Source organism: Phaeacidiphilus oryzae TH49, from assembly GCF_000744815.1.
GTDB lineage: Bacteria > Actinomycetota > Actinomycetes > Streptomycetales > Streptomycetaceae > Phaeacidiphilus > Phaeacidiphilus oryzae.
Genome location: NZ_JQMQ01000005.1, coordinates 6,160,928 through 6,218,598 on the forward strand (window position 1 = coordinate 6,160,928; position 57,671 = coordinate 6,218,598).

Genomic DNA, 57,671 nt, shown 5'->3' on the forward strand with positions numbered 1-57,671 from the left:
CGACCTGCTGAGCCGGGCGATCCGCAGTGCCGGGCCGGGCCGGCGGATGCCGCACTTCACCCTGCTCACCGACCCGGACGGCTTCGCGGCGATGGGCACCGTGGAGAGCCTGGCGCACGGCTGGGACCTGACCGGCGGCCTCGGCGTCCGCGACGCCTTCAACCCGCCGCCGGAGGTGTGCGAGCGCGCGCTGTCCCGCCTCTTCCCCGAGATCCCGCCCGCCTTGTCCGCCGACCACGGCCCCTGGCCCGCCCTCCTCTGGGCCGTCGGCCGGACCGCGCTCCCCGGCCACCCCCGCCGGGAGACCTGGCGCTGGAACGCCCGCGTCCGCGAGTAGCCGTGACTCCTGGGCTCGCCGTCGCCCGTGGATGTTCGAGGCAGGGGCGAAGCGGCTCCCGGCAGGGCGACCGGGGTTGCCGGAGGTGACCGCGGAGCTCACCCGCGGCGGCGTAGCGCGGCCCAAGCCGCGTCGGCGTTCAGACGCCTGAGGAGAGTTGGGCGAAGCGGGTGAGGCTCTGCTGGTAGGCCGCCGGAGTGACGTGGAGGGGGCCGACGTAGGGGTGGGGCATGTTGAGGACGAAGAAGATGCCGAACCCCACCACCGCGCCGACCAGGCCCAGTGCCAGCGACTCCCGCAGATGGAAGGTGAGGCCGGCGATCGGGGCGTAGAGGAGGACCAGCAGGCCGGTGGCCACCAGTGCGGGGTAGAGCGGGGCGGGCAGGCTGACGCCGGTGTCGGCGAGGCGGATCTGGCGGGCCGTGTAGACCGCCGCCAGGTCGGTGAGCTCCTGCGTCCGGGCGGGGCTCTGCGGTTCGGCCAGGACGCGGGCGCGGACGGTGTCCAGCGACTGCCAGGTGGCGGGGTCGGCGGCGCCGTGCGCGGACATCGAGTGCCACTCGGGGCCGATGACGCCGGTGACGTAGGTGTGGAGCAGCGCCCGGGTGGCCGGATCGGCGTCCGAGTAGGCGGTGTTGAGCGCCCGCGCCTCGTCGAAGGTGTGCGAGCGGGCGGTGTTGATATTGGACCACGATCCGGCGATCAGGAAGGCCGCCACCAGGATGAAGCTCGACAGCGACGCCGAGCCGAGGAAGCTCAGCGCGCCACCGGAGAAGGTTCCCTGGCGGGACCGGTGGGTGCGGCCGAAGCCGGCCAGCACGGCGACCGCGACGGCGCCGCCGGCCAGTGCGCAGAGGACGAATCCGAGTACCGTCATCAGCCGCGCCTCCCGGGACCGCCTGCGGTGAAGTGGTGGGTGACGCCGGCCACCGCGGCCACCAGTGCCGGGATGGTGATGGCGATGAAGAGGAAGACGGCGTCCGGCGAGGAGTTGGTGGCCGGCTGGTAGTCGGCGACCACGGGCGCGGCGACGGCGGTGTGGGCGATCGTCGGGCTCGGGCTGGGGGTCGGGCTCGGCGGTGGCGGGGCTGGGGGCGGGGGTGGCGGGGACGCCGCCGGGGTGGGGGGCGCTGGGTGACGCACCGTCACCGTCGGCTGCCGGGTGGGATATCGGTGCACCCGGCCGCAGATGGGCATGGCCGGTGACGCGTGCGACGGTACCCGCGCGGGAGACCCGCCGGGCCATCCGCAGAGCGGCCAGACCGGGAACCTCGGGGGATGCGGATGCGGCATCGACGGCAGGTGGAGGTGGAGATGGAGGTGGAGCCGGTGGACTCCGGGGACGCTGCCCGGCCCGGGTATCGCCCCGCTCCCCGGAAACGGATCGGGCACCGACGTGGGAACGGCCATCCGCTGCGAACCCCTCTCGACTCGATTTCCGCAGGCAGGCTGCCCGTCCGCTGGTGGCGCGACGCCTGCCGCCCGGCCAAGCCACCCCTGCGGGTGACCCTCGGAACATCCGGGCGGGGACGGTGCGGGGACGGTGCGGGGCTGCGGCGGGACCCTGGCGGCGGGTGGGGTGGTGGGTAGGCTCGACTGCCATGGTGCGAGAGGTCGGTCTGGTCGTCGGAGTCGACGGGGGCGGTACCCGGACCCGGGCGGTGCTGGTGGCCGCGGGCGGTCCGCACGCCCTCGCCGGCGAGGTGCTGGGCCGGGGCGAGGGCGGGCCGGGCAACCCCCTCTCGGTCAGCGTCCCCGAGCTCGCCGAGCACCTGGCCACCGCGATCGGCGAGGCGGTCCCGGCGGGGGACCGCTCGCAGGTGGTCGCGGTCGGCGCGGGCTTCGCGGGCGCGGCGCGGACGCTGCGGGGGGACATCGGGCGGGTGCGGGCGCTCACCGCGCTGGACCTGGCGGCGCGTCAACTCGGGCTGGGCGGCGGTGCGGACGGCGGGCTGGGCGGGGCCGGGTCCGGGTCCGGGGCCGCAGGGGAGGCCGACGGCGCCATGGACGGGACGGGCGGGGGCGGTGGGCCGCTGGTGGAGGTGTACAGCGACGCCGAGGCCGCCTTCGCCTCGGCGCCCGGCACGCCGCCGGACGGCATCGCGCTGATCGCCGGCACCGGCGCGGTCGGGGTGCGCATCGCCCGCCGGCGGAGCGTCGCCTACGCGGACGGCAACGGCTGGCTGCTCGGCGACGAGGGCGGCGCGTTCTGGATCGGCCGGGAGGCGGTCCGCGCGGCGCTGCGGGCCGCGGACGGGCGGGGCGCGCCGACGGCGCTGCAGGCGGCGGTGTACCGGGAGGCGGCGGCCGACGGCCGGGCGGAGCTGCCGGAGCGGCCGTCCGACTACCGCGGTCAGCTGGTCCCGCTGCTGATGGCGCGGCCGCCGATCGCGCTGGCGCGCTTCGCGCGGGTGGTCGTGGCGGCGGCGGAGGAGGGGGACCCGGTGGCGGAGGTGATCCTCGACCGGGCGGCCGAGCACCTCGCCGAGACGGTCCGGGCGTTGCGGCCCGTGCCGAACGAACTGCTGGTCGGGGCTGGGTCGTTGCTGGGGGACAGCGGCCCGCTCACCGACCGCCTGCGCGGGCGGCTGGCCGCGGAGTCCATCGCGCTGCGGCTCCGCTGGGTCGAGGACGGCACGCGAGGCGCTGCGGCGCTGGCGACGCTGAGCCTGACCGGCAGATGACGCTGAGCGCGGCGGTTCTCGCGGCGGCGGCAGGCAGGCTACGGCGCGGGGGGTTGCAGCTGGCTGTTGCCGGGTGCGGGGTGGTGGTGAGTTGGCCGCGCAGTTCCCCGCGCCCCTTTTCTCGCCCTGCGGGCTCGTGCGGCGCGGGGGGTTGCAGCTTGGTGGCTGTTGCCGGGTGCGGGGTTGTGGTGGGTTGGTCGCGCAGTTCCCCGCGCCCCCCTTTTTTCGCCCTGCGGGGGCATGCGGGTGGGGTGACACGCGGCCGATCTCCCCTTGACGGCTGCTCAGCCGTGCGAGCAGAGTGCGGAAGATCGACTGGTCAGGCCAGTGGCCTGGCACGTCCGCAGACGAGCGACCTCGGAGACGCCCGTGACGAGTGAGAGCAGCGCCGAAGCCGCCGTGCGGCTCACCCAGCGCCTGGTGCGGCTGCGCACCGTCGCCGCCGAGGGCGCCACTGCCGTGGAGACCCCGGCCGCGGAGCTGATCGCTGAGCTCTTCGCGGAGTTCGGCTGGCCGCACGAGACGGTCGAGGTCGCCCCCGGCCGGCAGAGCGTGATCGCGGTGGTCGAGGGCGGCGGGGACCCCGGGCCCACCCTGATGTTCGAGGGCCACACCGACGTGGTCACCGAGGGCGATCCGGCCGACTGGTCGGTCGATCCCTTCGGCGGCGAGATCCGGGACGGCCGGCTCTGGGGCCGCGGCTCGGCCGACATGAAGTCCGGCCTGGCCGCGATGGTCTACGCGGTGCGGGAGTTGCAGCGTTCCGGCCCCTTCCCCGGCCGGGTCGTCCTCGGCGCCCTCTGCGACGAGGAGGGGATGATGCTCGGCGCCAAGCACTTCGCCGCCTCCGAACTCGCCCGCCAGGTGGACGCGGTGGTGGTCTGCGAGCCGGAGGGCTACGAGCTGTGCACCTCCGCCCGCGGCGGCATCCGGCTCCGCCTCGACCTCCACGGAGCCATGGCGCACGGCTGCATGCCGCAGGAGGCGCGCAGCCCGATCCTGGCCGCGGCCCGCGTCGTCGGGGCGCTCTCCGACGCGCAGTGCTGGGCCGAGAAGCGCTACGGCACCCATCCGTACGCCGGCACCGTCACCGTCACCCCGACCGTCCTCCAGGGCGGAGACCCGGTGCAGCTCAACGTCATCCCGGCGCGGGCGATGGTCGGCGTCGACGTCCGTACGGTCCCGGGGACGGACCACGAGGAGCTGGTCGAGCACATCCGGCGCGCGGCGGCCGAGGCCGCCGCCGCGGTCGGGGTGACCGTCCGGCTCGCCGTCGTCGACGACCGCCCGGCGATCGAGCTGCCGCCCGAACACCCGCTGGTGCGTGCCGTGGTGAGCGGCCATCAGCAGGTGCACGGCAGCCCGCCGCCGTTCGGCGCCGTGCCCGGCACCACCGACGGCACCATCCTCACCCGGGACGCCGGCCTCCCCACCGTGGTCTACGGCCCCGGCGGCAAGTGGATAGCCCACCAGAAGGACGAGTACGTCGAGGTGCGGGAGATCGGCGAGTACGTCCGCGCCTACGCCGCCGCGGCCCGTGCGTACCTGACCTCGGGAGCGGAGGGGAACGCCGAATGAGGAGCTGAATGTGGAGCTGACGGTCACCCGGGATGGCCGCCGTCCGCGGCCTCGGCCGACGCCGAACCGAGCCGGCCTGCCCGGCTCACCAGACCTGACCAGATCAGACCTGATAGCCCGTCACCTCCCAGCACTGGAGCCCCCTTCGATGCCAATGACGCCGATGACGCCGACGCCGCACCCCGTGGACTACAGCAGGCTCTTCCGCCTCGACGGCCGCCGGATCGCCGTGGTCGGCGGCGGCAGCGGGATCGGCCGGGAGGCCGCCCGCGCCCTCGCCGCCCAGGGTGCCGACGTGCTGGTCGCCGACCGCGACCAGGACGCCGCCTGCGAGACCGCCGAGCTGGCCGGCCCCACCGCCACCGCCCAGCGCCTGGACGTCCTCGACCCGGACGCGGTCCGGGAGGCCGCCGAGGGGTGGGGCGTCCTGGACGGCCTGGTGGTCACCGCCGGCGTCAACGTCCGCAAGCGGATAGCGGACTACACCCTCGCCGAGTTCGACCGGGTGATCGGCCTCAACCTCCGCGCCATGCTGGTCCTCACCCAGAGCGTCGCCCCCCGGATGGCCGCGGCCGGCCGCGGCAGCGTGGTCGGCGTCGCCTCGATGCGGGCCTTCCAGGTCGAGCCGGGGCAGAGCGCGTACGCCGCCTCCAAGGCCGGTCTCGTGCAGTTCCTGCGCACGGCCGCGGCCGAGTGGGGCGCGGAGGGGGTGCGCTTCAACGCGATCGCGCCGGGCGTGGTGCGCACCCCGCTGACCGACCAGATCGCCGCCGACAAGGACTGGTACGAGGCCTACGCGCAGGCCAGCGCGCTGCGCCGGTGGGCGGGGGCGGAGGAGATCGCGGGTGCGGTGGTCTACCTTGTCTCCGACGCGTCGACCTTCACCACCGGAAGCGTCCTCACCGTGGACGGCGGCTGGACGGCCGTCGACGGGCGGTACGACCCGGTGCTCTGACGGCTGACCCGCCGTCAGCGCCCCGCCCAGCCCCAGCCCCAGCCCCAGCAGTAGCCGTACGACCGCGACGAGGAGCCGAACAGCCAGATGGCCGATGACCGGACCGGAACGGGCGGCGGCGGTGGCGGCCGGCCCGCCGCCATCGCAGTGGACGAGCTGCCGCAGGTGTCCGGGCCGCGCCCGGCGCTGTGGCTGCTCCTCCTCCCCGTGCTGCTGTACTGCCTGGCCCCGCTGGTGGCCAACCGGATCCAGCCGCGGATCCTCGGGATCCCGTTCCTGCTGGCCTACATCATCGCCGTCACCGTCGTGACCCCGCTGGTGATCTGGCTGGTCAGCCGGCTGGACCCGGTGTTCCGGGCGGGCGCGGCCGAGCCGGTGCCGGCGGACGCGCCGGCCGGCCCCGCCGATCCCGAGGGCCCAGCCGGGCCGACCGGCCCGACCGGCCCCATCGGCCCCATCGGCCCCGAGGGCCCAGCCGGCCCCGCCGACCCGAATCGGAGCGACCACCAGTGACCGGCAAGGCCGCTCTGGCCACCACCGTCTTCGGCATCGCGATGGTCGTCACCGTCGTCCTCGGCGTGCTCTCCTCCCGTGGCCGCCGCCGCACCCTCGCCGAGTGGTCGGTCTCCGGCCGCAGCCTCGGCGTGGTCTTCGTCTGGCTGCTGATGGCGGGCGAGAGCTACACCTCCTTCTCCTTCCTCGGCACCGCCGGCTGGACCTACCAGTTCGGTGTGCCGATCCTCTACCTGGTCGCCTACCTGGGCGCCGGCTACGCCATCTCGTATCTGGTCGGCCCGGCGATCTGGACCTACGCCGCCCGGCACGAGCTGATCTCCATCGCCGACATGGCCGAACACCGCTTCCGCTCCCGGGCGGTGGGCGTCTCGGTCGCCGTGGTCGGCGCCGTCTTCCTGGTGCCGTACATCCAGGTGCAGATCCAGGGGATGGGCGCGGTGGTCTCCGCGATGACCTACGGCAGCGTGGACCTCAAGGTGTCGGCGGTCGTCTCGTTCGTCGTCGCCGAGATCTTCATCCTGGTCTCCGGGCTGCGCGGCACGGCCTGGGTGTCGGTCCTCAAGGACGTGCTGGTGATCTTCTCGGTGGTCTTCCTCGCCGTATACGTCCCGGTGCACTTCTTCGGCGGGATCGGCGCGTTGACGGACCGGCTGGTCAGCCAGAAGTCCGAATGGCTGACCTTCCCCGGGCACACCTCGGCCGGCCACGGCGCCGCCTGGTTCATCTCCACGGTGCTGCTCAACGGCGTCACCATCGCGGTCTTCCCGACCACGGTCACCGGCAACTTCTCCGCGCGCAACCCCAACACCCTGCGCCGGAACGCGATCCTGCTGCCCTGGTACCAGCTGCTGCTCTTCATCCCGATGATGATCGGCGCCGCCGCGCTCTTCGTCCTGCCGCAGCTGGGCAACCCGGATCTGGCCCTCTTCGCCCTGGTCACCAAGGCCCTGCCGGCGCCGGTGGTGGCGGTGATCGGAGTGGCCGGCGCGCTCTCCGCGATCGTGCCGATGTCGCTGTTCATGCTCGCCATCGGCAACCTCTGCGGGCGCACCCTGCTCGGCGGCGGCAACGGCGCCGACCCGCGCTCGGCCCGGGCCCGCGGCCTGGGCCGGGCCTCGGACGATGGGGGTCAGACCTCGGACGACCGGGGCCGGGCCTCGGACGACCGGGTGAAGCGGCTCTCCCAACTGGTCTGCCTGCTGGCCGGGGTGATCGCGCTGGCCGGCGCGCTGTGGAAGCCGGAGACGCTGGTCCAGCTCTCGGTGCTCTCCTACGAGGGCATCGCCCAGCTCCTGCCGCCCGTCCTGCTCGCCCTCTTCTGGCGGCGGATGACCGCTTCCGCCGCGATCGCCGGACTGGCCGTGGGCACCGGTGTCATGATCGGGCTGTACACATCGGGGAACGATCCGTTCCACGGTGTCAATGGCGGGATCATCGCCCTGGCCGCCAACCTGCTGGTGGTGGCGGCGGTGACGTACGCCACCGGCGGCCGCAGGACCGCCAGGAACGCAAGCCCGGCAGTGGAGTTGAAGCAGCCTTGAGCAACCGAGCCCTGAGTGACGGAGCCCTGAGCGACGGAGCCGCGCCGACCGACACCCTGACCGTCCCCGGCCTGGACGCCCCCGTCGAGATCCTGATCGACGAATGGGGAGTACCGCACCTGTACGCGGAGAGCGCCGACGACCTCTGGCTGGCCCAGGGCTTCAACGCGGCCCGCGACCGGCTCTTCCAGATCGACCTGTGGCGGAGGCGCGGTCTCGGCCTCCTCTCCGAGGTGCTCGGCCCGCAGTACGCGGCGCACGACCGGGCCGCCCGGCTCTTCCTCTACCGCGGGGACATGGCCGAGGAGTGGTCCGCGTACGGCCCGGACACCCGGCGGATCACCGCCGCGTTCACCGCGGGCGTCAACGCCTACGTCGACCTGGCCCGCGGCCAGGAGGCGTACCGCCCGCCCGAGTTCGACCTCCTCGGCTATCAGCCCGCGCACTGGGACCCCTCGGACGTCGCCCGGATCCGCAGCCACGGCCTGGTCGCCAACCTGGAGGACGAGGTGGCCCGCGCCCTCACCCTCCGCGACTTCGGCGAGCACGGGCCCGCGGTGGAGGACCTCCGCAAGACCCGCGAGCCCGGCCCGCACACCATCCGGATCCCGGACGGCCTCGACCTCTCCGTCATCCCGGACGACGTCCTGGACGTCTACCGGCTGGCCACCGTCCCGCCGTGGGTCGCCTCGACGCCCGCCTCCCGCCTGGACGGCAGCAACAACTGGGTGCTGGCGGGGGAGCGGACGGCCACCGGCCGGCCCCTGCTGGCCAACGACCCGCACCGCGCGGTCGCCCTCCCCGGCCTGCGGTACATCGCCCATCTGTCCGCCCCTGGCATCGATGTCATCGGCGCCGGGGAGCCGCTCCTCCCCGGCCTCTCCATCGGCCACAACGGCCATCTGGCGTTCGGCTTCACCATCTTCCCGATCGACCAGGAGGACCTCTACGTCTACCGGACCCACCCGGACGACCCCGGGAAGTACTGGTACGACGGCCGCTGGGAGGAGATGACCACCGTCGAGGAGACGATCCCGGTCGCCGGCGGCGAGCCGGTCACCACCCTGCTCCGCTTCACCCGCCACGGCCCGGTCATCCGCGAACTCCCGGAGCGGAACGCCGCCTTCGCGGTCCGAGCGGCCTGGCTGGAGCCCGGCATGGCCCCGTACCTGGGCTCCACCTCGTATCTGGCGGCCCGCACCCCGGACGAGTTCACCGCCGCCCTGGAACGCTGGGGCGCGCCCGGCGAGAACCAGGTCTACGCGTCCCCCGACGGCACCATCGGCTGGCGCCCGGCCGGCCGCGTCCCCAACCGGCCGGGCTGGGACGGCACCCTGCCGGTCCCCGGCGACGGCAGCCACGAGTGGGACGGCCACCACCTGGTCTCCTCCCTCCCGCAGGTCCGCGACCCCGAGCAGGGCTGGTTCGCCACCGCCAACGAGTGCAACCTCCCCGCCGACTACCCCAACGCCGACCGCACGGTCACCTACGACTGGTACGCCCCCTACCGCCACCGCCGGATCGCCGAGGCGCTCTCGGCCCGCACGGACTGGAACGTCGACGACTGCGTCCGCCTCCAGACCGACTACACCTCGCTGCCGGCCCGCGAGATCGTCGCCCACCTCGTCGGGCAGAAGCTGACGATCGGTCAGGACCCGGCGGTGGACGAGGCGTTGGGCCTCCTTGACGACTGGGACGCGGTGCTCGCCGCCGACTCGGCCGCCGCCGTCCTCTTCGAGGTCTGGTACCGCCGCCACCTCCGCCCGGCGCTGCGCCGGGCCGCGCTGGCGGAACTCGGCCTGCCCCGGGACCGGATCGCCACCGCGCTCCGCCGGCTCCTCCCCACCGGCACCCCGTCCGCGGACACCGCCGACGCCAGGACCGACCTCCGCCTCCTCCCGCTCGCCACCGCCGACCTGCTGCGGGACACCCTGGCCGCCGCGATCGCGGACCTGGAGGAGCTCCTCGGCTCCGACCGGGAGCGCTGGCGCTGGGGCAAGCTCCACCACGCCCGCCTCACCCACCCGTTCGCGGGACGGCTGGGCCCGGAAGCCGCCGACTGGGCCCTCCTCGGCCCGCTGCCCCGAGGCGGCAGCGGCGACACCCCGGGCGCGGCGGCCTACGCGGGCACCGACTTCCGCCAGACCGGCGGCGCCACCTTCCGGATGGTCGTCGACGTCGGTGACTGGGACAACTCCGTCGCCATGAACTCCCCCGGCCAGTCCGGCGATCCGCGTTCCCCCCACTACCAGGACCTCTTCCGCCCCTGGGCCGCCGACGGCTCCTTCCCCCTCCTCTACAGCCGCCGCCGGATCGAACAGCACACCACGGCCCGGCTGCTGCTGAGGCCGGCGTAGCAACGGGCGGGGACCGGCTCAGGAGGTCGCCCCGCCGCCCCCCTTGGGAGTGGCGGCGGCCGGGCTCAGTGCCCCCGGCGGTCGCGGGCGCCGAAGAGGCGTTCGATGTCCCGGCGGTCGCGCTTGGTGGGGCGGCCGAGGCCGCGGTCGCGGACGGGCAGCGGCACGGCCGCGGCCGGCTCGCGCTTGGGCGGCGGCGGGGAGTTGTCCTCGTAGCACTTCTCGGCGACCGGCGCGCCGACCCGCTTGCGGATGGGGTCCTTGACCACGACCACCCGCTCCCACTCGGTGAGGCGGACCCGCACCTCGTCCCCCGGCCTGACGTTGTGGGCCGGCTTGACCCGCACCCCGTTGACCTTCACATGGCCGCCCCGGCACGCCGCCGAGGCCGCCGAGCGGGTCTTCGCCAGCCGCACCGACCAGATCCAGGTGTCAACCCGCACCGGGGCCTGGCCTTGGCTCCCGTTCTCGTTCATGGTCCAGCAGCCTACCGACCGCCCCGCGCCCGGCCGCCGGCGATCGCCCGGAACTCCGCCGGGGTCCGCCCGTCCGGGTCCCGGCGGCGGAAGAACTTGGTGAAGTCGCTGGCGTCCCGGAAGCCCAGGTCCGCCGCGATCGCCAGCACCGGGGTGGAGGTGTGCACCAGCTGCCGCTTGGCCTCCAGCACCACCCGGGCGTCGATGTACTCCTTCGCCGGATGCCCGGTCGCCGCCAGGCAGGCCCGGGTCAGCGTCCGCACGCTGTAGCCCAGCGCCCGCGCGTAGTCCTCGACCCGCCGGGTCCGCGCGAAGTCCCGCTCCACCGCCTGGTGGAAGCGGACGAAGGTGGCGTAGCCGCCGTCCGCCGCCGTCGCGTCCGTCGGCAGCCCCTCTCCGCCGTGCGCCAGCCGCAGCACCAGCGCGGACAGCAGCGACCGCAGCACCTCGATGTGCACCGGGAGCGGAAGCGAGGCCAGATCGTCGAACTCGTCGGTGAGATGGCGCAGCGCCAGCTCCACCGCCGCCCGCTGCCGGCCCTCCGGGCGCAGCGGCCGCTGGTCGTACGGCGGCGCGGCACGCAGCGCCGCGATGGCGGGGGAGTCGATGAAGCCCGGCATCCAGATCACCACGGTGCCGGCCGACGCGCCGAGCCCCGCCTCGAACTGGTGGACCTGGCCCGGCCGGATCCAGAGCCATTCGCCCGGCCGCAGCCGCTGCTCGGCGAAGTCGACCGTCAGCCGCAGCTCGCCCTCCCGGACCAGCAGCAGCTGCGGGAAGGCCGCCCGGTGCGGGGCGCCGCCCTCCAGCTCGCCCAGGCCGCGGTCGCGGCCCCGGCGGCGCAGCTCGGCGAAGTCCAGCAGGTCCATCCCGATCGAGGCGGTGAACCCCGGCCGGTACGCCAGCTCCGCGATCCCGCCGTCCTCCGCTGCGGAGAACTGTCCGATTCTTCCCATGGCGAGTCCCCAGCGTACGCAGGTCGGTGAAGCTTCCGCTCCTAGCGTGGCCGGTAGAGCCCATCCGGGCCACCCGGCCACCGCAAGGAGTCTGTGCCATGCCCTACGACGATCTCCGCGGTTTCCTCGCCGCGCTGGAGAAGGAGGGCCAGCTCCTCCGGATCCCCGACCAGGTGCTGCCAGAACCGGACATCGCCGCCGCGGCCAACGCCGCCGCCCGGCTCGGCGACAACGCCCCGGCGCTGTGGTTCGACGACGTCAAGGGCTTCGGCGGCCCCGGCGCCGCGCGGATCGCGATGAACGTCCACGGCTCCTGGGCCAACCACGCCCTCGCCCTCGGCCTGCCCAAGACCACCTCCACCCGCGAGCAGGTGGAGGAGTTCGCCCGGCGCTGGGACGCCTTCCCGGTGGCCCCGGAGCGCCGCCCGGACGCGCCCTGGGCCGAGAACTCGGTCTCGCGGGAGGACGAGGGGGGCGTCAACCTCTTCGACGTCCTCCCGCTCTTCCGCCTCAACGACGGCGACGGCGGCTTCTACCTGGACAAGGCGGCGGTGGTCTCCCGCGACCCCGAGGACCCGGACCACTTCGGCAAGCAGAACGTCGGCACCTACCGGATCGAGGTGATCGGCCGCGACCGCCTCGCCTTCCAGCCGGTGCCGGTGCACGACATCGCCATCCACCTCCGCAAGGCCGAGGAGGCCGGCGAGGACCTGCCGATCGCGATCACCCTCGGCAACGAGCCGGTGATCTCCATCGTGGCCGGCATGCCGATGGGCTACGACCAGTCCGAGTACGAGATGGCGGGCGCGCTGCGCGGCGCGCCGGCGCCGATCGCCACCGCGCCGCTCACCGGCTTCGACGTGCCGTGGGGCTCGGAGGTGGTGATCGAGGGCGTGATCGAGTCGCGGAAGCGCCAGATCGAGGGCCCGTTCGGCGAGTTCACCGGCCACTACAGCGGCGGCCGGCGGATGCCGGTGGTCCGCGTGGACCGGATCTCGTACCGCACCGACCCGGTCTTCGAGTCGCTCTACCTGGGCATGCCCTGGACCGAGGTGGACTACCTGGTCGGCCCGAACACCTGCGTCCCGCTGCTGAAGCAGCTCCGGGCGGAGTTCCCGGAGGTGCAGGCGGTCAACGCGATGTACACCCACGGGCTGCTGGCGATCATCTCCACGAAGCAGCGGTACGGCGGCTTCGCCAAGGCGGTCGGCATGCGGGCGATGACCACCCCGCACGGGCTCGGCTACCTGAAGACGGTGATCGTGGTCGACGAGGACGTGGACCCGTTCAACCTGCCGCAGGTGATGTGGGCGGTGTCGGCGAAGGTGAACCCGGCGGGGGACCTCGTCAACATCCCCAACCTCCATGTGGTCGAGCTCGACCCGAGCTCCTCGCCGGCCGGCGTCACCAACAAGCTGATCATCGACGCCACGACGCCGGTCAGCCCCGACGACCGGGGCAACTTCGCCACCCCGACCCGGGACCTCCCGGAGACCGCCGAGTGGCTCACCCGCCTCCAGACCCTCCTCGCCGCCCGCTGACCGCCGCCCGCTGACCGCCGGTCCTGACTGCTGGACCGCTGACAGGAGCCCCACCATGTCCCCGCAGCCCTGCTGCCCCCGCTGCGCCCACACCGCCGTCGACCTCCTCCACGCGTCGCCCGTCCCCGGCGTCTGGGAGGTGCTGCAGTGCGCCCGCTGCCTCTACGCCTGGCGCACCACCGAACCGGAGCGCCGCACCAGCCGCGAGGCCTACCCGGAGGCCTTCCGGCTGACCCCGCAGATGATCGCCGACGCGCCCGAGGTTCCGGCCGTCCCCCCGTTGCGCCCCCGCGCCTGACATCCTGATCCCGCGTCACCGAGCCAACGGCCCCGCCCGTCCTGTCACCTGGCGGGGCCGTCCGGCCATCCCCCCGGCGGACGGCTTCGGCGCTTCCGCATTCGGGCCTCTGGGCGCCCGCGCCGTCGCGCTTCCGCGCCTTCGGGTCTTTGGGCGGCCGCGCCGTCGCGCTTCCGCGCCTTCGGTCTTTGGGCGGCCGCGCCCCTCAGGTCCCGTGGCCCCGCTCCTCCCGCCCTCGCTCCTCCCGGATCGCCCGCGCCTGCGCGCGCCCACGCCCTGCGTCTCGTGTCCGCGCCGCTTGCCGCGCCCCCGAGGCCCGCAGCAGCCTTCCGGCCCCGCTTTCCGCGTTCCGCGCCCGGTTTCCGACTCCGCGCCCGCGCCGGGCCTTCCGGGTATGGCGCCCGTGCCTGTTTGCGGCTGCGATCCGCGCCTTCCGCGTTCCGCGCCCGTGCCCCGCCTTCCGTGCCTGTGCCGGGCCTTCCGGGTATGGCGCCCGTGCCTGTTTGCGGCTGCGATCCGCGTCTTCCGCGTTCCGCGCTCGCGTCCCACCTTCCGCGCGCCCGCGCCCGGCCCCTGGCCCGCGTTCCGCGGCTCGCGGGACGCGTGGGCCGCGCCTCGCTTGCCGCGCGTTCACTGTTGTTTCTGGCCGGTGCCGCGTTCGGCGGGGTGGTCGCCCCGCGTGGGCTGGGCTTAGCCTGCTCGCCTGCGGCACGCGGCCCCGTGGGCCGGGTTGGTCGTGGTGGGGAATCTTCCTGGTGGGGAGGCCGTTAGGGTGGCATAGTTGAAGTGTCAACCAAATGGGAGTGGGAACGGTCATGATGCAGTTCGGGATCTTCACCGTGGGGGACCTGGTCCAGGACCCGGTCAGCGGGCGCAAGCCCACCGAGCAGGAGCGGATCAAGGCCATGGCGGCCATGGCGCTCAAGGCCGAGGAAGTGGGCCTGGACGTGTTCGCCACCGGTGAGCACCACAACCCGCCCTTCGTCCCCTCCTCGCCGACCACCCTCCTCGGCTGGATCGCGGCCCGCACCGAGAACCTGATCCTCTCCACCGCGACCACGCTGATCACCACCAACGACCCGGTGAAGATCGCCGAGGACTTCGCGATGCTCCAGCACCTCGCGGACGGCCGCAACGACCTGATGCTGGGCCGCGGCAACACCGGCCCGGTCTACCCGTGGTTCGGCAAGGACATCCGGGACGGCATCCCGCTCGCCATCGAGAACTACGCCCTGCTGCGCCGCCTGTGGGAGGAGGACGTGGTCGACTGGGAGGGCAGGTTCCGCACCCCGCTGCAGTCCTTCACGGCCACCCCGCGCCCGCTGGACGGCGTCGCGCCGTTCGTCTGGCACGGCTCCATCCGCTCGCCCGAGATCGCCGAGCAGGCCGCGTACTACGGCGACGGCTTCTTCGCCAACAACATCTTCTGGCCGGCCGAGCACACCCGGAAGATGGTGCAGCTCTACCGCAGCCGCTACGCCCACTACGGCCACGGCGAGCCGCACCAGGCGATCGTCGGCCTCGGCGGCCAGGTGTACATGCGCAGCCGCGAGGCGGACGCGCTGCGCGAGTTCCGCCCGTACTTCGACAACTCCTACGTCTACCGCGGCGGCCCGCCGCTGGAGGAGATGATCCGGGAGACCCCGCTCACCGTCGGCACCCCCGAGCAGGTGATCGAGCGGACGCTCGGCTTCCGCCACAACGCCGCCGGCGACTACCAGCGGCAGCTGTTCAACGTGGACATGGGCGGCATGCCGCTGGAGGCCGCCCTGGAGCAGATCGAGATCCTCGGCACCGAGGTCGTCCCGGTGCTCCGCAGGGAGTTCGCGGCCGGCCGCCCGGCCGACGTGCCGGACGCCCCGACGCACGGCTCGCTGCTGGCCGCGAAGGCCGAGCGGGAGGCCGAGGAGCGGGAGGCCAAGGAGCGGGAGACCGAGGAGCAGGGGACCACGGAAGAGGAGGAGAGGGTATGACCCGCTCGACGCCGCCCGGCCGGCGCCTGGTGGTGGTGACGGCCGGCCTCACCGAGCCGTCCACCACCCGCCTCCTCGCCGACCGCCTGACCGAGGCCGTCCTCGCCCGCGCCGGCGGCGCCGAGGCCGTGGACGTCGAGGTGGTGGAGGTCCGTGAGCTGGCCCGGGCCATCGCGGACAACTTCACCACCGGCTTCGCCTCGGCCGAGTTGGAGCGGGTCAAGGAGCGGCTGGCCGCCGCGGACGCCCTGATCGCCGTGACCCCGGTCTTCTCGGCCTCCTACAGCGGCCTGTTCAAGAGCTTCTTCGACGTCCTCGACCCGGAGTCGCTCACCGGCAAGCCGGTCCTGATCGCGGCGACCGGCGGCACCCCGCGCCACTCGCTGGTGCTCGAACACGCCATGCGTCCGCTCTTCGCCTATCTGCGCGCGGTCACCGTGCCGACGGCCGTCTACGCGGCCGCCGAGGACTGGGGGAGCGCCGGCACCGCCGACGACCTCCGCCACCGCGTGGACCGCGCGGCAGCCGAACTGGCCGTCCTCCTGACCGGTCGTCAGCCCACCCGCCCGGCATCACCCGGTCCGGCCCCGACCCCGGCCCCGAGCCCGGTGCCGGGAACCGGCCCGGGCGCCGAGCCCGACGCAGCGCCCGATCTGGCGGACAACCCCCTCGCCGCCGGTCTGATCCCCTTCGAGGAGCAGCTCGCCGCCCTCCGCCCCGGCCGGAGCCGGTAGCCGGGTAGGCCCCGGCCGGGGGCGGGGGCCGTGTCCGCCGTGCACTCGCCCCCGTCCTGGCCGATAGTGATCCAAGCCGCACCCGCCCTGAGGAGGTCGTATGAAGGCCGTCCAGTTCACCGCGCCCGGTACGGAGCCCGTGGTGGTCGACATCCCCCAGCCCGAGCCGGGCCCCGGCGAGGTCCTGCTGCGGATGACCGCGGCCGGGGTCTGCCATTCCGACATCGCCGTGATGGACGGCATCGCCGCCGAGATGGGGATGAGGCTGCCGCTCACCCTCGGTCACGAGGGCGCCGGCACCGTGGCCCGGCTGGGGGACGGGGTGGCCGGCTTCGAGGTGGGCGAGCCGGTGGCGGTCTACGGGCCGTGGGGCTGCGGGGCCTGCGCCAAGTGCGCGGAGGGCAGGGAGAACTACTGCCTGCGCGCCGCCGAGCTGGGCATCCAGCCGCCGGGGCTGGGCGCGCCCGGGGCGATCGCCGAGTACATGATCGTCGACGATGTCCGGCACCTGGTGCCGCTGGGCGACCTGGATCCGGTGCGGACCGTGCCGCTCACCGACGCCGGGCTGACGCCGTACCACGCGATCAAGCGCTCGCTGCCCAAGCTGGTCCCCGGCTCGACCGCGGTGGTGCTGGGCGTCGGCGGGCTCGGCCATGTCGCGGTGCAGATGCTGCGGTCGCTGACGGCGGCCCGGGTGATCGCCCTGGACGTCACGGAGGAGAAGCTGGAGCTGGCCCGCCGGGTCGGCGCCCACGAGGTGCTGCTCTCCGACGGCGAGGCGGCGGCCCGGATCGCGGACCTCACCGGCGGGCGGGGCGCCGAGGCGGTCTTCGACTTCGCCGGGGTGCAGCCGACCGTGGACATCGCCGGGCGGGTGGCCATGGTCGAGGGGGACATCACCATCGTCGGGATCGGCGGCGGGGTGCTCCCGGTCGGCTTCGGACTGGTGCCGTACGAGGCCTCGGTGACGGCGCCCTACTGGGGCACCCGCGGGGAGTTGATCGAGGTCCTCGACCTGGCTCGGAGCGGCGGGGTGGAGGTGCACGTCGAGACCTTTCCGCTGGACGAGGCCCCGGAGGCGTACCGCCGGCTGCGCGCCGGTACGGTCAACGGCCGGGCGGTGATCCTGCCCAACGGCTGAGCGGGGGCTCGGGCGGGAGTGGTCCGCCGGGGCGGGCTGGGCCGGTGCCGCCGGGCCGCGCCGGTGCGGACACCCCGGCGGGGACACCTCGGCGCGGACGGCCCGGCGCGGACGGCCCGCGGAGACGCTGCGGTGAAGGGAGCGTTGACGGCGCTCGCGCGGCCATGACATCGTTCCCATGTGGGATCGTTGCCACACTCTGCAGCCGCGCCGCCCGGCGCGCCGGGAACTGGGGGGAGCCGTGCGGTTCAGCCGTATCGTCGAGGACGTCCTGCGCTTCGAGGACACCTGCCACGTCTATGTACTCCGCCGCGGCCGGGAGGCCGTGCTGATCGACTTCGGGGCGGGGGACGTCCTCGACCACCTCGGTGAGCTCGGCGTCGACCGGGTCACCGACGTGCTGGTCACCCACCACCACCGGGACCAGGTGCAGGGCCTGGCCCGCGCCGCCGGGGCCGGGATCCGGATCTGGGTCCCGCCGGTGGAACGCGAGTTGATCGACGCGGTGGACGAGCACTGGCGCACCCGCCCGCTGGACAACGACTACGACGTCCGGCAGGACCGCTTCTCGCTGCTCGACCAGGTGCCGGTGACCGGCACCGTGGCCGAGTACCGGACGGCCCGGGTCGGCGCGTTCGACGTCCACACCCTGCCGCTGCCCGGGCACACCGTCGGCTCGGTGGGCTATCTGATCGAGATCGGCGGCCGGCGGCTCGCCTTCACCGGGGACCTGATCCACGCCGAGGGCCGGCTGTGGTCGCTGGCCGCCACCCAGTGGGCGTACACCGGGTTCCACCCCAACGCGGGGCTGGAGGGGGCCGCGGCCACCATCCTCTCCTGCCTCCAACTGCTGGAGCACGGACCGGAGTTGCTGCTGCCCTCGCACGGCGAGCCGGTGGCCGACCCGCCCGCGGCGGTGACCCGGCTGCGCTCCCGGCTGCAGGAGCTGATCGACATGCGCCGGGCCTCCCCCTGGGAGCCGGAGCGGATGCTCAGCAGCCCGTGGAAGCCGGTCACCCCGCACCTGCTGCGGAACACCACCAGCATGGCCAACTCCTACGCCCTCCTCTCCGAGCAGGGCACCGCGCTGCTGATCGACTTCGGCTTCGACCTGACCACCGGCCTGGCCGGCGGCCACGACCGCTCCTCCCGCCGCCCGCTGCTCGCCTCGGTCGAGGCGCTGCACCGGGACTACGGCATCGAGCGGGTCGAGGTGGCGCTGCCGACCCACTACCACGACGACCACGTGGCCGGCTTCAACCTGCTGCGCGAGGTGGAGGGCAGCCGGGTGTGGGCGCCCGCGCACATCGCGCCGATCCTGGCCGCGCCCAAGCGCTGGGACCTGCCCTGCCTGTGGTTCGACCCGATCCCGGTGGACCGGGTGCTGCCGGACGAGGGCAGCGTGCGCTGGCGCGAGTACGAGATCGGCGTCCACGAGCTGCCCGGGCACACCCTCTACGCGGCGGCGTACTCCTTCGAGGTGGACGGCCGCCGGGTGATCGCCACCGGCGACCAGCAGAACACCGCCTGGGACCAGCAGGGCGGCCAGCCCGAGCTGCTCAACTACCAGTACCGCAACCGGTTCCGGATCGACGACTTCGTGCGCAGCGCCGAGCTCTACCGGCGGCTGAGACCGGAGCTGATGATCAGCGGCCACTGGTTCCCATACGAGGTGACCGACGGCTATCTGGACATGCTGCTGGCGGAGGGGCAGCGGCTGGCGCGGCTGCACCGGGAGGTGCTGCCGGTGGAGGTGGACTTCGATGCCGAGGGCTTCGGGGCCCGGATCACCCCCTACCGGAGCGTGACGGCCCCCGGCGGCTCGGTGCGGTTCACGGTGGAGGTGCGCAACCCGTTCCGGCGTCCCGAGCCGGCCCGGCTGCGGCTGGTGCTGCCGCCCGGCTGGCGCGCGGACCCGCCCGAGCGGGAGCTGAAGCTGTCGGCGGGGCAGGTGCTGGACGTGGAGTTCGAGGTGCGGATACCGGAGGGGGCGCCCGCTGCCGAACGGGTGCGCCTGGCGGCGGATCTGACGGTGGGCCGGATGGCCTTCGGACAGCAGGCGGAGGCCCTGGTGAGCGTGCGATGAGTGGGACGGTGGAGGCGGCGGCCGGGGCGGCGGAGGGCCGGGCCGGGGCGGCGGAGCCGGGGGTCGGGACGGCGGAGGCCGCGACCGGAGTGGTCGCGGAGTACGCGCCGGACGGCGGGGTGCTGGTCCGGGCGGCCGGCTGGCGGATGGCGGTGCCGACGGACGGAATCACCGCCGAACTGCGCGGCGGCGGGGCGGCCGGAGGGGAGGACGGCTTCCCGGTGCTGCTCCAGCTGCCCGGGGCGTTCGACCGCACCGACCGCACGGACGAGACCCTGGAGGTGCGGCCGCCGGAGCTGGATCTGACCGGCCCGCATCCGATGGTCACGGTGCGGCGGCGCAGCAGCGCCTGGCGCGCGGCGGCGACCAGGATCGAGTGCACGCCCGAAGGCCCGGTGCTCTCCTGGGAGTTGACCGGCGAAGGGGCCCTGGGGCAGGTCCTGCTGGGGGCGGTCAGGGCGGCCCTCGGCGGGCGCGGCGGCGGGCTGCGGCCCAGCGGGCACGACTGGCGGACGCTGTTCTCGCCCAACCCGGGACCGCCCCGCCGGCTCACCCGCGGCGCCGGGGAGAGCGCCGTCATCGGTGCCCACGGCGACGCCCGGCCCGGGCGCGGCCACTGGTTCTTCACCCCGGCGCCGCTCGCCCTCGCGCTGACCGAGGACCGGCTGGACGACTCCGCCGACCCGGCCGCCGAGGCGTCCGCCGACTCCGCCGCCGGGCCCGCCCCGCACGGTTGGTGGACGCTCTCCCTGGGCGCCCCCGTGGCCGAGCTGACCTTCACCGAGCTGGCCTACGTCCCCTCGGACGGCGGCTTCCACCTCTCCCTCGCCTACGAGGGCCACACCCGGGTGGACGGCGTCCACCGCTCTCCGTCGCTGCTCGTCTCGCCCGGCCACCGGGATCCGTACGCCGGGTTGCGGGCCCATCGCGGCTGGCTGGAGCGGAACGGCTGGGCGGCCCGGCCGGGCACCCCCGCCGGCCGGCGGCCGGAGTGGTGGACCGAGCCGATGTTCTGCGGCTGGGGCGCCCAGATGGCCCGCGCCCGGGAGACCGGCCGCCCGGCGCCGCAGCTGAGCACCCGCCGGGAGTACGACGCCCACCTGGACCACCTGGAGCGCCGGGGGCTGGTCCCGGGAACGATCGTCATCGACGACAAATGGCAGGAGGAGTACGGGAGTTGGCGGCCCGACGAGTCGGCCTGGCCGGAGCTGGGGGAGTGGATCGGGCAGCGGCACGCGCGCGGGCAGCGGGTCCTGCTGTGGTGGCGGGCCTGGTCCACCGAGGGGGTGCCGGACGAGTGCTGCGTGCGGACCGCCGACGGCCGTCCGGTGGCCCTGGACCCGGAGCATCCGGAGGGCCGGCGGCTGCTGGCGGAGAACATCCGCCGGATGCTGTCCTCCGCCGGGGACGGCGGCCTGGGCGCTGACGGACTGAAGATCGACTTCACCGCGGACACCCCGACCGGCGAGGGCCTGCGCGGGGCCGGCGACTCCTGGGGCATCGCCCTCCTCCACCGGTACCTGGAGGTGGTCCACCGCGCGGCCAAGGCCGCGAGGCCGGACGCCCTGGTCGTCACCCACACCCCGCACCCCGCGTTCGCCGACGTCAGCGACATGATCCGGCTCAACGACATGCTGCGGCTGGACGACCCGGACCCGTACGCCCCCGTGCTGCCGCAGATGCGGCTGCGGGCCGCGGTCGCCCGCGCGGCCTGCCCGGGGCTGCCGGTGGACACCGACGACTGGTGCCCGCCGGACCGCGAGCAGTGGCGGGCGTACACCGCCGTGAAGGACGAACTCGGCGTCCCCGCCCTCTATCTGAGCACCCATGTGGACCGGACGGGCGAGCCGTTGGAGGAGATCGACTACGCTGCGTTGCGTCGGCTGTGGTCCCGCTGGCGGAGCCGTCCCCGGGGCGGGCCCGACGCGGCGGCGGATGGGGATGACGGAGGGACGGCCTGATGGCGAAGACCGCAGGGGCGCGGACGGCCGGCGCGGGCGGCAGACGGGCGCGGGCGACCCTCCGCGACGTCGCGGAGGCCGCCGGGACCTCTCCCTCCACGGCGTCCCGGGCCCTGGGCGGCCACGGCTACGTCGCCGACCACATCAGGAAGCAGGTGATGGCCGCGGCCGACCGGCTCGGCTACGTCCCCGACGTGTCGGCGCGCACTCTCAAGGGCCGTTCCAGCGGGCTGATCGGGGTGCTGGTCTCGGACCTGCGCAACCAGTTCTACGCCGAGCTGGCGGCCGGGGTGGAGCACGCCCTCTCGGCCGCCGGCTACCAGATGGTGCTGGTCGACGACCACGGGGAGGGCGCCAGGGCGGAGGCCGGCGCGCGGGCCTTCCAGGCCATGCGGGTGGACGGCGTGCTGCTGGCCCCGGTCGGCCGGGAGGCCACCGAGACGCTGGTCGAGCGGGGCATCCCGGTGGCCGAGATGGACCGCCGCTCGGGCGCCCGCGGCTGCGACGCGGTGGCCATCGACAACGAGCAGGGCGCCCGGACGGCCGTGCGGCACCTGATCGAGCTGGGCCATCGGCAGATCGCCATCGTCATCGACGAGACCGACTGGGACACCGGGAAGAACCGCCTCAAGGGCTACCGGGCGGCGCTCCGGGACGCGGGCCTGCCGGTGGTCCGCCGGCATGTGCTGGACCTCGGGCGGGGCGGCGGCGACCCGCGCGCGGGAGTGGCCGCGTTCCTGGCCGCCAACCCCGAGCTGACCGCGGTCTTCGCGGCCAACAACGTGATGGCGGAGATCGTCTGGCAGGAGCTCAGAAGCCGGGGGGCGGCCGTCCCGGGGGACTGCTCGCTGGTCTCCTTCGACGATCTGGCCTGGATGAAGATGGTGGACCCGGGCGTCACCGCGGTCCGCCAGCCGGTCTTCGAGCTGGGCGCCAGGGCGGCCGGGCTGCTCACCGCCCGGGTCGGCCGGGACGGCGCCGGGCGGGCCCAGAGCGAGGTGCTGGAGCCGGAGTTGGTGCTCCGGGGCTCCACCGCACCGCCGCGCAGCTGAGGCGCGGCCGAGGCACGCGCGAGGCAGTCCTGAGGCACGGCCGCGCCTCGGTCGAGGCGCGGCGGGGGCCGGTGGCGCCGGCCTGCCCGCGACTTCACCAGAACTGCTCACCGAGGACCGTTGACGGCTGCGCCCAATGTGGTTACGTTCTCACATGGGATCGATGCCACATCGGGTGGCGCCACCGCTTCCCTCGCCGGCCGGCCACTCGAAGGAGAGAACATGGCGGCACCACCACCCCCGCGCATCCGCCGCAGAGTGACAGGTCTGCTCGCGGCCCTCGCCCTCCTCCCGGCGCTCGCCGCCTGCGGGGCGTCAGCTTCGCGGACAGCTCGCGGTCGACGTTCACCACCATGGGCTTCGGCCTGGGCGACGCCCTGGCCACCGACCGGCTGTCGACCGCCGAGGCGGCGCTCGGCGGCGGCCTCAAGGTCCGGGTCGACCAGGGCGCCTTCGACCCGCAGCAGTTCCTCGCCTCGGTCGCCTCGCACGACGTCCCGGACGTGGTGCACATGGACCGCGCGCTGATCGGGGGCTACGCCGCCCGCGGCGCCCTGGTGCCGCTCACCGACTGCGTCCGGGACGAGCACATCGACCTGTCGAACTACTACCGCCCCGCGATCGCCGAGAGCACCCTCGACGGGACCGTGTACGCCCTGCCCGACTCCTACGACAGCCGGCTGGTGCTGATGGACGACACCGTGCTCAAGGCGGACGGAGTCAGCCCCGGGCAGCTCGACACCGCGGACTGGAACGGCCTGCGGCAGGCCACCGCCAAGCTCGCGCAGAGCAAGGGCGGCAAGCTCACCAGGATCGGCTTCGACCCCAAGATCCCCGAGTTCTTCCCGCTCTGGGCCAAGGCCAACGGCGCCGACCTGATCAGCGCCGACGGCCGCACGGCCGAGCTCAACGACCCCAAGGCGGTCCAGGCGCTGGCCTACGCGGTGGGCCTGGTCAACGAGCAGGGCGGCTGGGCGAAGCTGAAGTCGCTGCGGGACTCCTTCGACCAGTTCGGCTCGGACAACGAGTTCGTCAAGAACCAGGTCGGCGCCTTCCCGATGGAGGACTGGTACGTCAACAGCCTGGCCGGCACCACCCCCAGGATCGACCTGGGGACCTCGGTCTTCCGGGCCCGCGACGGGCAGCCGCTGGACTGGACCTCCGGCTACGGCTGGGCGATCCCCAAGGGCGCCGAGCACCTCAAGGCCGCCTGCACCTTCATCGCCACCATGACCTCCACCAAGGCCTGGGTGCACGCCGCCGAGGCCAAGGCCAAGCAGGTCCGGGACGGCGGCGGCCTCTACACCGGTGACGTCACCGGCAACATCGCCGCCGACCGGATCATCGAGAAGGACGTCTGGAAGCCCACCGGCAAGCCGGCCTTCGACCAGGCCACCCGCACCCTCTACGCCATCGCCCCCAAGGCCTTCGCGGTGCCGGCCAACTCGGCCGGCGAGGAGTTCCAGAACGCCTGGCAGTCGGCGATCAACCGGGTGCTGTCCGGTGAGCAGACCCCGCGGCAGGCACTCGACCAGGCGCAGGCCGAGGCCCAGTCCGCGCTGGACCTCGCCAACGAGGAACGGAGGTGAGGACCGTGACACGGAAGCAGAACGGACCCCGGACCGCCAACCGCAGCGGCCGCCGCCGGGAGACCCTCGCCGCCTACGGCTTCATCTCCCCCTGGCTGATCGGGTTCGTCGTCTTCACGGCCGGACCGATGATCGCCAGCCTGGTGCTCTCCTTCACCGACTACGACGGCATCGGCCATACCCACGGCGTGGGCCTGGACAACTACCGGCAGCTCTTCCAGGACCCCAACGTCGCCAACTCCCTGCTGAACACCCTGGTGTTCACGGTGCTGCGGGTGCCGCTCTCGATGGCTGCGGCGCTGGCGCTGGCCATGCTGCTGCTCAGGGCCGGCCGCGCGTCCGGGTTCTTCCGGACCGTCTTCTACCTGCCGGTGATGACCCCGCCGGTGGCCGTCGGCATCCTCTTCCTGCTGCTCTTCAACGGCAACCAGGGCCTGATCAACCATGTCCTGGGGATGGTGGGCATCCCGGGGCCGTCCTGGACCACGGACAGCGCCTGGGTGAAGCCCGGACTGGTGCTCACCAGCCTCTGGTCGGTCGGCTCGACGGTCATCATCTACCTGGCCGCGCTCCGCAACGTGCCCCAGGAGCTGTACGAGGCGGCCGAGTTGGACGGGGTGGGGCCGTGGAACCGGTTCCGGCACGTCACCCTGCCGCAGATCTCCGGGGCGCTCTTCTTCACCCTGATCGTCAACACCATCGCCTCGCTGCAGACCTTCACCGAGGCCTACACCGCCTTCTTCGGCAGCACCAACTCGCAGACCTACAGCAGCGACGCGGCGCTCTTCTACGTGGTGTACCTCTTCCAGGAGGCCTTCCAGTACATGCACATGGGCTACGCCTCCGCCCTGGCCTGGCTGCTCTTCCTGGTGATCCTCGCGATCACCGCCGTCCAGGCCAAGCTCAGCAAGCGCTTCGTCTACTACGAGGGTGATCCGCGATGACCGAGCTCATGACGCGCCCGGGGGAGGAGGCCGCCGAGGGGCGGCCCGGGTCCGCGGCCGCCGACGGCCGCCGGGGCGCCGCAGGGGCGCCCAGGGCCCGGTCCGGCGGACGCTGCGGATCGTCGCGCTCACCGCCGTCTCGGTGGTCTTCGTCTATCCGTTCCTCTGGCTGATCAGCGCCTCCTTCAAGCCGTCCGCGGACGTCTTCGACAACGCGCTGATCCCGCACACCTGGCAGCTGGGCAACTACGCCGAGATCTGGACCGCGGTCCCGCTGCTCTCCTGGATCTGGAACAGCGTGACGGTCACCCTCGCGGCGGCCGTGACCGTGACGATCAGCAGCGCGCTGGTCGCCTTCGGCTTCGCCTACTTCCGGTTCCCGGGGCGGAACCTCCTCTTCGGCCTGGTCGTCGGCACGATGATGCTGCCGGCCGCGGTGACCATGGTCCCGCAGTACCTGATCTGGAACCAGCTCCACCTGGCGAGCAGCCAGGTCCCGCTCTGGGCGCCGAACCTGTTCGGCAGCGCCTTCTACATCTTCCTGCTGCGGCAGTTCTTCCTCGGCCTGCCCCGGGAGGTCTTCGAGGCGGCCCGGGTGGACGGCGCCGGGTACTGGCGGCTGTTCTGGCGGATCGCCGCGCCGCTCTGCCGGCCCGCCCTCGTCGTCACCTTCATGTTCGAGGTGCAGGCCTCCTGGACCGACCTGGTCCGGCCGCTGATCTACCTGCGCGACCCCGCGCTGTTCACCGTGCCGCGCGGACTCAAGGCGGTGCTCGACCAGTTCGGCGACGGCGGGGAGATGCGCTGGGAGATCGTCGCCGCGGCCAGCGTGGTCGTCACCCTGCCGATGATCATCGCCTTCTTCGTCTGCCAGCGGCAGTTCACCCAGGGCATCGCCACCACCGGAAGCAAGGGCTGACCGACCCATGACTCCCACGTCCCCCCGTACGACGCTCCGTCAGGACGCCCCCGCCGGGCGCTCGGTGCTCGCGCTGGACATCGGCGGCACCAAGCTCGCCGCCGGGGTGGTGCGGGACGACGGCGCCGTGCTGTCGTTCCGGACCGTCCCCACCCGGGTCCAGGAGGGCCCCGAGGCGGCCCTCGCGCGGCTGTTCACCCTCGGCCGCGAGGCCCTGCGGGCGGCCGGCGCGGACGCCGCGGACCCGGCCGACACCGCCGGCCCGTACGGCTCGCTGCTCGGCTGCGGCATCGGCTGCGGCGGCCCGCTGGACTCGGCGACCGGCACCCTGATCGCCCCGCCGCACCTCCCCGGCTGGCTGGACATCCCGATCGCCGGGCTGGCGCGCCGGGAGTACGGCCTGCCGGCCGTGCTGGACAACGACGGCACGGCGGGGGCCGCCGGCGAATGGCGGTTCGGCGCCGGCCGCGGCACCCGCCACCTGGTCTATCTCACGGTGTCCACCGGCATCGGCGGCGGCGTGGTGATCGACGGCCGCACCTACCGGGGCGCGGCAGGCAACGGCGGCGAGCCCGGGCACATCACCGTCCGCACCGGCGGCCGGCCCTGCCGCAGCTGCGGCCGGCGCGGCTGCCTGGAGGCCTACGCCTCCGGTACCTCGATCGCCGAGCGGGCCAGGGAGGCCGTCCGCGAGGAGACCGCGGCCGGGCACTGGACGGCGCTCGCCGAGCACCCCGCCGAGGAACTGGGCGCGGCCGACGTCGCCCGGGCCGCCCTGGACGGCGACGCCCTCGCCGTCCGGCTGTGGCGGGAGACCACCGAGCTCCTCGGCGACGGGCTGACCTCGATCGTCAACCTCTACGAGCCCGAGGTGCTGGTCCTCGGCGGCGGGGTGACCCGCTCCGGCGACCAACTCCTGCTTCCGGTACGGGAGTCGGTGGCGCGCCAGGCGATGGCCCCGGCCGCCGCCGCATGCCGGGTGGTGCTCGCCACCGGCGGGGACCGGGCCGGGGTGCTGGGCGCCGCCGCGATCGCCTTCGAACGGCTGACGGCGGGCCGGGACTCCGCCGAGGCGGCCGTGCCGGCGCCGCTATGAACCGAGGCCGCCCCCGACGATCCCGACGATCCCGACGCCTCCGACGACCCAGACGCCCCCGACGACCACCAGTGAACGAAAGCCTCAGGAGCACGATGTCAGCGTCCCCGACGGACCTTCCGGCCCCGCCGCGCCCCGCCGACCAGATCGCCGAACACGTCGCCGCCGCCCAGCGGCTGTCCGAGCTGCTGCCGGCCCTGCGGGCCGTCGGCGAGCGGCTGATCGAGGTGTACCGGGGCGGCGGCCGGCTCTACACCTTCGGCAACGGCGGCAGCGCGGCCGACGCCCAGCACCTGGCCGGCGAGCTGATCGGCCGCTATCTGCGGGAGCGCCGGCCGCTCCCCGCGGTCTCGCTGGTCACCGATCCCTCCGTGGTCTCCTGCATCGGCAACGACTACTCCTACGACGAGGTCTTCGCCCGCCAGGTGGAGGCGCTGGCCGGGCCCGGCGACATGGTCGCGGCCTTCACCACCTCCGGCCGCTCGGAGAACGTCGTCCGCGGGCTGGCCGAGGCCCGCAGGCGCGGGGCCGCCACCGTCCTCTTCGCCGGCGGCGACCGGGGCGGGATGCCCGCCGCCGCGCACGCCGACCAGGTGCTGCTGGCGCCCGCGAACACCACCGCGCGCATCCAGGAGATGCACCTCACCCTCCTCCACCTGCTCAGCGAGCAGGTCGACGCCTGGGCGGCGGGCGCCGCCGCCAGGACCGCCACCGAGACCCACCGGACCCACCACCACGCCGAGCGGCGGGAGACAGCCAAGTGACCAGCCCAGTCCACCCCGCGTCCCGAGAGCGCACCCTCCACCTCGTCGGCAACGCCCACATCGACCCCGTGTGGCTCTGGCGCTGGCCGGAGGGCCTGCAGGAGATCCGGGCCACCTTCCAGTCCGCCGTCGACCGCATGGAGGAGTACCCCGACTTCGTGTTCACCTGCGACTCCGTGATGTACCTGGAGTGGATCGAGCAGCACGACCCGGAGCTCTTCGCCACCATCCGCAAGCGGGTCGCCGAGGGCCGCTGGCAGATCGTCGGCGGCTGGTGGATCGAGCCGGACTGCAACATCCCCTCCGGCGAGTCCTTCGTCCGCCAGGCGCTGTACGGCCAGCGGTACCTGCTGGACCGGTTCGGCGCCGCCGCCACCGTCGGCTGCAACCTCGACCCCTTCGGGCACAACGCGACCATCCCGCAGCTGCTCCGCAAGTCCGGGATGGACGGCTACATCTTCCTCCGTCCCGGTCCCCACGAGCAGGTGCTGCCGGGCCAGTTCTTCCACTGGGAGGCCCCGGACGGCTCCCGGGTGCTCGCCTACCGGCTGCCCAACGAGTACTGCACCCCCGGCAGCGACATCGGCGGCCATCTGGACAAGTCGCTGGCGGTGATGCCGCCGGACGAGCCCGAGCTGATGGTCTTCTACGGGGTCGGCAACCACGGCGGCGGCCCGACCAAGGCCAACCTGGACTCGATCGCCCGGCTGGACGCCCTCGGCGGGCTGCCCAAGCTCGAACTCAGCCACCCCGAGCGGTTCTTCGACCGGATCCGGGACCGCGAGGACGTCCCCGTCCACGCGGGCGAGCTCCAGCACCACGGCCCCGGCTGCTACTCCGCCCACTCCGGCGTCAAGGCCTGGAACCGGCGGGCCGAGAACGACCTCCAGCGGGCCGAGAAGTGGGCCTCGGTGGCGGCGGCGACCGCCGGCGAGGCGTACCCGCGGGAGAAGCTGACCGAGGCCTGGAAGCTGGTGCTCTTCAACCAGTTCCACGACATCCTGGCCGGCACCTCGCTGCGGTCCGCCTACGAGGACGCCCGGGACGACTACGGGCGGGCCCGCTCGATCGCCGCCGAGGTCTTCAACCGGGCCGTGCAGGCGGTCGCCCGGCGGATCGACATACCCCTGCGGGACGGCACCGTCCCGCTGGTCGTCTTCAACCCCCACCCGTGGGCGCTGGAGCAGGACGTCGAGGTGGAGTTCGGGCAGGCGGCCGCGGTCCGGCTGACGGACGATCAGGACCGGCCGGTCGCCGTCCAGCTGACCCGTTCCGAGGCCACCGTCAACGGCAACCGCGGGCGGCTGGCCTTCCGGGCGAGCGTGCCGCCGCTCGGCCACCGGGTCTACCACCTGCTGCCCGGCGCGGACGCGTCGGCCGAGGGCCCGGTCACGGCGACCGCCGACACCCTGGAGAACGAGCACCTGCGGCTGCGGGTGGACCCGGCGACCGGCTGGCTCTCCTCGCTGGTCGACAAGGCCACCGGGGAGGAGCTGATCCCGGCCGACCCCGGCCCGCACGCCGTGGTCGTGGACGACGCCAGCGACACCTGGGGCCACCGGATCCGCGCCTACGACAAGGCCGTCGGCGCCTTCGGGGCCACCCGGGTACGGCTGGTGGAGTCCGGCCCGGTCCGGGCCGTGCTGCGGATCGAGAGCCGGTACGGGAACTCGGCGATGGCCGAGGAACTGGTGCTCTCGGCGGGCGCCCGGCACGTCGAGGTGCGCACCGCCGTCGACTGGCACGAGAAGCTCAAGCTGCTCAAGCTCCGCTTCCCCACCGCGCTGGAGGAGGTCACCGCCACCCACGAGATCCCCTACGGCCATCTGGAGCGCACCCCCGACGGCACCGAGGAGCCCACCCAGGCCTGGGTGGACGTCACCGGTACCCTCCCCGGCGGCGGCCGGGCCGGGCTGACCGTGGTCAACGACAGCAAGCACGGCCACGACGTGACCGGCGGCGAGATCGGCATGACCGCCCTGCGCAGCCCCGTCTACGCCTGGCACGAGCCCAAGGTGCTGGACGAGGACGGCGTCTACGACCACCTCGACCAGGGCCGCCAGGAGTTCCGCTACCTCCTGCTGCCGCACGGCGCCGACTGGCGGGCGGCGGACCCGGCCCGGCGGGCGGCCGAGCTCAACCAGCCGTCCTTCGCGCTGCTGGAGACCTTCCACGCCGGCCCGATCGCCCAGCGCGCGGCCAACGCCGACGACGGCGCAGGCAGTGTGCTGGTCACCGTGGTCAAGGGCGACGAGGACGACTCGGGCGACGTGATCGTCCGCGGCTACGAGTCGCAGGGGACGGCCACCCGGGCGCGGATCGCGCTGCCGATGCTCGGCGAGGGCCGGGTGATCGAGGCGGAGTTCGGCGCCCACGAGATCAAGACCTTCCGGGTGCCGGCCGACCCCGCCGCCCCGGTCGTCGAGACCGACCTGCTGGAGCTGCCGTCCAGCACCGCCGCCGCGGTGGCGGCGGGGCCGGCCGGGGAAGGGGCCTGACGCCGGTGCGGACGGACGACGACGGCGTGCTGGACGACGGCTGGGAGCTGCGCGGCTGCCTCGGGGACACCTGGCGCTGGCTGTGCGGCCCCGACCGCCCGGCGGGGGAGCCCGGCTGGTTCCCGGCCCGGGTCCCCGGCTCGGTCCTGGACGACCTCCGCCGGGCCGGCGAGGTCCCCGACCCGTACACGGGCACAGGCAGCCTCCTCGCCGAGTGGGTGCCGCAGCGTGCCTGGGTGCATCGCCGCCCGCTGCGGCTGCCCGCGCTCGGCGCCGGGCAGCGCGCGCTGCTCCGCTTCGAGGGGGTCGACCACGAGGCGACCGTCCTCGTCGACGGGCACGAACTCGCCCACCACGAGGGGATGTTCGTCCCCTTCGAGGTGGACGTCAGCCGGTACGCGGACGGCGGCGAGCACCTCCTCGCGGTGGTCGTCTACCCGGCCCCGGCCAACGAGCCGCAGGTCGGCAGGACCGACCGGGTGCGGGTGCACAAGGCGCGGATGAACTACGGCTGGGACTTCTGCCCGCGGATGGTCCACCAGGGCATCTGGCAGCCGGTCCGGCTGGAGGTCGCCGGCCCGGTGCGGCTGCGGGACGCCGTGGTCGGGGCGCGTCCCGACGAGGACGGGCGGCGGGGGACGATCACGGTGGAGGCCGCGCTGGAGGCGGCGGAGCCGGGCGAACTGCGGATCGCCGTCCGCGCACCTGACGGCGCCGCCGTCGCCTCGGCGGTGCTGCCGTTCTCCCCGACGCGCGGCCGGCTGTCCGTCGAACTCGCCGTCCCGGAGCCGGAGTTGTGGTGGCCCAACGGGCACGGGCGGCAGCCGCTCTACACCGTGGAGACCGGGGTCGTGGACCGGGACGGGCGTCGGTCCGGCCGGCCGGTGGTCCGCAGCACCGGCTTCCGCCGGGTGCGGCTGGTGGCCAACCCCGGCGCCCCGGCCGACGCCCTGCCGTACACGCTGGAGGTCAACGGCCGCCGGCTGTACGCCAAGGGCTGGAACTGGGTGCCGCAGGACGCCCTCTACGGCGTCCCCCGGCCGGAGCGGCTGGACCATCTCCTCGGCCTGGCCGCCGAGGCCGGGGTGAACCTGCTGCGGGTGTGGGGCGGCGGGCTGATCGAGACCGAGGAGTTCTACCGGCGCTGCGACCGGCTCGGGCTGCTGGTCTGGCAGGAGTTCAGCCTCTCCAGCTCGGGGATCGACAGCGTGCCGGCGGAGGACGCCGGATACCTGGACCTGATGGAGCGCGAGGCCCGGACGATCGTCCCGGCGCTGCGCCACCACCCGGCGCTGGCCGTCTGGGGCCCCGGCAACGAGCTCCACCACACCGCCACCGCCACCCCGCTGGACGAGTCCTCCTCGCCGGTGATCGACCGGCTGGCGAGGACCGTCGCCGCCCTCGACCCGGACCGCTGCTGGCTGCCCGGCTCGCCCTCCGGCGGGGACTTCCTCAACATCCGGGAGAACCTGGCCGCGGCCCCGGAACGGCAGCACGACGTCCACGGCCCCTGGGAGCACCAGGGCCTCGGCGCCCACCAGGAGCTCTACGACGCGGGGAACTGCCTGCTGCACTCCGAGTTCGGCGTGGAGGGGATGGCCAACCGGCGTACCTGGGAGGCCGTGGTGCCGGCCGGGCGCGGCTGGCCGACCGGCCGGGACAACCCGCTGATGGAGCACCTGGGCGCCTGGTGGAACAACACCCCGCTGGTGGCGGAGGTCTTCGGCGGGCGCCTGGACGGCGTGGACCTGATGCGCAGGGCCAGCCAGCAGCTCCAGTACGACGGGCTGCGGTACGCGGTGGAGGCCAATCTGCGGCGGGCGCCGCGCTCCGGCGGGGCGATTCCCTGGCAGTTCAACGAGCCCTTCCCGAACGCCTGGTGCACCGCCGCCGTCGACCACCGGGGCGACCCCAAACCGGCGTACCACGGGGTGCGGCGGGCGTATCGGGAGAACCACGTCTGCGCCGGGTTCGGGACCCAGGCCTGGGCCGGGCGGGACCGGTTCGAGGCGCGGGTGCGCTGCTGGGGGCCGGCCGTCGACGAGGGCGGCGGCCGGGCCGTGGCCCGGGTGGTGGCGCTGGACGGGACGGTGGTGGCGGAGAGCCGGACGGGCGTCCTCGCGATGCCCGTGGCGGAGCTGCCCGGACCGCTGTTCCTGCTGGACCTCGAACTCCGCTCGGCGGACGGGGTGTCGGTTGCGGCGAACCGCTACGTCCACAGCGCCGGGCCGGACCTCGCCGGGTATCTGGACCTGCCCCCGGCCGAGATCGCGGCGGAGTGGTCGGCGGACCGCGGCGTCCTGCGGCTCGCCCACACCGGGGGCCCGGCGGCCCTCGGCCTCTACCTCACCGACGCCCGGCCGATCGGGGCCCCCGGCTGGGCGGTCTTCGGCGACAACATGCTCGATCTGCTGCCCGGGGAGTCCGTCGAGGTGCCGGTCGCCTGGCGGAACGCACCCGACGAGGGCCGCGCCGTACTGCTGGAAGGGTGGAACACCGATGCCCGGCTCCTCGACTGAGGCCCTGGTACTCCGCAAGGAGAGCGAGGGGCGGCTCGAACTGCCGTACCTGGTCGGCCTGCTGGACGCCGCAGGGAACTGCCGGGGGATACCCGCGGCGGAGGTCGTCGGCGAGACCGGCGGGGAGCTCTCCGCCGCCGGGCGGGCCCACGGCTTCCGGGCGGAGCTGCGGCTGACCCGCGATCCGGCCCTGCCGGCCGCCTCCTACCGCGGCGAACTCACCGTACGCAACGAGGGACCGGCGGCGGTCGAGGCCGGTCTGCGGGTGGAGCTGCGGCTCGGCGCCGGGGACGATCCCGGCTGGCTGATCCCCGGCGCCTTCTACGGTGAGAACCGGCGCGCCGACTGCGCCCGCCCCTACCCGCGGTTCGCCCGCGGCCGGGCCGCCGCCGAGGCCGACCCGACCGGGCTGACCGCCGAGGCCTGGTCCTTCCGCGCCGACCGCTGCGCCACCCCCGCCGTCTTCGCCCGCGACCGGCGCGGCGGGGCCGCCCTGGCGATCGGCGAGTGGGGCCCGCTGGGCGAGCAGGGCGTCGGCTTCGCCGTGCTGCCCGACCCCGAGGGCGAGCGGCCGGTGCTGCGGCTGCACGCGCCCTACCGCGAGGAACCGGTCTCCTACTACGGCTCGGGCAGCCCCCGCCCGGCCGAGGCTCCGCTGCACCGCTGGCAGCCGGGGGAGGAGCGGGTACTGCGGTTCACCCTCCATCCGCTGAGCGCCGATCCGCACGCCTACCCGCCCGTGCTGCGCGGCCTCCACCAGGCCGAACCGGCCGCCGCCGAGGGCCCCGCCGCCTGGATGGGCCTCGACGAGGCCGCCGAGCTCTCCGCCGAGGGGTTGCACCGCTGGCACTACCGCAGCGACCCGCCCGTGCTGCTGGAGACCGCCGCCTTCGACCGGGAGGCCCTGGGCGAGCGCGGGGACCGGCAGGCCATGCACGTCTCCTGGGTCAGCGGGGTGCCCTACGCCCATGCCCTGCTGCTGCACGCCCGGCGGGTCGGCGACCACGAGCAGGCGGCGGCCGGGGCCGCGGTGATCGACCACATCTGCGCCAACCTGGCGCCCGGCGGCACCTTCTGGGGCCAGTGGTCGCGCACCGGCGGCTGGTCGGCGGGGTGGACCGGGGACAGCGGACGGCTGCACGCCCGCACCCTGGGCGACGCCACCCTGTTCACCCTGCGGGCCCTGGTCGCCGAACGGGCCCTGGGGCACTGCCACCCGGAGTGGGAGGCCGCCGTTCGGTCCAACCTGGCGGTGGCGCTGGCCGGGCAGGACCCGGAGACGGGGCGGCTGGCCGCCGCCCACCGGGTGGACACCGGGGAGCCGATCGACCACGAGGGGGCCGCGGGGCTGGCCTGGGTGGGCGCGCTGGTGGAGGCGGCCGGGGCGCTCGGCGAGCCGGCCTATCTGGCGGCGGCCCGGCGGGCGGGCGCGGCCTTCGCGGCGGACCTCCGCTCGGAGTTCCTGTGCGGGGCGCCGGAGGACGTCTCGCTCGCCCCGACCTCCGAGGACGGCTACAACGCGATCATCGCGTACACCCTGCTGCACGAGGCCGGCGATCCGGACGGGGTCTGGCTGGATCTCGCCCGGCGGGCCGCCGACTGGACCCTGACCTTCCGCTACACCTACGACGTCCGCTTCCCCGAGCACACCCTGCTGGCCCGCTACGGCTTCCGCACCCGCGGGGCCGACCAGGCCTCGCCGTCCAACCAGCACCTCCACGACTTCGGGCTGATCTGCCTGCCCGAGGCGGTGCGGCTGGCCCGCCGGCTCCGCGACCCGTACCTGCTGCGCTCGGTGCGGGAGAACCTGGACTGCTTCCGGCAGTTCGTGGCCCGCGCGGACGGCGACTTCAACGCCTACCGGGGGATGGTCAGCGAGCGCTTCTACCAGACCGAGTGCTTCCAGGCGAAGGGGATGCTGCTGACCCTCTCCCACGCCTGGTCCGCCGGCGTGCTGCTGTACGCCTGCGAACACGCCCGCGAACTGCCGGAATTCCAGGAGGAGTTGTGAGTACCGAAGCCGAGTCGCCGCGGTTCCCCGAGGGGTTCCGCTGGGGCACCTCCACCTCGGCGTACCAGGTCGAGGGCGCGGTGGACGCCGACGGCAGGGGCGAGTCGATCTGGGACCGGTTCTGCCGGCGGCCCGGGGCGATCGAGAACGGCGACACCGGGGAGGTGGCCGCCGACCAGTACCGGCGCCGGGACGAGGACCTCGCCCTGATGGCCGAACTCGGCACCAACGCCCACCGGTTCTCCCTGGCCTGGCCGCGGATCCTGCCGGAGGGCGGCGGCCGGATCGAGAAGCGCGGCCTCGACCACTACGACCGGTTCATCGACGGCCTGCTGGAGCGCGGGATCACCCCGCTGCCCACCCTCTACCACTGGGACCTGCCGCAGGCCCTGGAGGACCGCGGCGGCTGGCGGAACCGGGACACCGCCCACCGCTTCGCCGAGTACGCAGCGGTCTGCTTCGACGCCTTCGGCGACCGGGTGCGGGACTGGATCACCATCAACGAGCCGTGGATCGTCGGCCTCCTCGGCCACCAGCTCGGGCTGCACGCGCCCGGCGAGAAGGACCTGCGGTCCTCGGTCACGGTGATGCACCACCTGCTGCTGGCCCACGGCCTGGCCGTGGGCGAGCTGCGGGCGGAGGCGCGGCGTCCGGACGCCCGGGCGGGCATCGCCTACAGCCTCTTCCCGCACACCCCCGCCGACCCGGGGAGCGCCGCCGACCGGGCGGCCGCCCACGCCTCGGACGGCTACGTCAACCGCTGGTTCCTGGACCCCGTGCACGGCAGGGGCTACCCGGCGGACATGCGGGCTCACTGGGAGGGCGTGGTCGGCGAGCTGGACTTCGTCCAGGACGGCGACCTCGACACCATCGCCGCGGGCAGCGACTTCATCGGCGTCAACTACTACACCCGGCGGATCGTCAGCGCCCGGCCCGGCGACGGGCCCTGGCCCTGGAAGGTCGAGCCCGGCCGGGACGAGGTCGAGCGCACCGACCTGGGCTGGGAGATCGTCCCCGACGACCTCACCGCGCTGCTGCTGCGGCTGCACCGGGACTACCCGGGCGTGCCGCTGATGATCACCGAGAACGGCGCCATCTACGGCGACGAGCCGGGCGAGGACGGCGAGGTCCACGACACCCGGCGGATCGCCTTCCTCCACTCCCACCTGTCCGCCGTCCACCGGGCGATGGCGGAGGGCGCGCCGGTGGAGGGCTACTACCACTGGTCGCTGATCGACAACTTCGAGTGGGCGATGGGCTACTGGCCCCGCTTCGGGCTGGTCCACCTGGACCGCGAGACCCAGCGGCGGACCGTCAAGGACAGCGGGCGGTGGTACGCGCGGGTGGCCGGGTCGGGCGTCCTCCCGCCGGCGGCGGGGACGCCGTGACCACCGGCCGTACCGTCCTGCTGCCCGGCGGGCGGCTGCCGGTGGCCGGCGAGGCGGACGCGGTGGTCGCGGGCGCCGGGCCGGCCGGCGTCGCCGCCGCGCTGCGGCTGGCCGGGGCGGGACGGCGGGTGCTCCTCCTCGACGAGGGGTACGCCCCCGGTTCCGAGCTGACCGACGCCGGGCGGCCCTGGCTGACCGTCCCGCCCGAAGATTCGGCCGCCGCCGGACTGCTGGGGCCGCTGCTGGACGGCCGCCCGGCGGGGCAGCGGCTCGCCCTCCGCCCGGCCGCGCTGAAGCTCCGCCTGGAGGACGCCCTGCTGGCCGCCGGGGTCCGGCTGCTCTACGGGACCCGGGTGCTGGAGCCCTGCCCGGAGGGCCTCCTGGTCGCCGACGCGGCCGGGCGCCGGGCGGTGCGCTGCGCCGCAGTGCTCGACGCGACCCCGCGCTTCGTCGACGAGGCCGAACCCGCGGTCTGGAGCGTCGAGTTCGACGGGGCCGCGGCCGACGCCCGGACGGCCTCCGGGCATCGGTCGGCCGAGGGCCTGGCCCTCCACGACGGCTACCGCGGCCCAGGACACCTCTATGCGCTGGCCGCCGTGCGCGGCGGCCGCCGGGCCGCGCTGCGGCGGGTCGCGCGGCTGCTGCGCGAGCACCCGGCGTTCGCCGGGGCGGTGCTCGGCGCCGTGGGCACCCGCCCGCTGGCCGCGGGGTACGGGGCCGGGGCGGACGCCCAACCGGGCAGTGGGCCGGTCGGTGGGCCGGCCGGATGGCGGCTGCCGCCCCCGCCGCCGGCCCTCTGCGCCGACGGACCGCTCCTCGACGTGGCGGAGGCGGTGGAGGCCGGACGGCGTGCGGCCGGGCGCCTGCTGACGGCGGCGGCCCTTCCGGCCGGAACCCCCGGTGCGGCGCCGCCGGCCGTCGGGGACCGTCCGCTGCCCTGCGAGGACTTCGAGGTGCTGGTGGTCGGGGGCGGGACCAGCGGGGCCTCCGCCGCCCTGGCGGCGGCCGCGCAGGGCGCGCGGACGGTGCTGGTGGAGTCAGGGCCGGGCCCCGGCGGCACCGGTACCTACGGCGGCGTCCACAGCTACTGGTTCGGGCGCCGGGAGGGGCGGGCCGCCGCCGTCCAGGACGCGACCCGCCGCACCCACCGGGCGCTCGGGCTGCGCAGAGGCGGAGCCGGGTCCTGGAACATCGAGGCCAAGTCGCTCGCCCTGCACGAGGAGCTGGCCGAGCACGGGGTGGAACTCCGGTACGGCGCCCGGGCGTTCGCGGTGCTGGCGGAGACCGGGGGCGACCGTCCGGGTGTCCGCGGCGCCTTCGTCACCGGGCCCGACGGCCGCGCCTACGCCCTCGCCGCCGACGTGGTCGTGGACGCCACCGGCGAGGCCGACCTCGCCGCCTGGGCGGGGCCCCGGTCGCCGACGGCGCCGAGCTCACCCACAGCCGGATGTGGTCCTCGCTCGCCCAGTTCGACACCCCGGCCACCACCCGCAACAACTTCGGCGGGCTCGCCGACCTGACCGACCCGGCGGACGCCACCCGCGCGGTGCTCGCCGCCCGCCGCCGCAGCCCGGACCGGCACGACCACGGCCGGCAGCCGGTCACCCGGGAGGGCCGGCACCTCCTCGGCGAGGTCGTCCTCACCCTCACCGACCAGCTCACCCACCGGAGTTGGCCGGACACCGTGGCCGTCCACTTCTCCAACCACGACCTCAAGGGCAAGGGCGAGGCGCTGTGGCCGCACCTCGGCCTCATCCCGCCGAACCTGGAGGTCGCCGTCCCCTACCGGGCCCTGCTGCCGCGCGGCGTGGACGGGCTCCTGGTCACCGGGAAGGCGCTGTCCGCCACCCACGACGCCCTCCCCGCCCTGCGGATGCAGGCCGACCTGGAGAACCTGGGCGCGATCACCGGACTGGCCGCCTCGCTCTGCGTCCGCGGCGGCCTCCGGCCTCGCGACCTCGACCCGGCCGTACTGCGGAAGCTGATCGCGGAGACGGCGCCGCCCGGCCTGCTGCCCGACTACGACCCGGGTGACGCCGCCGCGAGTCCGCTGGAACTGCCCGCCGCCCTCCGGGAGGTGCAGCGGCGGCTGCCCCTCCACAGCTACTCCGACATGGGGCGACGCCAGGTCTTCCGGGGCCGGGTCCCCTTCGTCGACCTGGTGCTCGACCCCGGGCCGGAGACCACGGAGGCGCTGCTCCGCGCGCTGCCCGGGGCCGCCGGCCCGGCGCGGCTCGTCCTCGCCCAGATCCTGGTCTGCCGGGGCGAACCGGCCGGCGCCGACCTGCTGGTCGGGCATCTCACCGCCGTCCTCGCCGGACCCGCGCTGCCGCCCCGGGACAGCGGCATCCGGGAGGCCCAGCTCCCGCCGGACCAGGCGGCCATGCCGGCCCCCGTCTACCTCCTCCACACCCTCGCCCTGGCCCGCGACCCCCGTGCCGTGTCGCTGTGGGAGCGGGTGGGCACGCTGGTGGAGGTGACCGAGGACTCCCTGCGCGATCCGCTGGCCGGCACCTTCTACTGGGTCGAGGCGGTGGCCGCGGGCGCCGAGCGCCTCGGCGACCCGGCCGCCCTCCCCGTCCTCCGCGCGCTCCGCTCCCGCCCCGCCCTCCAGGCCCAGTGGCGGCACAGCGGTGTCGAGGCGGACGACTTCCAGGAGCGCCGCGCCATACTGGAACTCGCCCTGGCCCGGGCCATCGCCCAGTGCGGCGGCGAGGACGGGGTGGCGGCCCTGGCCGCGTACGCCGCCGACAACCGCGCCCCGCTGGCCGCGCAGGCGCGGACCCGGTTGCGGTTGCTCCGCGAGGCAGGCGGCGCTGCCGCCGTCGCCTGCCCTTCCGCCCGTCCGCTGCCCTGGTCCGCCGATCCCTACCGGGCCGACCTGCCACCGGGGTTCGTCCCCGGGCGGCGTCCGGCGTGGACGGGGCCGGAGTCGGAGTCGGGGCCGGAGGTGGGCGAGTGACCGCGCGCGCTCCTCTGCTCGCCGGGCTGGACATCGGCACCACCCATGTGAAGGCCCTCCTCTGCGAGCCTTCGGGCGAGGTCGTCGCCCGCGCCAAGTCGCCTACCCCGTACGGTGGTTCGCCGCACACCCACCCGGCTGACGCCCTGCTGTCCGCGGCCTTCCGGGCCCTCGCGGACTGCCTGCGGGCGGTCGACGGCCGCCTCCCTGCCGCCCTCGGGGTGACCGGGATGGCCGAGGCCGGCGTTCCGCTGGACGCCGACGGGCGGCCGATCGGCCCGGTCCGCGCCTGGTCCGACCCGGCGCCTGCGGCCCACGCCGCCCGCCTGGCCGGGGCCTTCGGCCGGGCCGGGCTGCACGCCCGTACCGGGGTGCTGCCCAGCGCCAAGGTGCCGCTGGCCAAGTGGTGCGCGCTGGCCGCCGAGGAGCCGGGCCTCCTTGCCCGGATGCGCAGCTGGGCCGGCGCCGCCGACCTGGTCGTCCACGCGCTGACCGGGGAGGTGGCCACCGACGCCACCTTCGCCCAGCGCACTATGGCCTGGGACCCGGTGGAGGCCCGATGGCTGCCGGAACTGCTGCGCGAGGCGGGCGGTCTGACGCCCGACCGGCTGCCCCGGGTCTGCGCCCCAGGCCAGCCGGCCGGCCGGGTCACCGCACAGGCCGCGGGCGGGACCGGGCTGCGCGCCGGGACGCCGGTGGTCGTCGCGGGCCACGACCACCTGGTCGGCGCCTGGGCGGCGGGGGTGCGCGGGCCCGGCGAGGTGGCCGACTCGATGGGCACCGCGGAAGCCGTCCTCACCGTCACCGCCGAGCCGCCGGACCGCGCACCGGCCGCCGCCGAGGGGATGTCCTGGGGCCGGTCCGCGGACGGCGCCGGCTATGTCGTCCTCGCCGGGGCGGCCAGCTCCGGGCTGCTGGTGGAGTGGTTCTGCGACCGCTTCCTCGGCGCCGTCCGGGGCGAGGAGCGGTACGCCGAGTTCATCCGGCTGGTCGAGTCGCTGCCGGCGGACGTCCCCTGCGGGCCGGTGGTCGCCCCGTACGCCAACGGCCGCAGCGCGCCGAGACCGGACCCCTCGGCCCGACTCGCGGTCCACGACATGGAGTTGGCGCACGGGCCCGAGCACCTCGCCCGCGCGATCCTGGAAGGCACCGCCCACCACGCCCGCTGGATGACCGACACCCAGTCCCGGCTGTGCGGGGCCGCCGCCCCGCGCTCGGTCACCCTCCTCGGCGGCTCGACCCGGCTGCGCGCCTGGACCGCGCTGAAGGCGGCGATAGGCCCGTGGCCGACCCGGGTCTGCGCGGAGCCAGAGGCCGCCGCTCTCGGCGCGGCCCTGCTGGCCGGCGCCGCCGCCACCGGCGGGCCCGGGGCCGCCGACCCCTCTGTCCCTTCTGTCCCTTCCGCCCCGGCCGCGCCCAGCACCGGGCTGCGCCCGTCCGCCGAGGCCGCCGCCGCCCATCGCGCCCACCACACCGAGCGCTTCCTGCCACTGGTGGCGCCGAGATCCACCCCCGACACCCGGCCACCCCGACCTGGAGCAGCACACCCATGACCAGTACCACCGCCCCCGTCCGCCTCGCCGGCGGCTCCGTCGCTCCTGCGGCCCTCGCCCGGCCGGGGACCGGGACCTTCGCCATGGTCGCCGCCGACCAGCGGGACTCGCTGCGCACGATGATGGCGGAGCGCGCGGGCGTCCCCGGCTCCGCGATCCCGGACGACCGCCTCACCGCGTTCAAGACCGCCGTGGCCCGCGAACTCGGCCCGTACGCCTCGGCGCTGCTGATCGACCGGCGGTACGGCTACCGCCGCCTGATCGACGACCGGGTGCTGCCCGCCGGCTGCGCCCCGATCCTCGCCGTCGACGTCCTCGACCAGCGGCCCGGGGGACCCGTCGAGGACACCGCGCTGGAGGCGGACGTCGACACCGCCGCCGTCGTCCGGGACGGCACCCGCGGGCTGAAGCTGCTGGTCATCTGGCGCCGGGACGGCCGCAGGGAGCAGCGGATCGCACTCGCCTCCCGGTTCGTCGAGCTGTGCCGCACGGCCGGCCTGGCCTCCGTGCTCGAACCGGTGGCCCGGGCCACCCCGGAGGAGGAGCGGGCCGGGACCTTCGCGCTGAACGACGCCATCGTCGAGGCCGCCCGCGAACTCGCCCCGCTGCGGCCCTCGTTGTACAAGTGCCAGGTGCCGGACGGCGGGGTCGGCGGCCTGGACCGCCTCACCGCGCAGGCGGCCAGGATCGACGAGGTGGTGGACGTGCCCTGGGTGGTGCTCTCGCAGGGCGTCGCCGCCGGGGACTTCCCGACCGCCGTGGAGGCCGCCTGCCGGGCCGGCGCCTCCGGTTTCCTCGCCGGGCGGGCGCTGTGGACCGACGCCCTCACCGGCGACCGGGACGCCGCCCTGCGCGGGCCCAGCGCCGAACGCCTGCGCCGGCTCGGCGAGATCGTGGACGCCCACGGCCGCCCGTGGTGGGACGCCGCCGCCGCCCGCGCGGGGGACACCGCCGGCGCGGGGAAAGCCACCGCCGGCGCGGGGGAGGCCTCCGCATGAGCGCGGCGGACACCTCCGGCCCCCGGGTCTGCGTCCTCCACACGGTGGCCGCCCTCCCGGCCGTCTTCGACCCCCTGCTGCGCGAACTCGCGCCGCGGGCCCGGCCGTACCACGTGGTGGACGAGAGCCTGCTGGCCGACACCGTGGCGTACGGGCCGCTGCCGCGCACGGCCGCCCGCCTGGCCGGCTACGTCCAGCACGCCGAGGCGGCGGGCGCCGACGCCGTCCTGGTGACCTGCTCCTCGATCGGGCCGGCCGCCGAGCTGGCCCGCCCGCTGGCCGGGATCCCGGTGCTGCGGATCGACCAGCCGATGGCCGAGGAGGCCGTCCGCACCGGCCGCCGGATCGCCGTCCTGGCCACCCTGGACTCCACCCTCGCCCCCACCGCGGACCTGATCCGGCGGGCGGCCGGGAGCCTGGGCGCCGGCCTCACCCTCACCACCACCACCTGCCCGGGCGCCTACGAGGCCCGTACCGGGGGCGATCCCGCCCGCCACGACGAGCTGATCGCCGAGGAGGCGCGGCGGCTGGCCGCGGGCCACGACGTGCTGGTGCTCGCCCAGGCCTCGATGGCCGGCGCGCTGGCCGCGCTGCCCGCCGACGCGCTCGGCGGTGTGCCGGTACTGACCTCGCCCCGCTCGGGCACGGCCCAACTCGCAGCCCTGGAAGGGAAGTGGAGCCGCACATGACCTCCGCAGCAGCAGAATGGTGGCGTTCCGCCGTCGTCTACCAGATCTACGTCCGCAGCTTCGCCGACTCCGACGGCGACGGGGTGGGGGACCTGCCGGGGATCACCGCCCGCCTCCCGCATGTGGCCGAACTCGGCGCCGACGCCGTCTGGTTGACGCCCTTCTACCCCTCCCCGATGGCGGACGGCGGCTACGACGTCGCCGACTACCGGGACGTCGACCCGGCCTTCGGCACCCTGGACGACATCGATGCCCTCCTCGCCCGCGCCCACGAGCTTGGCCTGCGGGTCATCATCGACATCGTCCCCAACCACACCTCCGACCGGCACGCCTGGTTCCAGGAGGCGCTGGCCTCCCCGCCCGGCAGCCCGGCCCGCGCCCGCTACGTCTTCCGCGACGGCCGGGACGGCGGGGCGGCGCCGCCCAGCGACTGGCAGTCGGTCTTCGGCGGCCCGGCCTGGCGGCGCGTCGACTCCAGCGCCGACGACGGCCAGTGGTACCTCCACCTGTTCGACGCCGGGCAGCCCGACCTGGACTGGTCGCATCCGGAGGTGGTCGCCGAGTTCCACGCGGTCCTCCGGTTCTGGCTGGACCGCGGGGTGGACGGCTTCCGCTTCGACGTCGCCCACGGCATGGCCAAGGACCTCGCCGAGCCGCTGCGCGACCTCGGCCCGGACCAGGTCCACCACGGCTTCGTCGGCGAGGGCTGGGAGGGCCGGCACCCCTTCTGGGACCGTGAGGAGGTGCACGAGGTGCTGCGCGGCTTCCGCAAGGTGACGGACGCCTACCAGCCGCCGCGCACCACCGTCGCCGAGTCCTGGGCCGCCCTCGACCGGCGCGAGCGCTACGTCCGCCCGGACGAGCTCCACCAGGCCTTCAACTTCGACTTCCTGAACACCGACTGGGACGCCCGCTCGCTGCGCGCCACCATCGACCGCTCCTACGCCCTGGCCGGCGCCGTCGGCTCGACGCCCACCTGGGTGCTCTCCAACCACGACGTGATCCGGCACGCCTCCCGGCTCGCGCTGCCCCCGGGCGCGGACTCCGAGCGGTGGCTGCTCTCCGGCGGCACCGAGCCCGCCCTCGACCCGGCCGCCGCCGCCCGGCGGGCCCGCGCCGCCGCCCTGCTCCTCCTCGCCCTGCCCGGCGGGGCCTACCTCTACCAGGGCGAGGAACTCGGCCTCCCCGAGGTGGCCGACCTTCCCGAGGAGGTTCTCCAGGACCCCGTCCACCGCCGCTCCGGCGGCGCCCGCAAGGGCCGCGACGGCTGCCGCGTCCCGCTGCCGTGGACCCGCGGCGGGCCCTCCCTCGGCTTCGGCCCGGGCCCGGCCTGGCTCCCCCAGCCGGAGTCCTTCGCCGACCTCTCTGTCGAGGCCCAGCACCAGGACCCGGCCAGCACCCTCAGCCTCTACCGCACCGCCCTCGCCCTCCGCCGCGAACTCCTCCCGGCCGGAGCCGAGGTCCGCTGGCACAGCCCGGCGGACGCGGCCGACCGGGTGGACTTCACGGCCGGCGGCCTCCGCTGCGTGGTCAACCTCTCCTCCCGGCCGGTACCGCTGCCGGACGCCGCGGAACCGGTGCTCACCAGCCGCGCCCTGACGGCGGGCGGCCGCGGCCTGCCGCCGGACGGCGCGGCCTGGCTGCGGGCCGGGGCGGATCCGGGCCCGCGCGGATAGCGGCCGGCGCGGCTCGGTCGCCGGCCCGGTTCAGTCGCCGTCGCCCTCCGCCAACTCCCGGTAGGCGTCCCGGAGATCGCGTTTGAGGATCTTGCCGCTGGGGTTCTTGGGGAGGGAGCCGGCGAAGCGGACGTACTTGGGCCGCTTGTAGCCGGCCAGGTGGCCGCGCAGGCCCGCCTGGATCCGGGCCTCGGTGAGGGCGGCGCCGTGCTCGTCGGGCTTGCGGACGATGATCGCGGTGACCGCCTCGATCCAGTGCGGGTGGGGGACGCCGAAGACGGCGGCCTCGCCGACGCCCTCGATCCGGTACAGCGCCTCCTCGACCTCCCGGGAGGCGACGTTCTCGCCGCCGGTCTTGATCATGTCCTTCTTGCGGTCGACCACCGCGAGGTAGCCGTCCTCGTCCAGCACCCCCAGGTCACCGGAGTGGAACCAGCCGCCGCGGAAGGCCTCGGCGGTCTTCTCCGGGTCGTTGTAGTAGCCGAGCGCGGCGTGCGGGCTGCGGTGGACGATCTCGCCGACCTGCCCCGGGGGCAGCGGCCGGTCGTCCTCGCCGACCACCCGGGTCTCGACGTTGAGCGCCGCCCGGCCCGCCGAGCCGGGCCGCTCGGACTGCTCGTGCGGCGGCAGGATGGTGGCCAGCGGGGCCATCTCGGTCTGGCCGTAGAAGTTCCACAGCCGCACGTCCGGCAGCCGGCGGGAGAGTTCGGCCAGCACCTGGGCGGGCATCGGCGAGGCGCCGTAGTAGCCCTTGCGGAGGCTGGACAGGTCGGTGCGGTCGAAGTCCGGGTGGCGGAGGAGGGAGATCCACACCGTGGGCGGGCAGAAGAGCTTGCTGGCCCGCTCGCGCTCGATCGCGGCCAGCAGCGCGGCCGGGTCGGGGCCGGGCAGGATGACGCTGGTCGCGCCGAGGTAGACGTCCACCGAGAAGAAGCAGTCCAACTGCGCGCAGTGGTACATCGGCAGGGCGTGGACCTCGACGTCGTCCGAGGTCATCCCGCCGTCGACGACGCAGGAGACGTACTGGGCGATCAGCGAGCGCGAGGAGAGGAGGACGCCCTTCGGGCGGGACTCGGTGCCGGAGGTGTACATCAGCCGCAGCGGGTCGTCGTCCGCGACCAGGACGTCCGGGTCGGAGTCGTCGCCGGAGGCGATCCACTCGTCCACGTCCTGCCAGGAGCCGCCGGCCGCCGCGGCCGATGTTGCCGCCGCTGCCGCTGCCGCCGACCCCGGATCGCCGGGGATCCGTCCGCGGAGAATGTCGCCGCCGGTCGCCCCGGCCGCCGCCAGCGCCTTCTCGGCGGTGGGCAGCAGGGCGTCCTGGGCGACCAGCCCGGAGGCCCCCGAGTGCCGGAGGATGTACGCGATCTCCTCCACCCCCAGCATGAAGTTGACCGGCACCAGCACCGCCCCGAGCCGGGCCGCGGCGAAGGCCAGCACCGGGAACTGCAGGCAGTTGCGGCTCAGCAGGGCCAGCCGGTCGCCCTTCGCCAGGCCCTCCGCCGCCAGCCGGTTGGCGCAGCGGTTGACGGCCGCGTCGAACTCCGCGTAGCGGAGCCGCCGGTCGCCCGCGACGACGGCGAGCTTGGACGGATGGCGCAGGGCGGTGCGCCGCAGGACGTCGCCGAGCGCCTGCCGGCGTGCGCGTGCGACCTCGTCGGCCGTGTCGGTCATCGCTGAACCTCCGCATCGCCGGATCGGCAGCAGCGTATGCCACCGCGGCCCGGCTGAGCAGGGGTCGGCATCGACCTCCTCGCCGGGGTCGTTGCCGGGCGTGGTGTCCTGATGAGGGAGAGGAGGCACGGGTGGCCCGCGCTGCTTCCGCTGGTCTCCGCACTGCGCTCGCGGCCCACGCCGGCCCGGGTGGTGGCCGCCGGGGCGCGGCTCCGGTGCCGGCCCCGCCCGCTCCGGGCGACCGCGGGGACCGCCCGGAGCGCCCCGAGCAGGGCTGGTCCGGCCCGTCACAGAAAGCTGAGCTGCGTCCCGTCCGGCGCGGACGGCCGGGCCGCCCCCTCCGCCGCCGCGCCCCCTCCGGGGCCTCCGGCTCAGCCGGGTCCTCCGCCGCTCCGCGCCGTCCGCCGCCCGAGGGGCCCAGCCCGTAGCGCGCGGCGATCTCGTGCACCTGCCGGGTGATCCGGCGCTGGTACCAGGTCGGCGCGTACGCCGAGTCCCGGTACAGCCGCCGGTACCGCCCGACCAGGTGCGGATACTCCTCCGCCAGCCACTGGAACCACCACTCGCGGGCGCCCTGACGCAGATGCAGCACCAGGGGGGTGACGGACCGCGCGCCCGCCGCGGCGATGGCCCGGACGGTCGCCTCCAGCATCTCCGGCTGGTCGGTGAGGAAGGGCAGGATCGGCGCCATCAGCACGTCGCAGCGGACGCCGCCGTCGTTCAGCGCCCGGCAGGCGTCCAGCCGCTTGCCGGGCTGCGGGGTGCCGGGCTCCACCCGCCGCCACAGGTCGCCGGGGCCGATGAAGCCGACCGAGACCGCCGTCGACACGTCCGTCACCGCGGCGGCCCGGGCGAGCAGCGGCAGGTCGCGGAGGATCAGCGTGCCCTTGGTCAGGATCGAGAAGGGGTTGGCGTGGTCGGTCAGCGCCTGGATGATCCCCGGCATCAGCCGGTACCGGCCCTCGGCCCGCTGGTACGGGTCGACGTTGGTGCCCATCGCGATGTGGTCGCCCTCCCAGCGCGGGGAGCCGAGTTCGCGCCGCAGCAGCTCGGCGGCGTTGGTCTTCACCACGATCTGGGTGTCGAAGTCGTGTCCGGTGTCGAGGTCCAGGTAGCTGTGGGTCTTCCGGGCGAAGCAGTAGACGCAGGCGTGGCTGCAGCCCCGATACGGGTTCACCGTCCAGGCGAACGGCACCCGGGAGCCGCCGGGCACCCGGTTGACGATGCTCCGGGAGCGGATCTCGTGGAACGTGATGCCCCTGAACTCGGGGCTGTCGAAGGTGCGGCTGTGGACCGCGCTCCGCGCGAAGAGCGCGTCTCCGCCGGGGGCGCCTTGGTCGGCCGGATTGAGGTTCTGCCACCGCATGCCAAGAGAATAGAACATCTGAGCGAATACGTCAGTCGAACGCCCCGAGGGACGGATTCCGGCGCCGGCCGGCGGGCGGTCAGTGGGTCAGGCGTTCCGCCAGGAGGGCGGTGCCGATGGCGAGCATTGCGGCGCCGGAGAGGCGGGAGATCCAGCGGGCCGCGGTGGGGCGGGCGCGGAGGACGCGGCGGGCGCCGGTGCCCACGCCGAGGTAGACGACTCCGCAGTTGGCGGTGTGGACCAGGCCGAGGAGGGCGATCTGGGCCGCGGCCGGCCAGAGGGCCGAGGCGTCCCGGGTGAACTGCGGGAGGAGGGCTGTGAAGAGCAGCAGCGCCTTGGGGTTGAGGCCGCTGATGCCGGCGCCCTTGAGCGCGCGCCGGGGCCACGGCACGGGGTCGGCGGGGCCTCCCCGGGGGTGGGCACGGCGGCGGGCCGGGCCAGGGTGGCCGCGCCCAGCCAGATCAGGTACGCCCCGCCGGCCGCGGTCAGCGCGGTGAGGACGATCGGCGTCCGGGACACCAGCGCGGCGACGCCCGCCGCGACCACCGCGGTGAGGGCGACGTAGCCGGCCAGCAGGCCGCCCACGGCCGGCAGCACCGAGCGGTCCCGCAGCCCCGAGGCGATCGCGTACGCCCAGTCCGCCCCCGGGACCAGCACCAGCATCAACGACACCGCCCAGAAGGCGGCGACGGACCCGAGGGCCATGGTGTCTCTCCTGTTCCGTTCTCTCCTGCCGGGGGGAGATTAGGACGGATCCGGGAGCGGGTGTTTTCATGTTTTACCTGGACAGAGGCACTGAGTGGAAGAATCTCCCCCATGGACGAGATCGACCGGAAGATCCTTGCGGAGCTGCAGCTCGACGGCCGGCTCACCGTCACCGAGCTGGCCGCGCGGGTCCGGCTGAGCGTCTCGCCGTGCCACCGCCGGCTGCGCGGGCTGGAGCGCTCCGGCGCGATCAGCGGCTACCGGGCCACGGTGGACGCGCAGGCGCTGGGCTTCACCTTCGAAGCGCTGGTCTTCGTCACCATGCGGGACGAGGACCGGAGCACCGTGGCCGCCTTCGAGGAGGCGGTCGCGGACATCCCGAACGTCCTCCAGGCGCAGCGGCTCTTCGGCGACCCCGACTTCCTCCTCCGGGTGGTCACCCGCGACCTGGCGGCCTTCCAGCGGCTCTACGACGAGCGCCTCGCCACCCTGCCGGGGGTGCAGCGGCTGACCTCCACCCTGGTGATGAAGAGCGTGGTCGAGGACCGGCCGCTGCCGCTGTGACCGGTCACGTGTCGGTGGTGGTGGGGAAGCGGGCTTGGCGCTAGGTTTCCAGGGGTGATCAATGGTGCGCACATCGTGCTGTACAGCCGGGACGCGGAGGCGGACCGGGAGTTCTTCCGGGACGTCCTCGGCTGGCCCCATGTCGACGCCGGGCGGGGCTGGCTGATCTTCGCGTCCCCGCCGGCCGAGGTCGCGATGCATCCCACGGACGACGGCGCCGCCCACGAGCTGATGCTGATGTGCGACGACCTGGACGCGACCATGGAGGAACTCCGCGCCAAGGGCGTGGAGTTCGCCCAGCAGGTGACCGAGCTGCGGTGGGGCCGGCTGACCGCGTTCCATCTGCCGGGCGGGGGCGAGCTGGGCCTCTACCAGCCGACGCATCCCCGGCCGGAGGCCTGAGCCCGAGGGCTGGACCCGAAGCCCGGTCCCCGGGGCCTCACAGCGGCGACAGCAGCGACAGCAGGCGGTCGGCCTGGCGGTCGGTGGTGCCCGGAGGGTTGCGCGGGTGGGCGGTGAGGCCGTCGGAGGTGAGGAGCAGCAGCCAGACGAGGGCCAGCAGCCGGCGGTAGCCGGGCAGCAGGGAGCGCTCGGCGGGGCCCAGCGGGAGCCGGAGGAGTTCCGGGGTCAGCTCGACCGCGGCCTCCGACCAGGCGGAGACGTGTTCGGTCAGCTCGGCCAGTTCGAAGGCGCGGTCGCTGCGCCCGGACTCCTCGAAGTCGACCACGTGGACGGTCGAAGTCTCCTGGTCGTAGAGGTAGTTGGCGAGGTTGCCGTCGCCGGGGCCGAAGACCGGCGGGGGTGCGGAGGCGGGGTCCGGCACTCGGACGGCACGAGCCTCGGCGTCGGCGTGGGCCTCGATGGGGACGTGGGCGCCGAGCCAGTCGAGGCCGGCGTCGAGGGCGCGCCGGATGTGCGGGGTGGCGTTGGTGTGGGGGCGGAGCCGCGGCGCCCACTCCCGCACGCGGGCGGCGACCGCGGCCGGATGGCCCGGCCGGAGCGGGAGCGCCTCGGCGGCCGGCGCGTCGGCGGGGAAGTGGAGTCTGGCCAGGGCGCGGGTGAGGGCCTGGACCACCTCCGGGGTGAGGGGAAGCCCGCGGAGGGGCACCCCGGGGAGGCGGGTCATCGCCACCCAGGGGCGGTCGCCGCGGAGGTCGGCCGCCAGCGGGTGCGGGGCGAGCCCGGGCGCCCGCTCGGCGAGGAGGCGCAACGCGCGCCATTCGCGCCGGGCCGCGTCCCGGGCGTCGGCCGGCGGCCCGGCGAAGTGCTTGCGCAGCTCCCCTCCGGCCCGGCCGCCCTCCACCCGGTGGCGGTGGGGGCGGGCCTCCGAGCGGCGCGGGACCTGACGGGGCGTCAAGCGACCGTGTAGTGGCGGGTGCCGGACTCGGTGGCGACCCGGAGGCGGCCCTCCAGCACCAGCAGGTCCAGGTGGGCCGCCGTCTCCAGGATGGCGAGCATCCGGCTGAAGAGGTCGAGTTCGCCGAGGGCGCGCCGGTGGCGGGTCCAGGTGAGGCGGGCGGCGGTGTCGGCGGCGGTGGTGGTGCGGTGGGCGGCCAGGGCTTCGAGGATGTCGTCCAGGCGGGTGCGGTGGTGGTCGAGGAGCTCGTCGATGCGGCGGTGGACGCTGTCGGTGTCCGGGCCATGGGCCGGCAGGAGGCGGGCGTCGGGGAGGGCGCGGACGGCCTTGAGGGAGCCCAGGTAGTCGCGGAGGGGGAGCTCGGTGGGGGCGGGCTCCACGCCGATCGAGGGGGTGATCTGGGGGAGGACGTGGTCGCCGGCGAAGAGGAGGCCGTTGTCCTCGTCGTGGAAGACCAGGTGCCCCCGGGTGTGTCCGGGAGTGGCGATCGCCCGGATGCGGCGGGTGCGCAGGCCGAGGTCGGTGCCGTGGGCCAGCCACTCGTCGGGGTAGGCGAAGTGCAGTGCGGGGCTGGGGCGTGACTTCCCGGACTCCGTGGACTTCCGGTCCTGGGCGCGGAGTTCGTCGGCGACGGCGTACGCCCCGGCGCGGTGCAGCAGCCGCAGCTCGGCGGTGGGGCCGCCCCACTCCGGGCCGAGGAGGACGTCGAGGGTGTGCCGCTCCTCGGCGCCGAGGGCGACCGGCGTGCCGAACTCCCGGCGCAGCGCGACGGCCTGGGTGTAGTGGTCGCGGTGGACGTGGGTGACCAGGTGCCGGTCGACGTCGCCGAGCTTGGCGTCCAGCTCGTCCAGGCTGCGGGCGAGGAGCTCGCGGGCCTCGGGGAGGTCCCAGCCGGCGTCGATCAGGACCAGGCCGTCGCCGTCCAGTACGGCGTAGGCGTTGACCGCGCGCAGGCCCTTGTCGGGGAGGGGGAGCGGGATGCGGTAGACGCCGGGGGCGACCTCGTGGGCGCCGGGGCGCTCCCACGCGTAGCGGTCGCCGTTGCCGTCGCCGCTGCCGGTCGGCTGGTCGGTCATGGGTGGGCCCTCCTCCCGCGCGCGGTCGGCGCCTCCCCAGGCCGGGGCCTGTCGAGGTCGTCGCCGGGCTGCGCGGCCGGTACGTCTGGTCGGTCCACCCTAATCCGGACACCCATCGTCTGAAAAGACGGCCCGGGGTCGCGCGGCTCACACGGCCGGCCCGCCTCGCGCCCTTGCGGCGTCTTGACAGGTAAACACTACCTTCATGCAAGTGTTGCCGTATGCAATACTTGCGCCATGGTGAAAGACCAGCGTGAGACCACCCCGCCCGAACCCCCGGAAGCGCCGGGGGAAGAACCGGACGCGGCCGAGGTGCAGGCCTTTCAGCAGGCGACCCGGGACCTGATCGGGATCGCCCTGCGCAGCCTGGACGAGACCGGCGACGGCGTCTCGCTCCCCCAGATGCGGCTCCTCCTCGCCCTCCGGGACCTGGGCCGCTGCTCCTCCTCGCAGGTGGCGCGCGCCCTGGGTCTGGGCGCCTCGTCCGTGACCCGGCTGGCCGACCGACTGGCCGCCTCGGGTCACCTCCAGCGCGGCCGTGACCCGGAGAGCCGGCGCGTCGTGGCCCTCGAACTGTCCCTTCGGGGACGGGAGTTGGTCGAGAGGGCGCTCGCCTGGCGCCGGCGCGAGCTGCGCCGCGTGCTGGCCGCGCTGACCCCGGAGCAGCGCGCCGCGACCGCCGAGGGTCTGCGGAGCCTCCACCGCGTGGTGGCCGAGGACCCGTCGGACCTTCCGCTGCCGACCGGGCCGGTGCCGCTGTGAGCGCCCGGCGCGGACCGCGCGCGGCCCATCTGGGGGACTTCACCGTCCAGCCCCGGATGCTGAAGATCACCGCCTGGGCGCTGCCGGTGGGCGGCGCCGGCGCGCTGGCCGCCCTCGGCCTGCTGCGGTTGATCGGACTGGTCACCAACCTCGTCTTCTACCAGCGCTGGAACACCGCGATGATCGCGCCGGGGCGGGTGCACCACCCCTGGTGGCTCGTGCTGGGGGCGCCGGTGGCCGGCGGGCTGATCGTCGGCCTGATGGCGCGCTTCGGCTCGGAGAAGATACGCGGCCACGGCATGCCCGAGGCCATCGAGTCGATCCTGACCGGCGGCAGCACCGTCCAGCCCAAGGTGGCCGTGCTCAAGCCGGTCTCGGCCGCGGTCAGCATCGGGACCGGCGGGCCGTTCGGCGCCGAGGGGCCGATCATCATGACCGGCGGCGCGATCGGCTCGATCCTCGCCCAGCTCCTCCATCTGACCGCGGACGAGCGGAAGACCCTCCTCGTCTCCGGGGCCGCGGCCGGCATGGCCGCCACGTTCAACTCGCCGCTCGCCGCCGTGCTGCTGGCGGTGGAGCTGCTGCTCTTCGAGTGGCGGCCGCGGAGCTTCGTGCCGGTGGCCGCCGCGGTGGCGGTCTCCACGGTGTGCCGGGGGTTCCTCCTCGGCCGCGCCCCGATCTTCCCGGTGGCGGTCCCGGCGACCGGCCTCCACCTGTCTCCCGAGGTGGAACTCCTCGCCGCGGTGTGCGGACTGAGCGGCGGGGCCCTCGCGGCCGCCGCCACCTGGCTGGTCTACCGGTCCGAGGACGCCTTCGTCCGGCTGCCGATCCACTGGATGTGGTGGCCGGCCATCGGCGGCTGCGTCATCGGCCTCGGCGGCCTCGTCGAGCCGCGCGCGCTGGGCGTGGGCTACGACGTCATCGACCAACTGCTGACCGGGCGGGCCACCGTGGGGCTGATCGTCGGCGTACTCGTGGTCAAGACGCTGATCTGGGCGCTCTCCCTGGGTTCCGGCACCTCCGGCGGTGTGCTGGCCCCGGTCTTCATGATCGGTGGCGCCCTCGGGGCCGCCGAGGGGATGCTCTTCCCCCATGTGGCGGGCGGCTTCTGGGCGATGCTCGGGCTGGCCGCCGTCGTCGGGGGAGTGATGCGCTCGCCGCTCACCGGGATCGTGTTCACCCTCGAACTCACCCATGTCTGGGGCGCGTTGCTGCCGCTGCTGGTCGCCTCCACCGCCGCGTACGGCCTCTCGGCGCTGATCCTCAAGCGCTCGGTGCTCACCGAGAAGATCGCCCGCCGCGGGCTCCATCTGACGCGCGAGTACTCCACCGATCCCCTGGAGACGTTCTTCGTCAAGGAGGTCATGCGCCCGGCGCCGGCCGTGCTGGTCGAGGACACCCCGCTCGACCAGGCCCTGCTGGACCGCGTCGAGGCGGCTTCCGGGCACGGGCACCTGATCCCCGTCACCCACGCCGACGGCACCCCCGTCGGGCACACCACCGCGCGGGCCCTGGCCGAGCGCCGGCCGAGGACGGGACGGGGGCGCGGACCGTGCGGGACGCCGCGTGGCCGCTCCAGCTCACCCTCGACCCGCAGGACACCCTGCGCGAGGTGGCCTACCGGTTCGCGGAGCTGGATCTGACCTGCGCGCCGGTCCTCGCGCCGGCCGAACGCCCCCGGGTGGTCGGCATCATCACCTTGCGGGACCTGCTGCACGCCCGCCGGCACGACCTCACCGAGGAGCACCACCGCCAGCGGCTCATCCCGCGCCGCCCCGCCCGGGTCGGCGCGGCCACCGGGCCGCTCCCGCGGTCCGCGTCCACCGAGCCCGAGGAGCCCCGGCCGGTGTGACCACCCCCGGTGCCCCGCCGCCGCCCGCACCCGCGCGGCGGCGGGGGCGCCACCGTCCCAGGAGAGAGAGGGAGCGCCATGCCGACCGGGTACCGCCTGCTCGCCGTCCGTCTGCGCACCGCCCACCTGCTCGGCGACCCGGACGTCCTCGCCGCCCTGCTCCACCCCCAGGCCCACTGGCACCGCCCCGACGCCGCCGCCGGGACCACCGGCGACCGCGACGCGGCGGCCGAGTTCCTCCTCGCGGAGCCGAAGGACGGCGCGGGACCCCTGGCGGTGGAGGAGACCATCGCGTTCCCCCGGGCCGCGGTGCTCGCCCTGCGGCCCTCGCCCCCGCCGCCGCGCCGGTGTACCGGGTCTTCCACCACAACCTCGAACAGGTCACCCACATCCACGACCACGACCGGCGCGACGAGGCGCTGGAGTCGGCCGATCTGCCCGCGCCGCTCTGCTGAGGCGGGCGCGGCCGCGACGCTCAGGCCCCCGGGAGGTCGGCGAGGTCGCCGAGGCGTTCCCGGACGCCCTCGGCGACAGTGATCAGGGCGTCCAGGGCCGGGTTGGGGTCGTCCGCCCGCCAGGCGAGGCCCAGCGGTACCGGCGGGGCGTCGACGATGGGGAGGAAGCGGAGGCCGGGGACGGTGAGGTGGGCGGCGGAGACCGGGACCAGGCCGACGCCCGCGCCGGCCGCCGCCATCGACAGGATGGTGTGGGTGTCCGGCGCCTCCTGCGCCTCGACCAGCCGCATCCCGCGCTCCCGGAACCAGGTGGCCAGCATCCCCCGGATCGTCGAACCGCGCCCGGACGGGTAGTTGACCAGCGGGACGCCGTCCAGGTCGATGAAGCGCAGCGCGCTCTGCGCGGCCAGCGGATGGTCCTGCGGCACCGCGGCCACCAGCGAGTGCCGGATCAGCTCCCGCACCCGCAGCCCGCCCCCGTCGCCGCCCGCCCGCACCAGTTCCTCCGGCAGCGGCAGCCGCAGCAGCCCCGCGTCGATCTCCAGCCGCAGCAGCCGCTCGGCCAGCTCCCCGGCGTACAGCGGGCCGACCACCTCCAGCCGTACCGACGGCCTGGCGTCCCGGAACTCCCGGGTGATGAACAGCAGTTCGCGGTACGAGGTCGGCCCGGAGAAGCCGAGGCGCACCCGCCCGCTCTGCCCGGCCGCCGCCCGCCTGGCGGCCTCCTGGGCGCCGGCTATCGCCTCCAGGCCGACCCGCACCTCGCGCAGGAAGGCCTCGCCGGCGGCGGTCAGCTCGACGCTCCGGGTGGTGCGGTGCAGCAGTTGGGCGCCCACCTCCCGCTCCAGCCGCTTGATCTGCTGGGAGAGCGGGGGCTGGGTCATGTGCAGCCGGGCCGCCGCCCGGCTGAAGCTCAGCTCTTCGGCGACGGCGACGAAGGCCTGCAGGTGGCGCAGCTCCATGGCGGCCCACATTATGTCGCGGCGGCGAATAGATCGAGGGGCGAATCGGTGTTAGATCACTCACTCGGTGCGGTGCTACGTTCCGTCGCATGACTAGCTTGGCCAACGAGGGCGACGTCTTCGACGACATCATCAGGACCGTTCGCGACTTCGTACGCAACGAGGTCGTCCCGCTCGAGGACGAGATCGAGAACAGCCACGAGATCCCGGAGCGGCTGCGCACCGCCGCCGCCGAGATGGGCCTGTTCGGCTGGGCGCTGCCCGAGGAGTACGGCGGCCTCGGCCTGAACATGCGTCAGGACGTCCGGCTGGCCATCGAGTTGGGCTGGACCACGCCCGCCTTCCGGTCGATGCTCGGCACCAACAACGGCATCGCCGGCAAGGCCCTGGTCAACTTCGGCGACGACGAGCAGAAGCAGCGGTGGCTGCCCCGGCTGGCCTCCGGCGAGGCGGTCGCCTCCTTCGCCCTCACCGAGGACGGCGCCGGCTCCGACCCGTCCGGCGTCCGCACCAGGGCGGTGCGGGACGGCGCGGACTGGGTGCTCAACGGCGCCAAGCGGTTCATCACCAACGCCTCCCGGGCCCAGCTCCTGGTGGTCTTCGCGCGCACCGCCACCGACCCGGAGACCCCCGCCAACCAGGGGATGTCCGCCTTCCTGGTGGAGACCGACCGGCCCGGCGTCACCGTCTCCGAGCCGGACGTGAAGATGGGCCAGCACGGCTCGGTCACCAACGAGGTCGGCTTCACCGACGTCCGCGTCCCCGCCTCCGCCCTCCTCGGCGCGGAGGGCGACGGCTTCAGCGCCGCCATGGCCTCCCTCACCCGCGGCCGCCTCCACATCGCGGGGATCTGCGTCGGCCAGGCCGAGCGCGCCCAGCAGGCGGCCGTGGAGTACGCCGCCACCGCGACCCAGGGGGGCCGGTCGATCAGCCGCTTCCAGCTGGTGCAGGGCCTTCTCGCGGAGAGCCAGGCCGAGCTGTTCGCCGGCCGCTCCATGGTGCACGCCGCCGCCGAGGCCTTCGACGACGGCAGCGACACCCGGATCGGCCCGTCCAGCGCCAAGCTGTTCTGCTCCGAGATGCTCGGCCGGGTCGCCGACCGGGCGGTCCAGGTCTACGGCGGCATGGGCTACATGCATGGCGCGGTCGTGGAGCGGATCTACCGGGACGCCCGGCTGTTCCGGATCTACGAGGGCACCAGCGAGATCCAGAAGGTCATCATCGCCAAGCAGCTGCTGCGCGGGGCGGCCGGGTGAGCCCGCGGCTGACCGGCGCCGAGCTGGCCCGGGTGCTCTTCCGGCCGCGGTCGATAGCGGTGGTCGGGGCCTCCGACAACCCGGTGAAACTGGGCGGCCGGCCCGTCGACTACCTCAAGCGGTTCGGGTTCCGGGGCCGGATCATCCCGGTCAACCCGCACCGGGCGACCGTCCAGGGCCTGCCGGCCTTCCCGTCGCTGGACGCGGTGGACGGCGAGATCGACCTGGCCATGCTGATGGTGGACGCCCGCGGCGCCGCCGAGGCGGTCCGCGCCACCGGCCGGCGCGGCATCCGGGCGGCCATCGTCGGCGCCGCCGGCTTCGCCGAGACCGGGCCGGAGGGCGCGCGGCTGCAGGCCGAACTGCTGGCCGCGGCACGGGAGACCGGGGTGCGGGTGCTCGGCCCGAACTGCCTCGGGCTGATCGGGGTCGCGGACGGGGTGGTGCCCACCTTCACCTCCGCCCTCGACGAGGACGGCGGGCTGCGCACCGGCCCGGTCGCCTTCGCCACCCAGTCCGGCGCCTTCGGCACCTTCATCTTCTCCGCCGCCCAGCGGGCCGGCATCGGCTTCTCCCAGTTCGTCAACTCCGGCAACGAGTCGGACCTCACCACCGCCGAACTCCTGGACCTGCTGGTGGGGTTGGCGGAGACGAAGGTCCTGCTGGCCTACCTGGAGGGGGTCAGCGACGGGCCGACCCTGCTGGCGGCCGCGCGGAAGGCGCACGCCGCCGACAAGCCGATCGTCGCCGTCAAGGTCGGCCGCTCGGCCGCCGGCGCCCGCGCCGCCGCCTCGCACACCGCCTCACTGGCCGGCGAGGACACCGTGTTCGACAGCGTGGCGCGGCAGTTCGGCATCGTCCGGGTGCCCGGCACCGAGCCGATGCTGGACGCCGCCCAGATCTTCGCCACCGGCCGCCGGGCCCGCGGCCGCCGGCTCACCACCCTCTCGCTCTCCGGCGGAGCCGGGGCGCTGATGGCCGACGAGGCCGAGGCCAACGGCCTCACCGTCGGGGTGTGGGAGGAGGAGTGGCAGCGGCGGATGGCCGCGGTCATCCCCGCCTACGGCTCCTCCCGCAACCCGGTCGACCTGACCGCCTCGCTGATCAGCGACACCGCGCTGCTCAACCGCTCGCTGGAGGTCGCCGTCCAGCACCCCGGCACCGACATGATCGCGGTGCTCCTCGGCAACGCCTCCCGCAACGGCCACGAGCTGGTGGCCGCGATCGAGAAGGCCTACCGGGCCACCGACATCCCGATCGCGGTCGTCTGGACCGGCGGCGACGGCCGGGCCCCGGCCCGCCTCCAGGAGCTCGGCATCCCGTGCTACCCGGACCCCGGGCGGGCCGCCGCGGCGCTCGCCAGGCTCGCCGACCACAGCCTCCGCCCGGCACTGCCCGCGCCGGTCCGCCCGGAGGACTGCGATCCGGCGGCGGCCCGCGCGGTCGTCGACGCGGTACGGGCGGCCGGGCGCACCCGGCTGGACGAGGCGGAGTCGGCCCGGCTGTTCCGCGCCTACCGGCTGCCGGTCGCGCCCTCCGTGCCCTGCGGCGACGCCGAGGAGGCGGTGGCCGCCGCGGCCGGACTCGGCGGTCCGGTGGCGGTCAAGGTGCTCTCCGCCGCGATCGGCCACAAGAGCGACCTCGGCGGGGTCCGGCTGGGCCTGACCGACCCCGGCGAGGTCCGGGCCGCCGCCACCGAACTGCTGGGCCTGGCGGGCGAGTACGGCCGGCCGCGGGTGCTCGTCCAGCGGATGGCCGAGGGCCGGCGGACCGAGCTGATCCTCGGCGCCAAGCGGGACCCGGCCTTCGGGCCGGTGGTCGTGGCCGGCCTCGGCGGGGTGCTGGTCGAG

General features: G+C 74.9%; 46 protein-coding genes and 2 pseudogenes (2 of these 48 running past the window's edge). 37 read left to right on the forward strand and 11 right to left on the reverse strand.

The genetic code is table 11. From position 1 onward, the window contains the following. Positions 1-337, forward strand: partial view of a DinB family protein gene (locus tag BS73_RS31110; RefSeq protein ID WP_051941191.1) — the 3' portion only. 284 nt of this gene lie to the left of the window's left edge; only the last 337 of its 621 coding nucleotides appear in the window; the start codon falls outside the window, past its left edge; it ends in the stop codon at positions 335-337. Between the two features lie 139 nt (positions 338-476). On the opposite strand, the gene BS73_RS37910 is transcribed toward BS73_RS31110, so the two are convergent. Together BS73_RS37910 and BS73_RS37915 are read right to left on the reverse strand one after the other, a co-directional pair. After that, a complete protein-coding gene (locus tag BS73_RS37910) occupies positions 477-1,214 on the reverse strand; it encodes a bestrophin-like domain (RefSeq protein ID WP_037577724.1) in 738 nt (245 codons plus the stop codon). Then, positions 1,214-1,486: a hypothetical protein gene (locus BS73_RS37915; protein ID WP_152617788.1), complete on the reverse strand. Its 273-nt coding sequence runs from the start codon at positions 1,484-1,486 to the stop codon at positions 1,214-1,216. The genes BS73_RS37910 and BS73_RS37915 overlap by 1 nt, the downstream gene beginning before the upstream one ends. A gap of 452 nt (positions 1,487-1,938) precedes the next feature. Between BS73_RS37915 and BS73_RS31120 the strand changes: the two genes are divergently transcribed. The 6 genes from BS73_RS31120 (at position 1,939) to BS73_RS31150 (ending at position 9,968) form a co-directional block, all read left to right on the forward strand. Next, entirely contained in the window at positions 1,939-3,021 is a 1,083-nt protein-coding gene (locus BS73_RS31120) for an N-acetylglucosamine kinase (RefSeq protein ID WP_037577725.1), read from the forward strand. A 369-nt stretch (positions 3,022-3,390) separates the two neighbouring features. Next, complete coding sequence (locus BS73_RS31125) at positions 3,391-4,599, forward strand: M20 family metallopeptidase (protein WP_037577726.1); 1,209 nt, start codon at positions 3,391-3,393, stop codon at positions 4,597-4,599. 163 nt (positions 4,600-4,762) lie between these two features. Then, a complete protein-coding gene (locus tag BS73_RS31130) occupies positions 4,763-5,554 on the forward strand; it encodes an SDR family NAD(P)-dependent oxidoreductase (RefSeq protein WP_235215591.1) in 792 nt (263 codons plus the stop codon). An 87-nt stretch (positions 5,555-5,641) separates the two neighbouring features. Beyond that, entirely contained in the window at positions 5,642-6,067 is a 426-nt protein-coding gene (locus tag BS73_RS40550) for a DUF3311 domain-containing protein (RefSeq protein ID WP_200886743.1), read from the forward strand. Further along, complete coding sequence (locus tag BS73_RS31145; RefSeq protein WP_037577727.1) at positions 6,064-7,611, forward strand: sodium:solute symporter family protein; 1,548 nt, start codon at positions 6,064-6,066, stop codon at positions 7,609-7,611. The genes BS73_RS40550 and BS73_RS31145 overlap by 4 nt, the downstream gene beginning before the upstream one ends. Then, positions 7,608-9,968, forward strand: a complete 2,361-nt coding sequence (locus tag BS73_RS31150) for a penicillin acylase family protein (RefSeq protein WP_235215592.1) — start codon at positions 7,608-7,610, stop codon at positions 9,966-9,968. The genes BS73_RS31145 and BS73_RS31150 overlap by 4 nt, the downstream gene beginning before the upstream one ends. A 65-nt stretch (positions 9,969-10,033) precedes the next feature. Here the strand turns inward: BS73_RS31150 and BS73_RS31155 are convergent, their stop codons facing one another. Beyond that, positions 10,034-10,444, reverse strand: a complete 411-nt coding sequence (locus tag BS73_RS31155; protein WP_037577728.1) for an RNA-binding S4 domain-containing protein — start codon at positions 10,442-10,444, stop codon at positions 10,034-10,036. Between the two features lie 11 nt (positions 10,445-10,455). Then, positions 10,456-11,400, reverse strand: a complete 945-nt coding sequence (locus tag BS73_RS31160; protein ID WP_051941192.1) for a helix-turn-helix transcriptional regulator — start codon at positions 11,398-11,400, stop codon at positions 10,456-10,458. A gap of 98 nt (positions 11,401-11,498) precedes the next feature. Between BS73_RS31160 and BS73_RS31165 the strand changes: the two genes are divergently transcribed. The 23 genes from BS73_RS31165 (at position 11,499) to BS73_RS31275 (ending at position 43,792) form a co-directional block, all read left to right on the forward strand. Further along, positions 11,499-12,941, forward strand: coding sequence for a non-oxidative hydroxyarylic acid decarboxylases subunit C (locus BS73_RS31165; RefSeq protein WP_037577729.1), 1,443 nt, complete (start codon positions 11,499-11,501; stop codon positions 12,939-12,941). A 55-nt stretch (positions 12,942-12,996) separates the two neighbouring features. Then, positions 12,997-13,239 (forward strand): non-oxidative hydroxyarylic acid decarboxylases subunit D, encoded by a 243-nt coding sequence (locus BS73_RS31170; protein ID WP_037577730.1) that lies wholly within the window; start codon positions 12,997-12,999, stop codon positions 13,237-13,239. 818 nt (positions 13,240-14,057) lie between these two features. Continuing rightward, entirely contained in the window at positions 14,058-15,212 is a 1,155-nt protein-coding gene (locus BS73_RS31175) for an LLM class flavin-dependent oxidoreductase (RefSeq protein ID WP_037582051.1), read from the forward strand. Beyond that, entirely contained in the window at positions 15,209-15,946 is a 738-nt protein-coding gene (locus BS73_RS31180) for a CE1759 family FMN reductase (RefSeq protein WP_037577731.1), read from the forward strand. Before BS73_RS31175 ends, BS73_RS31180 begins: the two co-directional genes overlap by 4 nt. 100 nt (positions 15,947-16,046) lie before the next feature. Next, positions 16,047-17,087, forward strand: a complete 1,041-nt coding sequence (locus tag BS73_RS31185) for an NAD(P)-dependent alcohol dehydrogenase (protein ID WP_037577732.1) — start codon at positions 16,047-16,049, stop codon at positions 17,085-17,087. A 241-nt stretch (positions 17,088-17,328) separates the two neighbouring features. After that, complete coding sequence (locus tag BS73_RS31190; RefSeq protein ID WP_037577733.1) at positions 17,329-19,173, forward strand: MBL fold metallo-hydrolase; 1,845 nt, start codon at positions 17,329-17,331, stop codon at positions 19,171-19,173. After that, positions 19,170-21,134, forward strand: coding sequence for an alpha-amylase family protein (locus BS73_RS37920; protein ID WP_152617789.1), 1,965 nt, complete (start codon positions 19,170-19,172; stop codon positions 21,132-21,134). The genes BS73_RS31190 and BS73_RS37920 overlap by 4 nt, the downstream gene beginning before the upstream one ends. Further along, positions 21,134-22,186, forward strand: a complete 1,053-nt coding sequence (locus BS73_RS31200; protein ID WP_037577734.1) for a LacI family DNA-binding transcriptional regulator — start codon at positions 21,134-21,136, stop codon at positions 22,184-22,186. Before BS73_RS37920 ends, BS73_RS31200 begins: the two co-directional genes overlap by 1 nt. Before the next feature lie 353 nt (positions 22,187-22,539). Then, on the forward strand, positions 22,540-23,775 hold the full coding sequence (locus BS73_RS31205; RefSeq protein WP_051941194.1) for an extracellular solute-binding protein: 1,236 nt from the start codon (positions 22,540-22,542) through the stop codon (positions 23,773-23,775). Between the two features lie 5 nt (positions 23,776-23,780). Then, a complete protein-coding gene (locus tag BS73_RS31210; RefSeq protein ID WP_051941620.1) occupies positions 23,781-24,719 on the forward strand; it encodes a carbohydrate ABC transporter permease in 939 nt (312 codons plus the stop codon). After that, the gene (locus BS73_RS31215) at positions 24,706-25,638 is read left to right on the forward strand and encodes a carbohydrate ABC transporter permease (protein WP_200886744.1); all 933 of its coding nucleotides are present in this window, start codon (positions 24,706-24,708) and stop codon (positions 25,636-25,638) included. Before BS73_RS31210 ends, BS73_RS31215 begins: the two co-directional genes overlap by 14 nt. Positions 25,639-25,645: 7 nt before the next feature. Beyond that, complete coding sequence (locus BS73_RS31220) at positions 25,646-26,734, forward strand: ROK family protein (RefSeq protein ID WP_051941195.1); 1,089 nt, start codon at positions 25,646-25,648, stop codon at positions 26,732-26,734. A gap of 95 nt (positions 26,735-26,829) precedes the next feature. Further along, positions 26,830-27,498 (forward strand): D-sedoheptulose-7-phosphate isomerase, encoded by a 669-nt coding sequence (locus BS73_RS31225; protein WP_063837102.1) that lies wholly within the window; start codon positions 26,830-26,832, stop codon positions 27,496-27,498. Then, a complete protein-coding gene (locus BS73_RS31230) occupies positions 27,495-29,996 on the forward strand; it encodes an alpha-mannosidase (RefSeq protein WP_051941196.1) in 2,502 nt (833 codons plus the stop codon). Before BS73_RS31225 ends, BS73_RS31230 begins: the two co-directional genes overlap by 4 nt. A 5-nt stretch (positions 29,997-30,001) precedes the next feature. Then, on the forward strand, positions 30,002-32,515 hold the full coding sequence (locus BS73_RS38495) for a glycoside hydrolase family 2 protein (protein WP_051941197.1): 2,514 nt from the start codon (positions 30,002-30,004) through the stop codon (positions 32,513-32,515). Continuing rightward, the gene (locus tag BS73_RS31240) at positions 32,496-34,526 is read left to right on the forward strand and encodes a hypothetical protein (protein ID WP_084704494.1); all 2,031 of its coding nucleotides are present in this window, start codon (positions 32,496-32,498) and stop codon (positions 34,524-34,526) included. Before BS73_RS38495 ends, BS73_RS31240 begins: the two co-directional genes overlap by 20 nt. After that, a complete protein-coding gene (locus tag BS73_RS31245; protein ID WP_037577735.1) occupies positions 34,523-35,914 on the forward strand; it encodes a GH1 family beta-glucosidase in 1,392 nt (463 codons plus the stop codon). The genes BS73_RS31240 and BS73_RS31245 overlap by 4 nt, the downstream gene beginning before the upstream one ends. Then, positions 35,911-37,434: an FAD-dependent oxidoreductase gene (locus BS73_RS31250; RefSeq protein ID WP_161789724.1), complete on the forward strand. Its 1,524-nt coding sequence runs from the start codon at positions 35,911-35,913 to the stop codon at positions 37,432-37,434. Before BS73_RS31245 ends, BS73_RS31250 begins: the two co-directional genes overlap by 4 nt. Beyond that, positions 37,362-38,876: an FAD-dependent oxidoreductase gene (locus BS73_RS31255; protein ID WP_037577737.1), complete on the forward strand. Its 1,515-nt coding sequence runs from the start codon at positions 37,362-37,364 to the stop codon at positions 38,874-38,876. Before BS73_RS31250 ends, BS73_RS31255 begins: the two co-directional genes overlap by 73 nt. Beyond that, positions 38,873-40,429 carry an FGGY-family carbohydrate kinase gene (locus BS73_RS37925; protein ID WP_051941198.1) on the forward strand — a complete coding sequence of 519 codons (1,557 nt, stop codon included), beginning with the start codon at positions 38,873-38,875 and terminating at the stop codon, positions 40,427-40,429. Before BS73_RS31255 ends, BS73_RS37925 begins: the two co-directional genes overlap by 4 nt. Beyond that, entirely contained in the window at positions 40,426-41,427 is a 1,002-nt protein-coding gene (locus BS73_RS31265) for a hypothetical protein (protein ID WP_063837103.1), read from the forward strand. The genes BS73_RS37925 and BS73_RS31265 overlap by 4 nt, the downstream gene beginning before the upstream one ends. After that, the gene (locus BS73_RS31270) at positions 41,424-42,116 is read left to right on the forward strand and encodes an aspartate/glutamate racemase family protein (protein WP_037577738.1); all 693 of its coding nucleotides are present in this window, start codon (positions 41,424-41,426) and stop codon (positions 42,114-42,116) included. The genes BS73_RS31265 and BS73_RS31270 overlap by 4 nt, the downstream gene beginning before the upstream one ends. Further along, positions 42,113-43,792 (forward strand): glycoside hydrolase family 13 protein, encoded by a 1,680-nt coding sequence (locus tag BS73_RS31275; protein ID WP_051941199.1) that lies wholly within the window; start codon positions 42,113-42,115, stop codon positions 43,790-43,792. Before BS73_RS31270 ends, BS73_RS31275 begins: the two co-directional genes overlap by 4 nt. A 30-nt stretch (positions 43,793-43,822) precedes the next feature. On the opposite strand, the gene BS73_RS31280 is transcribed toward BS73_RS31275, so the two are convergent. From BS73_RS31280 to BS73_RS40800, 4 genes and pseudogenes are all read right to left on the reverse strand, one after another. Continuing rightward, positions 43,823-45,466, reverse strand: a complete 1,644-nt coding sequence (locus BS73_RS31280) for an acyl-CoA synthetase (RefSeq protein ID WP_037577740.1) — start codon at positions 45,464-45,466, stop codon at positions 43,823-43,825. Positions 45,467-45,830: 364 nt separating this feature from the next. Beyond that, positions 45,831-46,832, reverse strand: a pseudogene (locus BS73_RS36750) (Rv2578c family radical SAM protein); the annotation flags it as partial. Between the two features lie 79 nt (positions 46,833-46,911). After that, on the reverse strand, positions 46,912-47,223 hold the full coding sequence (locus tag BS73_RS40795) for a LysE family translocator (protein ID WP_322987301.1): 312 nt from the start codon (positions 47,221-47,223) through the stop codon (positions 46,912-46,914). 107 nt (positions 47,224-47,330) lie between these two features. Further along, positions 47,331-47,537: pseudogene (locus tag BS73_RS40800) on the reverse strand (LysE family translocator); the annotation flags it as partial. Between the two features lie 111 nt (positions 47,538-47,648). On the opposite strand from BS73_RS40800, the gene BS73_RS31295 reads away from it, so the two are divergent. Together BS73_RS31295 and BS73_RS31300 are read left to right on the forward strand one after the other, a co-directional pair. Further along, the gene (locus tag BS73_RS31295) at positions 47,649-48,101 is read left to right on the forward strand and encodes an Lrp/AsnC family transcriptional regulator (protein ID WP_037577742.1); all 453 of its coding nucleotides are present in this window, start codon (positions 47,649-47,651) and stop codon (positions 48,099-48,101) included. A gap of 54 nt (positions 48,102-48,155) precedes the next feature. Next, on the forward strand, positions 48,156-48,503 hold the full coding sequence (locus tag BS73_RS31300) for a VOC family protein (protein ID WP_037577743.1): 348 nt from the start codon (positions 48,156-48,158) through the stop codon (positions 48,501-48,503). A 37-nt stretch (positions 48,504-48,540) separates the two neighbouring features. Here BS73_RS31300 and BS73_RS37930 read toward each other — a convergent pair whose 3' ends face one another. Both BS73_RS37930 and BS73_RS31310 read right to left on the reverse strand, forming a co-directional pair. After that, positions 48,541-49,458 (reverse strand): phosphotransferase family protein, encoded by a 918-nt coding sequence (locus BS73_RS37930; protein ID WP_152617792.1) that lies wholly within the window; start codon positions 49,456-49,458, stop codon positions 48,541-48,543. Beyond that, positions 49,455-50,534, reverse strand: coding sequence for an MBL fold metallo-hydrolase (locus BS73_RS31310; RefSeq protein ID WP_037577744.1), 1,080 nt, complete (start codon positions 50,532-50,534; stop codon positions 49,455-49,457). The genes BS73_RS37930 and BS73_RS31310 overlap by 4 nt, the downstream gene beginning before the upstream one ends. Before the next feature lie 237 nt (positions 50,535-50,771). On the opposite strand from BS73_RS31310, the gene BS73_RS31315 reads away from it, so the two are divergent. The 3 genes from BS73_RS31315 to BS73_RS40130 are packed head-to-tail and all read left to right on the forward strand — an operon-like array spanning position 50,772 to position 53,148. Continuing rightward, positions 50,772-51,296 (forward strand): MarR family winged helix-turn-helix transcriptional regulator, encoded by a 525-nt coding sequence (locus tag BS73_RS31315; protein ID WP_084704495.1) that lies wholly within the window; start codon positions 50,772-50,774, stop codon positions 51,294-51,296. Next, positions 51,293-52,939, forward strand: coding sequence for a chloride channel protein (locus tag BS73_RS31320; protein WP_235215593.1), 1,647 nt, complete (start codon positions 51,293-51,295; stop codon positions 52,937-52,939). The genes BS73_RS31315 and BS73_RS31320 overlap by 4 nt, the downstream gene beginning before the upstream one ends. After that, positions 52,909-53,148 (forward strand): hypothetical protein, encoded by a 240-nt coding sequence (locus tag BS73_RS40130; RefSeq protein ID WP_235215594.1) that lies wholly within the window; start codon positions 52,909-52,911, stop codon positions 53,146-53,148. Before BS73_RS31320 ends, BS73_RS40130 begins: the two co-directional genes overlap by 31 nt. Positions 53,149-53,623: 475 nt before the next feature. Here the strand turns inward: BS73_RS40130 and BS73_RS31330 are convergent, their stop codons facing one another. Continuing rightward, positions 53,624-54,565: a LysR family transcriptional regulator gene (locus BS73_RS31330; protein WP_037582078.1), complete on the reverse strand. Its 942-nt coding sequence runs from the start codon at positions 54,563-54,565 to the stop codon at positions 53,624-53,626. A gap of 89 nt (positions 54,566-54,654) precedes the next feature. On the opposite strand from BS73_RS31330, the gene BS73_RS31335 reads away from it, so the two are divergent. Beyond that, on the forward strand, positions 54,655-55,821 hold the full coding sequence (locus tag BS73_RS31335) for an acyl-CoA dehydrogenase family protein (protein ID WP_037577747.1): 1,167 nt from the start codon (positions 54,655-54,657) through the stop codon (positions 55,819-55,821). Next, positions 55,818-57,671, forward strand: partial view of an acetate--CoA ligase family protein gene (locus BS73_RS31340; RefSeq protein WP_051941201.1) — the 5' portion only. 297 nt of this gene lie beyond the right edge of the window; only the first 1,854 of its 2,151 coding nucleotides appear in the window; its start codon is at positions 55,818-55,820; the stop codon falls past the right edge of the window. The genes BS73_RS31335 and BS73_RS31340 overlap by 4 nt, the downstream gene beginning before the upstream one ends.

Bases quoted from the DNA above. Each gene is read 5' to 3' on its own strand.
- BS73_RS31335 (WP_037577747.1), top strand. From the start codon at position 54,655: ATGACTAGCTTGGCCAACGAGGGCGACGTCTTCGACGACATCATCAGG.
- BS73_RS31255 (WP_037577737.1), top strand. From the start codon at position 37,362: ATGTGGTCCTCGCTCGCCCAGTTCGACACCCCGGCCACCACCCGCAAC.
- BS73_RS31170 (WP_037577730.1), top strand. From the start codon at position 12,997: ATGTCCCCGCAGCCCTGCTGCCCCCGCTGCGCCCACACCGCCGTCGAC.
- BS73_RS31120 (WP_037577725.1), top strand. From the start codon at position 1,939: ATGGTGCGAGAGGTCGGTCTGGTCGTCGGAGTCGACGGGGGCGGTACC.
- BS73_RS31275 (WP_051941199.1), top strand. From the start codon at position 42,113: ATGACCTCCGCAGCAGCAGAATGGTGGCGTTCCGCCGTCGTCTACCAG.
- BS73_RS37920 (WP_152617789.1), top strand. From the start codon at position 19,170: ATGAGTGGGACGGTGGAGGCGGCGGCCGGGGCGGCGGAGGGCCGGGCC.
- BS73_RS31220 (WP_051941195.1), top strand. From the start codon at position 25,646: ATGACTCCCACGTCCCCCCGTACGACGCTCCGTCAGGACGCCCCCGCC.
- BS73_RS37910 (WP_037577724.1), bottom strand. From the start codon at position 1,214: ATGACGGTACTCGGATTCGTCCTCTGCGCACTGGCCGGCGGCGCCGTC.
- BS73_RS31205 (WP_051941194.1), top strand. From the start codon at position 22,540: ATGGGCTTCGGCCTGGGCGACGCCCTGGCCACCGACCGGCTGTCGACC.
- BS73_RS31165 (WP_037577729.1), top strand. From the start codon at position 11,499: ATGCCCTACGACGATCTCCGCGGTTTCCTCGCCGCGCTGGAGAAGGAG.
- BS73_RS31185 (WP_037577732.1), top strand. From the start codon at position 16,047: ATGAAGGCCGTCCAGTTCACCGCGCCCGGTACGGAGCCCGTGGTGGTC.
- BS73_RS31280 (WP_037577740.1), bottom strand. From the start codon at position 45,466: ATGACCGACACGGCCGACGAGGTCGCACGCGCACGCCGGCAGGCGCTC.
- BS73_RS31130 (WP_235215591.1), top strand. From the start codon at position 4,763: ATGACGCCGACGCCGCACCCCGTGGACTACAGCAGGCTCTTCCGCCTC.
- BS73_RS31240 (WP_084704494.1), top strand. From the start codon at position 32,496: ATGCCCGGCTCCTCGACTGAGGCCCTGGTACTCCGCAAGGAGAGCGAG.
- BS73_RS31225 (WP_063837102.1), top strand. From the start codon at position 26,830: ATGTCAGCGTCCCCGACGGACCTTCCGGCCCCGCCGCGCCCCGCCGAC.
- BS73_RS40550 (WP_200886743.1), top strand. From the start codon at position 5,642: ATGGCCGATGACCGGACCGGAACGGGCGGCGGCGGTGGCGGCCGGCCC.
- BS73_RS31330 (WP_037582078.1), bottom strand. From the start codon at position 54,565: ATGGAGCTGCGCCACCTGCAGGCCTTCGTCGCCGTCGCCGAAGAGCTG.
- BS73_RS31180 (WP_037577731.1), top strand. From the start codon at position 15,209: ATGACCCGCTCGACGCCGCCCGGCCGGCGCCTGGTGGTGGTGACGGCC.
- BS73_RS31155 (WP_037577728.1), bottom strand. From the start codon at position 10,444: ATGAACGAGAACGGGAGCCAAGGCCAGGCCCCGGTGCGGGTTGACACC.
- BS73_RS31200 (WP_037577734.1), top strand. From the start codon at position 21,134: ATGGCGAAGACCGCAGGGGCGCGGACGGCCGGCGCGGGCGGCAGACGG.
- BS73_RS31160 (WP_051941192.1), bottom strand. From the start codon at position 11,400: ATGGGAAGAATCGGACAGTTCTCCGCAGCGGAGGACGGCGGGATCGCG.
- BS73_RS31175 (WP_037582051.1), top strand. From the start codon at position 14,058: ATGCAGTTCGGGATCTTCACCGTGGGGGACCTGGTCCAGGACCCGGTC.
- BS73_RS31295 (WP_037577742.1), top strand. From the start codon at position 47,649: ATGGACGAGATCGACCGGAAGATCCTTGCGGAGCTGCAGCTCGACGGC.
- BS73_RS31310 (WP_037577744.1), bottom strand. From the start codon at position 50,534: ATGACCGACCAGCCGACCGGCAGCGGCGACGGCAACGGCGACCGCTAC.
- BS73_RS31270 (WP_037577738.1), top strand. From the start codon at position 41,424: ATGAGCGCGGCGGACACCTCCGGCCCCCGGGTCTGCGTCCTCCACACG.
- BS73_RS31265 (WP_063837103.1), top strand. From the start codon at position 40,426: ATGACCAGTACCACCGCCCCCGTCCGCCTCGCCGGCGGCTCCGTCGCT.
- BS73_RS31315 (WP_084704495.1), top strand. From the start codon at position 50,772: ATGGTGAAAGACCAGCGTGAGACCACCCCGCCCGAACCCCCGGAAGCG.